General features: G+C 33.2%; 48 protein-coding genes, 1 other RNA gene and 4 pseudogenes. 2 read left to right on the top strand and 51 right to left on the bottom strand.

Annotated elements, in window-relative coordinates:
• The 7 genes and pseudogenes from TA89_RS04985 to TA89_RS04960 all read right to left on the bottom strand — a co-directional run.
• A partial coding sequence (locus TA89_RS04985; protein WP_040211407.1) for a glycerophosphodiester phosphodiesterase family protein occupies positions 1-581 on the bottom strand: 581 nt, incomplete at its 3' end.
• Between the two features lie 420 nt (positions 582-1,001).
• An RNA gene (gene rnpB, locus TA89_RS17635) (RNase P RNA component class A) lies at positions 1,002-1,375 on the bottom strand.
• A 112-nt stretch (positions 1,376-1,487) separates the two neighbouring features.
• Positions 1,488-2,294, bottom strand: a complete 807-nt coding sequence (locus TA89_RS04980; RefSeq protein ID WP_040211399.1) for a Nif3-like dinuclear metal center hexameric protein — start codon at positions 2,292-2,294, stop codon at positions 1,488-1,490.
• Positions 2,276-2,980 (bottom strand): tRNA (adenine(22)-N(1))-methyltransferase, encoded by a 705-nt coding sequence (locus TA89_RS04975; RefSeq protein ID WP_040211397.1) that lies wholly within the window; start codon positions 2,978-2,980, stop codon positions 2,276-2,278. Before TA89_RS04975 ends, TA89_RS04980 begins: the two co-directional genes overlap by 19 nt.
• Before the next feature lie 55 nt (positions 2,981-3,035).
• The gene (gene rpoD / locus TA89_RS04970; RefSeq protein ID WP_040211395.1) at positions 3,036-4,142 is read right to left on the bottom strand and encodes an RNA polymerase sigma factor RpoD; all 1,107 of its coding nucleotides are present in this window, start codon (positions 4,140-4,142) and stop codon (positions 3,036-3,038) included.
• Between the two features lie 27 nt (positions 4,143-4,169).
• Positions 4,170-5,951 (bottom strand): annotated as a pseudogene (dnaG, locus tag TA89_RS04965) (DNA primase).
• Between the two features lie 214 nt (positions 5,952-6,165).
• Positions 6,166-7,194 (bottom strand): deoxyguanosinetriphosphate triphosphohydrolase, encoded by a 1,029-nt coding sequence (locus TA89_RS04960; protein ID WP_040211393.1) that lies wholly within the window; start codon positions 7,192-7,194, stop codon positions 6,166-6,168.
• Between the two features lie 154 nt (positions 7,195-7,348).
• Here TA89_RS04960 and TA89_RS04955 point away from each other — a divergent pair, with 154 nt between their 5' ends.
• On the top strand, positions 7,349-8,416 hold the full coding sequence (locus TA89_RS04955; RefSeq protein WP_040211391.1) for a CotS family spore coat protein: 1,068 nt from the start codon (positions 7,349-7,351) through the stop codon (positions 8,414-8,416).
• A 56-nt stretch (positions 8,417-8,472) separates the two neighbouring features.
• On the opposite strand, the gene ppdK is transcribed toward TA89_RS04955, so the two are convergent.
• The 29 genes and pseudogenes from ppdK to gpr form a co-directional block, all read right to left on the bottom strand.
• Positions 8,473-11,103, bottom strand: coding sequence for a pyruvate, phosphate dikinase (gene ppdK, locus TA89_RS04950; protein ID WP_040211389.1), 2,631 nt, complete (start codon positions 11,101-11,103; stop codon positions 8,473-8,475).
• A 71-nt stretch (positions 11,104-11,174) separates the two neighbouring features.
• The gene (ccpN, locus tag TA89_RS04945) at positions 11,175-11,807 is read right to left on the bottom strand and encodes a transcriptional regulator CcpN (RefSeq protein ID WP_040211387.1); all 633 of its coding nucleotides are present in this window, start codon (positions 11,805-11,807) and stop codon (positions 11,175-11,177) included.
• Between the two features lie 192 nt (positions 11,808-11,999).
• Positions 12,000-12,614 carry a DUF4342 domain-containing protein gene (locus TA89_RS04940; RefSeq protein WP_040211386.1) on the bottom strand — a complete coding sequence of 205 codons (615 nt, stop codon included), beginning with the start codon at positions 12,612-12,614 and terminating at the stop codon, positions 12,000-12,002.
• 5 nt (positions 12,615-12,619) lie between these two features.
• A complete protein-coding gene (recO, locus tag TA89_RS04935) occupies positions 12,620-13,360 on the bottom strand; it encodes a DNA repair protein RecO (protein WP_147590073.1) in 741 nt (246 codons plus the stop codon).
• A gap of 23 nt (positions 13,361-13,383) precedes the next feature.
• A complete protein-coding gene (era, locus tag TA89_RS04930) occupies positions 13,384-14,274 on the bottom strand; it encodes a GTPase Era (protein WP_040211382.1) in 891 nt (296 codons plus the stop codon).
• Positions 14,275-14,283: 9 nt separating this feature from the next.
• Positions 14,284-14,685: a cytidine deaminase gene (locus TA89_RS04925; RefSeq protein WP_040211380.1), complete on the bottom strand. Its 402-nt coding sequence runs from the start codon at positions 14,683-14,685 to the stop codon at positions 14,284-14,286.
• Positions 14,686-14,756: 71 nt separating this feature from the next.
• Positions 14,757-15,455, bottom strand: a complete 699-nt coding sequence (locus TA89_RS04920) for a diacylglycerol kinase (RefSeq protein ID WP_040211378.1) — start codon at positions 15,453-15,455, stop codon at positions 14,757-14,759.
• 26 nt (positions 15,456-15,481) lie between these two features.
• The gene (gene ybeY / locus TA89_RS04915; RefSeq protein ID WP_040211376.1) at positions 15,482-15,982 is read right to left on the bottom strand and encodes an rRNA maturation RNase YbeY; all 501 of its coding nucleotides are present in this window, start codon (positions 15,980-15,982) and stop codon (positions 15,482-15,484) included.
• A gap of 18 nt (positions 15,983-16,000) precedes the next feature.
• Positions 16,001-18,049, bottom strand: a complete 2,049-nt coding sequence (locus TA89_RS04910) for an HD family phosphohydrolase (protein WP_040211374.1) — start codon at positions 18,047-18,049, stop codon at positions 16,001-16,003.
• A gap of 22 nt (positions 18,050-18,071) precedes the next feature.
• Positions 18,072-19,211: a sporulation protein YqfD gene (yqfD, locus tag TA89_RS04905; protein WP_040211371.1), complete on the bottom strand. Its 1,140-nt coding sequence runs from the start codon at positions 19,209-19,211 to the stop codon at positions 18,072-18,074.
• A 2-nt stretch (positions 19,212-19,213) separates the two neighbouring features.
• Complete coding sequence (gene yqfC / locus TA89_RS04900; RefSeq protein ID WP_040211406.1) at positions 19,214-19,495, bottom strand: sporulation protein YqfC; 282 nt, start codon at positions 19,493-19,495, stop codon at positions 19,214-19,216.
• Between the two features lie 143 nt (positions 19,496-19,638).
• Positions 19,639-20,091 (bottom strand): GatB/YqeY domain-containing protein, encoded by a 453-nt coding sequence (locus TA89_RS04895; RefSeq protein ID WP_147590075.1) that lies wholly within the window; start codon positions 20,089-20,091, stop codon positions 19,639-19,641.
• A 23-nt stretch (positions 20,092-20,114) separates the two neighbouring features.
• Positions 20,115-20,291, bottom strand: coding sequence for a 30S ribosomal protein S21 (gene rpsU / locus TA89_RS04890; RefSeq protein ID WP_003441547.1), 177 nt, complete (start codon positions 20,289-20,291; stop codon positions 20,115-20,117).
• Positions 20,292-20,413: 122 nt separating this feature from the next.
• On the bottom strand, positions 20,414-20,758 hold the full coding sequence (locus TA89_RS04885; protein ID WP_040211355.1) for a histidine triad nucleotide-binding protein: 345 nt from the start codon (positions 20,756-20,758) through the stop codon (positions 20,414-20,416).
• A gap of 12 nt (positions 20,759-20,770) precedes the next feature.
• On the bottom strand, positions 20,771-22,078 hold the full coding sequence (mtaB, locus tag TA89_RS04880; protein ID WP_040211354.1) for a tRNA (N(6)-L-threonylcarbamoyladenosine(37)-C(2))-methylthiotransferase MtaB: 1,308 nt from the start codon (positions 22,076-22,078) through the stop codon (positions 20,771-20,773).
• Positions 22,078-22,827 (bottom strand): 16S rRNA (uracil(1498)-N(3))-methyltransferase, encoded by a 750-nt coding sequence (locus tag TA89_RS04875; protein WP_040211352.1) that lies wholly within the window; start codon positions 22,825-22,827, stop codon positions 22,078-22,080. The genes mtaB and TA89_RS04875 overlap by 1 nt, the downstream gene beginning before the upstream one ends.
• A gap of 16 nt (positions 22,828-22,843) precedes the next feature.
• Positions 22,844-23,785, bottom strand: a complete 942-nt coding sequence (gene prmA / locus TA89_RS04870; protein WP_040211350.1) for a 50S ribosomal protein L11 methyltransferase — start codon at positions 23,783-23,785, stop codon at positions 22,844-22,846.
• A gap of 286 nt (positions 23,786-24,071) precedes the next feature.
• Entirely contained in the window at positions 24,072-24,287 is a 216-nt protein-coding gene (locus TA89_RS04865; RefSeq protein ID WP_040211348.1) for a helix-turn-helix domain-containing protein, read from the bottom strand.
• A 13-nt stretch (positions 24,288-24,300) separates the two neighbouring features.
• Positions 24,301-24,777: a DUF2975 domain-containing protein gene (locus TA89_RS04860; protein WP_040211346.1), complete on the bottom strand. Its 477-nt coding sequence runs from the start codon at positions 24,775-24,777 to the stop codon at positions 24,301-24,303.
• A 216-nt stretch (positions 24,778-24,993) separates the two neighbouring features.
• Complete coding sequence (locus TA89_RS04855) at positions 24,994-25,176, bottom strand: hypothetical protein (protein ID WP_040211344.1); 183 nt, start codon at positions 25,174-25,176, stop codon at positions 24,994-24,996.
• A 207-nt stretch (positions 25,177-25,383) separates the two neighbouring features.
• A complete protein-coding gene (gene dnaJ, locus TA89_RS04850) occupies positions 25,384-26,526 on the bottom strand; it encodes a molecular chaperone DnaJ (RefSeq protein WP_040211342.1) in 1,143 nt (380 codons plus the stop codon).
• Between the two features lie 92 nt (positions 26,527-26,618).
• Positions 26,619-28,467 (bottom strand): annotated as a pseudogene (gene dnaK / locus TA89_RS04845) (molecular chaperone DnaK).
• A gap of 30 nt (positions 28,468-28,497) precedes the next feature.
• Complete coding sequence (gene grpE, locus TA89_RS04840; RefSeq protein ID WP_052447330.1) at positions 28,498-29,133, bottom strand: nucleotide exchange factor GrpE; 636 nt, start codon at positions 29,131-29,133, stop codon at positions 28,498-28,500.
• Positions 29,134-29,175: 42 nt separating this feature from the next.
• The gene (gene hrcA / locus TA89_RS04835) at positions 29,176-30,207 is read right to left on the bottom strand and encodes a heat-inducible transcriptional repressor HrcA (RefSeq protein ID WP_040211339.1); all 1,032 of its coding nucleotides are present in this window, start codon (positions 30,205-30,207) and stop codon (positions 29,176-29,178) included.
• Between the two features lie 187 nt (positions 30,208-30,394).
• Positions 30,395-31,528, bottom strand: coding sequence for a radical SAM family heme chaperone HemW (gene hemW / locus TA89_RS04830; protein WP_040211337.1), 1,134 nt, complete (start codon positions 31,526-31,528; stop codon positions 30,395-30,397).
• A gap of 30 nt (positions 31,529-31,558) precedes the next feature.
• Positions 31,559-33,364 (bottom strand): translation elongation factor 4, encoded by a 1,806-nt coding sequence (gene lepA, locus TA89_RS04825; RefSeq protein ID WP_040211335.1) that lies wholly within the window; start codon positions 33,362-33,364, stop codon positions 31,559-31,561.
• Positions 33,365-33,489: 125 nt separating this feature from the next.
• Positions 33,490-33,777: a hypothetical protein gene (locus tag TA89_RS04820; RefSeq protein ID WP_040211334.1), complete on the bottom strand. Its 288-nt coding sequence runs from the start codon at positions 33,775-33,777 to the stop codon at positions 33,490-33,492.
• Between the two features lie 152 nt (positions 33,778-33,929).
• Positions 33,930-35,009 (bottom strand): stage II sporulation protein P, encoded by a 1,080-nt coding sequence (locus TA89_RS04815; protein ID WP_040211331.1) that lies wholly within the window; start codon positions 35,007-35,009, stop codon positions 33,930-33,932.
• A 55-nt stretch (positions 35,010-35,064) separates the two neighbouring features.
• Complete coding sequence (gene gpr, locus TA89_RS04810) at positions 35,065-36,039, bottom strand: GPR endopeptidase (RefSeq protein ID WP_040211329.1); 975 nt, start codon at positions 36,037-36,039, stop codon at positions 35,065-35,067.
• A 279-nt stretch (positions 36,040-36,318) separates the two neighbouring features.
• Here gpr and rpsT point away from each other — a divergent pair, with 279 nt between their 5' ends.
• Positions 36,319-36,582, top strand: coding sequence for a 30S ribosomal protein S20 (gene rpsT / locus TA89_RS04805; protein WP_040211327.1), 264 nt, complete (start codon positions 36,319-36,321; stop codon positions 36,580-36,582).
• A gap of 31 nt (positions 36,583-36,613) precedes the next feature.
• On the opposite strand, the pseudogene holA reads toward rpsT, so the two are convergent.
• The 15 genes and pseudogenes from holA to TA89_RS18525 form a co-directional block, all read right to left on the bottom strand.
• Positions 36,614-37,635 (bottom strand): annotated as a pseudogene (gene holA, locus TA89_RS04800) (DNA polymerase III subunit delta).
• Positions 37,622-39,376 carry a ComEC/Rec2 family competence protein gene (locus TA89_RS04795; RefSeq protein ID WP_040211325.1) on the bottom strand — a complete coding sequence of 585 codons (1,755 nt, stop codon included), beginning with the start codon at positions 39,374-39,376 and terminating at the stop codon, positions 37,622-37,624. The pseudogene holA and the gene TA89_RS04795 overlap by 14 nt, the downstream one beginning before the upstream one ends.
• Positions 39,369-39,683: a hypothetical protein gene (locus tag TA89_RS04790; RefSeq protein WP_040211323.1), complete on the bottom strand. Its 315-nt coding sequence runs from the start codon at positions 39,681-39,683 to the stop codon at positions 39,369-39,371. Before TA89_RS04790 ends, TA89_RS04795 begins: the two co-directional genes overlap by 8 nt.
• Positions 39,684-39,819: 136 nt before the next feature.
• Positions 39,820-42,213: a P-type ATPase actuator domain-containing protein gene (locus TA89_RS04785; protein ID WP_040211322.1), complete on the bottom strand. Its 2,394-nt coding sequence runs from the start codon at positions 42,211-42,213 to the stop codon at positions 39,820-39,822.
• A 152-nt stretch (positions 42,214-42,365) separates the two neighbouring features.
• Positions 42,366-43,121, bottom strand: a complete 756-nt coding sequence (gene sigF, locus TA89_RS04780; protein WP_040211320.1) for an RNA polymerase sporulation sigma factor SigF — start codon at positions 43,119-43,121, stop codon at positions 42,366-42,368.
• A 9-nt stretch (positions 43,122-43,130) separates the two neighbouring features.
• The gene (gene spoIIAB / locus TA89_RS04775) at positions 43,131-43,562 is read right to left on the bottom strand and encodes an anti-sigma F factor (RefSeq protein ID WP_040211318.1); all 432 of its coding nucleotides are present in this window, start codon (positions 43,560-43,562) and stop codon (positions 43,131-43,133) included.
• Between the two features lie 13 nt (positions 43,563-43,575).
• The gene (gene spoIIAA / locus TA89_RS04770; protein WP_040211316.1) at positions 43,576-43,911 is read right to left on the bottom strand and encodes an anti-sigma F factor antagonist; all 336 of its coding nucleotides are present in this window, start codon (positions 43,909-43,911) and stop codon (positions 43,576-43,578) included.
• A gap of 220 nt (positions 43,912-44,131) precedes the next feature.
• The gene (locus tag TA89_RS04765) at positions 44,132-45,241 is read right to left on the bottom strand and encodes a cysteine desulfurase family protein (protein ID WP_147590072.1); all 1,110 of its coding nucleotides are present in this window, start codon (positions 45,239-45,241) and stop codon (positions 44,132-44,134) included.
• An 89-nt stretch (positions 45,242-45,330) separates the two neighbouring features.
• On the bottom strand, positions 45,331-45,966 hold the full coding sequence (locus TA89_RS18780) for a S16 family serine protease (protein WP_242850084.1): 636 nt from the start codon (positions 45,964-45,966) through the stop codon (positions 45,331-45,333).
• Positions 45,959-47,632 (bottom strand): AAA family ATPase, encoded by a 1,674-nt coding sequence (locus TA89_RS04760; protein WP_242850081.1) that lies wholly within the window; start codon positions 47,630-47,632, stop codon positions 45,959-45,961. Before TA89_RS04760 ends, TA89_RS18780 begins: the two co-directional genes overlap by 8 nt.
• Positions 47,633-47,812: 180 nt before the next feature.
• Positions 47,813-48,486: pseudogene (deoC, locus tag TA89_RS04755) on the bottom strand (deoxyribose-phosphate aldolase).
• 109 nt (positions 48,487-48,595) lie between these two features.
• Complete coding sequence (locus tag TA89_RS04750) at positions 48,596-49,018, bottom strand: 4Fe-4S binding protein (protein WP_052447329.1); 423 nt, start codon at positions 49,016-49,018, stop codon at positions 48,596-48,598.
• A complete protein-coding gene (locus tag TA89_RS04745) occupies positions 49,019-49,456 on the bottom strand; it encodes an NADH-quinone oxidoreductase subunit B family protein (protein ID WP_040211312.1) in 438 nt (145 codons plus the stop codon).
• Positions 49,457-49,472: 16 nt separating this feature from the next.
• Positions 49,473-50,459 carry a respiratory chain complex I subunit 1 family protein gene (locus TA89_RS04740; RefSeq protein ID WP_040211310.1) on the bottom strand — a complete coding sequence of 329 codons (987 nt, stop codon included), beginning with the start codon at positions 50,457-50,459 and terminating at the stop codon, positions 49,473-49,475.
• A gap of 11 nt (positions 50,460-50,470) precedes the next feature.
• A partial coding sequence (locus tag TA89_RS18525) for a hypothetical protein (protein WP_040211309.1) occupies positions 50,471-50,815 on the bottom strand: 345 nt, incomplete at its 5' end.

The following is a 50,815-nucleotide window of genomic DNA, read 5'->3' as shown; positions in this document are numbered from 1 at the left end:
GCAAATAATACAGGATGAAGTCCATCTGCTCCAACAGTTTCACAATAAGCCTCAGGGTGATATAAACCTTCAGAATATAAAATAGCAGTTTTAATCTCCGGTGCTATCCTCTTACTTTCTGCCACTGCATAGTGATTAAAACTGGAGATAATAACCTTCTTTTCCATTCCATATTTATATATCAGATTTATAAGCTTCTCCTCTATTCCTTCATAGAAGACTATACCGGTTTTGATCTCAAAATTAATAATGATATCTTTGTTCTTTGCAAACTCCAATAGTTCCATAGCAGTGGGTATCTGCTGGAAGCTATCCTTAGAAGAATGGTAATCAGCTGCATTTAGTTTTCTTATATCATCAAAGGTATAATCTTTAACTAAAGCATCAACACCTGTGGTTCTTTTTAAACTTTCATCGTGAATTAAAACAAGCACTCCGTCAGAAGTCATCTGTACATCGGTTTCAATACCCTGGCAGCCCATCTCCACTGCCTTTTCAAAGGCTAACATCGTGTTTTCCGGATAATATCCGCTAGCTCCTCTATGAGCATAATTTAAAGTCAATATAATCACCTCAAACATTATATATTTGTTAAAAGCTTTTCTTCTCTCTTCTTATTAATATACTATCATAGTTTATTAATGTAAATATATTCTATTAGTAAATGTTTTGAATCACTTCATTATTAGTTATCATTTCGTTGTAAATATTATATATAATCTTAATAATTATTTTTATATGTTTATCTTTATTACATTATTTTCTTTTGATATGTAAGAAGTTATGTTACACTATATATGTAACATTTGGATAATTAGGTAATATTTCAATGTTGATTCATTTTTATTAGGAGCTAAATTTTATTGCGATATATACTTAAAAATATCCTATGTAATAAACTGAGCAGTACTAAATGTATAAAAAGCATAAATAAATTATAAAGGAAATATCTATATTAATGAAGAAAACTCAATGCCGCTAAGCATTGAGTTTTCATGATTTATGCGAGATAAGTCTATAAGCCGAGTTCTGTATTTGACAATCATCTATCTAGGCCTGTTGTTACCAATCAGGCTCCAGCGACACACCCGAAGACGGGACGGGCAGCCCCATATGTCTTCCTATTCGGTCTTGCTCCAGGTGGGGTTTACAGAGCCATCAGGTCACCCTGACGCTGGTGAGCCCTTACCTCACCTTTCCACCCTTACCAGGCAGCATAAGCTGCTCTCATTAAGAATAAACTTAATTCTGGCGGTATATTTCTGTTGCACTATCCTTAGAGTCGCCTCCACTGGGAGTTACCCAGCACCCTGCCCTACGGAGCTCGGACTTTCCTCTCCTGACTTAAGTCAGCAGCGATTGTCTGGCTTACTCGCAAAACTCATATTAACATAAAATCGATAAAAAAGCAAATTATATATTGCTTGAAGCCTTACCTTTCCCTGGAAACCTAATTCACATACTTTTGTAAAACTTTTAAAAACTATCTATATGTATTTATAAGGGTCTTCGGAAACTTTTGATTGAATAAACTCTACGTTATTTAATTCTGTGGAATTTTCTTTAATTATCCTTTTCATTACCCTTAAAAAAGTTATCCATTCCGAAGGAAAATGTCCAACGTCTATTATAGAGCATCCTAACTCTGCAAAATCACTGGCAAAATGATAGGTGGTATCCCCAGTTATAATGCATTGAGCACCATTTTTAAATGCAAGAGGAAAATAATTCTCACCGCTTCCATTTATTACTGCAATCCTGCTTATTTTAGTCTCAAGCTTTCCTGTATATCGTAAATTATTAATTTTCAACTTGCTTTTTATTTCATTGATAAGATCTTCCAAAGTACATCCATCTATTCTTCCTATTCTTCCTATTCCGCTTTCTTTAACAGGAGAATCTTCCGCAGGTTCAAGAATTGAATTTTCTTTAATGTTCAGTATTTCCATTAAGGTGTCATTCATTCCTTTTTGTACAGAATCTAAATTAGTATGGCTGGAATATAAGCTGATATTATTAGTTATAAGGTTTATGATTTTTCTTCCCTGAAGAGTATCTGTAGTAATAGATGAAGGTTTTTTAAATAACAGAGGATGATGAGTTAAAATTAAATCTGCTTCTATGCTTACCGCTTCCTCAATTACTGCCTCGGTGCAATCTAGTGCCATAAGGACCCTTTTAAGCTCTTTACCGCTATCCCCTACCATTAGGCCCACATTGTCATAGCTTTCTTTCAAGGAAACCGGTGCAGCTTTTTCCATTATCTTTATGAAATCTATGATTTTAACAGACATTTTCTTAACTCCTCCAATCTATTTAATATGCATTGAACTGAATTTTTTCTTTCCCTTGCTGCCTCTGTATCTTCAAGTATGTAATTCTTTATCTTTTCATAGTAAAGTATTTTGTATTCTATATAATCCAATATAAGAGGGTGCTTCTTTTTAATCAGATAAGGGCTAATTTCATAATCTGTATCTTCCTTAGATTCATCTTTTACATCTTCAATATATTTAACTTTAAATAATTCATAAAATTTACCTTCATCTATACATATATCTTCATCAATAACTTCAAAACTGTTTTTATAAAGAAACTCCCTTAAAACCTCAGGATTCTGAGCAGGCTGAAGTATAATATATTCATACCTTTTTACTTTTTCTATATCCTCTAATAAAATGTCTCTTATAAGATTACCACCCATACCTGCTATAATCAAAGCTTCCACTTCATCTACAGAGACAGTGGATAATCCTCCGCCTTTACGGCAGTAGATTTTATCCTTAAGCTCTTCATTAACAATATTTTTTTCCGCCTTTTTTAATGGTCCTGAATTAATGTCAGAAGCAATTGCAGTTTTGCATATTCCATTTTTTACTGCATAAATTGGTATATATCCATGATCCGTCCCTACATCAACTATGCTGCTGCAGCTATCCATAAGATTGATTATTGATTTTAAACGTATGCTTAATTCCATTTTAAATTTCCTCTTTATATATGTTTAAATAGATTAGCACCTTTAAGTAAAGGTGCTAATCTAAGTAATCTTTCAGTTTTTTACTTCTGCTTGGGTGTCTTAATTTTCTAAGAGCTTTTGCTTCAATCTGTCTTATTCTCTCTCTGGTAACATTAAACTCTTTTCCAACCTCTTCAAGGGTTCTTGCTCTCCCATCATCAAGTCCGAATCGAAGTCTTAAGACCTTTTCTTCTCTTGGAGTCAAAGTATCAAGAACGTTAATAAGCTGCTCTTTAAGCATAGTAAAGGCTGCTGCCTCAGCTGGAGCAGGTGCCTCATCATCAGGAATAAAATCTCCAAGATGGCTGTCTTCTTCTTCTCCTATTGGAGTTTCCAAGGAAACAGGCTCTTGAGCAATTTTCATTATTTCTCTAACCTTATCTACAGGCATTTCCATATGTGATGCAATTTCTTCTGCCAAAGGTTCCCTTCCAAGTTCCTGAAGCAGCTGTCTGGATACCCTTATTAATTTATTAATGGTTTCCACCATGTGAACGGGAATTCTTATAGTTCTAGCCTGATCCGCTATAGCTCTTGTAATTGCCTGTCTTATCCACCAAGTAGCATAGGTACTAAATTTAAAGCCTTTTCTGTAATCAAATTTTTCTACTGCTTTAATTAGTCCAAGGTTTCCTTCTTGAATAAGATCTAAGAAGAGCATTCCTCTTCCTACATATCTTTTTGCTATACTTACTACCAATCTTAAATTTGCTTCTGCGAGTTTTTTCTTAGCTACCTGATCCCCTTGTTCAATCTTTAAAGCTAAGTCAATTTCTTCTTCAGAAGATAGAAGTGGTACTTTACCAATCTCTTTAAGATACATTCTAACCGGGTCATCTATGGCTATTCCTTCAGGAATTGAAAGATCTAAATCCTCTTCTGCATCTTCACTATCACTCATATCTCCAATGACATCAATTCCCATGGATTCGAGGACTTCATATATTTTTTCTATTTGTTCCGGATTTAAATCTATTTCTTCTAACTCATCCATTATTTCTTTATATGTTAAAGTGCCGCTTTTTTTGCCCTTTTCAATGAGCTTTTTAACTAATCCCATTTTAGCACTTCTGTCTTTATTATTCTTATCCTTAGAAACTTTGTCTTCATTCTTTGCTGTCATATTCATACCTCCTTCCGCCATTAGCCACTAACCCCTTTCTAATCCCTTAAGATTATCTTCTATAGTCTTTAACTCTTTTACATACTTTAAAGACTCTTCAAACAATCCTTTAGTTTCACATTCTTTAAGTCTATGCATAATCAGCTTCTTCTTCTCCTCTAACGTGTGTTTTTTTATTTGAAATATATAATCTGTTAAAAGCTTGCTATAATCAACATTGGTTTCATCAAAGCTAATTTCCTGTATTAAAACAAATTCCTTAGATGTTTCTATATCTTTACAATTTGTTTCGATATACTTGCCAAGATCCGTTATGTTATTATTTTTAGCCTCTATAATCAACTCATATATTCTTCTGTGAGCTTCTCAAATAAAACCTGAACTTTCAATGTTATTAACTATACTTTCATAATACTCATCTATAGTGGACATTATTTTAAGCAGAGCTCTTTCAGCTTTCATATATGCTGGCTCTATATATAATTTATGTCCAATAACTTCCACATTATTCATATCTCTGTTTTCACTGAAGTTTTTAGTTAGTTCTCTTCCCAATAAGTCGTAAACTGCCTGTTCTCTAATTCCTGTATCTTCAGAAATCTTTTTTACATAAACATCCTTCTCTATGGGATTAAGTTCTGCTAATATTTCAGTTACCCGCTTAGCATATTTAATAAGCATAGAGCTTTGATTAAAATCAATCCCCTCTTTTGCTTTTCTTAAGCGGTAGTCAATGAGCGGCAGAGCTTCATCAATGAGTTTATTAAAAGCATCTACCCCATTACTCCTTATAAATTCATCAGGATCTTTACCTTTTGGAACTGTAAGAACCCTAACTTCCAATCCTGTCTTTCTTAAAATATCCAGCCCCCTTAAAGTAGCCATCTGCCCTGCTAAATCTGCATCATAAGAGATTATTACCCTATCTGCATATCTTTTTAAAAGTTTAGCCTGAGAAGCTGTAAGAGCAGTACCCAAAGAAGCAACTGCATTTGTTATTCCGTATTGATGCAAGGCGATGCAGTCCATGTAGCCTTCCACAATGATAAATGTCCTGTTAAAACTATTGTTCTTAATTACAAAGTTCAATCCATAAAGGTGTGTACCTTTTATAAACAGCGGTCCGTCTGGAGAGTTAAGATACTTTGGCTTACTGTCGTCAAGTACTCTTCCTCCAAACCCTATTACCTTACCCTTATAATCAAACACAGGAAACATTACCCTATTTCTAAATCTATCATAGTAGTTTCCTTTTTCGCTTTTTATTATCAGTCCATTTTCTAATATCTGCTCTTCCTTATAGCCTTTTCTTTTTAAATAAGTCAAAAGTCCCCGCCAGTTATCTAAGGAATAACCTAAGCCAAATTTTTTTATAGTACCTTGAGTGATACCTCTCCCTGAAAAATATTCATTAGCCTTTTTATTATTAAGCAAGTTATTAAAAAAAAATTTAGCCACATCTACATTTAGCTTATATAGAAGATCTTTTTTATTTTTGTTTTGTTTATCTTCATATGTTTGAGCAAATTCAATGTTAACCCTATTTGCCAGATATTCTAATGCTTCAACAAAATTGAGGTTTTTATTTTTCATAACAAAAGTAATTACGTTACCTGCTTCCCCGCATCCAAAGCATTTATATATCTGCTTATCACTAGAAACACTAAAGGACGGAGTCTTTTCATTATGAAAAGGACATAATCCAGTATAGTTTCTTCCAGCTTTTTTAAGCCTCACACTTTCGGAGATAACATCTACAATATCATTTTCTTCCTTAATCTGCTGGATTAATTCTTCTGATATAGCCAAGAAGTTTCCCCACCTATCTTATTTTTTTCAACAAGGATTAATATATTCGACATAAAAATTTATAATCCTTCTTTTTTAAATATTTTTAAACAAGTTTTAAACTTATTTTCCCCTATTATATATTCTTTACGAAATATAAATATCCTTCTTATTTTATGTGGTTATTAACATAAATAGTTTAAACCTATAACCTTGAAATTTATTCCTGTGTTTGTCAATAAATAACAGACTTAGGCACGAAGAGTTTGTTAAAAACCATCAGGCAGTAATCATCGCTCATTCCTGCTATATAATCCGCAACTCCTCTTTCAATTCCCTGATGTTCTACAACACTTCTATAAACTTCCGGCATTTCTTCCGGATGCTTTATAAAATGTTCAAAAACCTGATACAAAACAAATTTAGCTTTGTCTCTTTCCTCTTTTAGTACAGGTCCATTATATACATTTACAAACATAAATTTTCTTAAATCGGTAAGTGCCTTATCTACATCCTCACTTAAACTTACTTCAATTCTATTATTTTCTATATTTTCTAAAGTATTTATAATGATATCTTTTACTAATGTTCCAATTCTATCCCCATGTGTCTGTCCTAATTTGTTCATTATATCTGCGGGAAGCTCTTTATGTTTAAGCAATCCAGCTCGAATGGAATCATCTATATCATGATTAACATAAGCTATTTTATCGCTATACTTTACTATTTGCCCTTCCAGGGTAAAGGCTTTCTCTGAAAGCTTAGAAAAGCCTGTATGATGCAATATTCCATCAATAACTTCCTTGGTTAAGTTTAACCCTTTTCCGTCCTTTTCCAGATATTTCACCACTCTTACACTCTGCTCATTATGTTTAAATCCTCCGGGGAGAAGTTTTGCAAGCACTTCTTCACCGTTGTGAGCAAAGGGCACATGGCCTAAGTCGTGTCCTAATGTAATCGCCTCAACCAAAGACTCATTAAGTCCAATTCCTCTGGCTATGGTTCTTGCTATTTGCGAAACCTCTAGAGTGTGAGTTAATCTTGTTCTGTAATGATCACCAGAGGTTTTGATATAAACCTGTGTTTTATGTTTTAATCTTCTAAATGACTTTGAATGAATTATTCTATCTCTGTCCACCATATACACTGTTCTTACGTCATCTTCAGCTTCATACTCTTCTCTTCCTAAAGAGTTTTCTGATAAAGCAGCTTCTTTTATAAGTGTCAATCTTTCAATTTCTTCAATTTTTTCTCTAATCCTCATAATTAACACCTCTATTTATTATTTCTACAAATAGCACTTAAATCCTTCAATTTAATATATAATTAATAATTACCATATTTTATTAATTATATGTATAATATCTAAATTTAATTAATATATTCTTATTGTAGATTATTTTGGAAGGGGTTTTATCATGTCAGAAACCGTTAAAGCAAATGTATACAGCTATCTATCGGAGCAAAATGTAAAAGCTCAAGTACTTCCTTATTACGGCTTGGAAAAGGGCTGTATAACTCAAATTAAATTTAAAGATACTGATAAACAGAGAGCTGTTTATAGAATAGATTTCAAAGACAAAAGCTACTGCTTAAAGAAGGTATATTATGAAATACCTGACTTACTATTCGTTTACTCTGCTTTAGAGTGGTTTTATAGATATAATATAAATGTTCCCAGACTGCTTCCAACAGTTGATAAAGGAAGATTCGTAAAATACAAAGATATGCTTTTTATACTTACTCCATGGATTGAAGGAGTCAAATGCTCCTATGATAATATCGACCATATAATTGATTCTGCTTCTAATTTAGCCCGTATGCATAGTGCAGCAAAAAAATTCACTCCCATGGACGGGAGCTCAAATAAGAAACAATTAGAGGATATATTTTTATCCACTCAAAAGCATTATGATAATATATTATACTGCTCAAGTCAAGCTTTTCAGCTTAGAGATAAATTTTCAAAGCTTTTCCTTAATCATTTTGAAACAAATATAAAATTAGCAAAAACAGCCCTAGAGGCAGCTTCGACTATAAATATAAGCAACCTTACTACATCCCTCTGTCATCTGGACTACGTGAATAAAAACATTTTATTTGACAGTAAAAATGAAGTCTGGGTTATAGATTTTGATAAATGTAGCATTGATTACCGCTCTCATGACATCAGTTATTTTCTAAGAAGATTATTAAAACGAGATAATACAAAGTGGGATTTAGAAATTGCCGTAAATGCTATTACCGCTTATGAAAAAATATCCCCTCTTTCCTTTGATGATATGAAGTATATATTCGTATACCTATCCTTCCCTCAAAAATATTGGAAAATATCAAAGGATTATTATAATAATCTAAAAAAATGCAACAAAAACTCCTTTTACATACTGCTTACAAAAGCAGTGGAAAAGGATGACTTTCAGCTAAGTTTTGTAAAGGAATTTAAAAAATATATTGAAAATAGGTATGATACAAGTATATTTTAATAATTAATGCAATTTGTAAAACCCACTGATAAATCAGTGGGTTTATATATTATGTCTTATCTCTTATTTTTAACCTGTGCTTGTGCTGCTGCAAGTCTTGCAACTGGAACTCTGAAAGGTGAGCAGGAAACATAGTTTAATCCTACATTATGGCAGAATTCTACAGATGCAGGATCTCCGCCATGCTCTCCACATATACCAAGCTTAATGTTTGGTCTTGTTTGCTTACCTTTTTCAGCAGCCATTTGTACTAATTGACCAACACCGGATTGATCAAGCTTAGCAAATGGATCTTGCTCGTATATCTTCTTCTCATAGTAATCAGCTAAGAATTTACCAGCGTCATCTCTTGAGAATCCGAAGGTCATTTGAGTTAAGTCATTTGTACCAAAGGAGAAGAATTCAGCTTCTTTAGCTATTTCGTCAGCCAATAATGCAGCTCTTGGTATTTCAATCATTGTACCAACGCTGTACTCTAACTGAACTCCCTTTTCTTCCATTACCTTTTTAGCTGTTTCAACAACTACATCTTTAACATACTTAAGCTCTTTTATTTCTCCAACAAGAGGAATCATTATCTCAGGAACTATATTGAAGCCTTTATTCTGCTTAACTTCTATAGCAGCTTCTATTACAGCTCTTGTCTGCATTTCAGCTATTTCTGGATATGAAACCGCAAGACGGCATCCTCTGTGTCCCATCATTGGGTTGAACTCATGAAGAGACTCTACAGTAGCTTTTAGCTCCTGGAAAGTTAATCCCATTTCTTTTGCTAATTCTTCTACTTCATCATCTTCGTGAGGAAGGAACTCATGTAGTGGTGGATCTAAGAATCTGATTGTAACCGGTCTTTCTTCCATAGTCTCATAAAGTCCTGCAAAGTCTTCTCTTTGCATTGGAAGAAGTTTTTCAAGAGCTTTTCTTCTCTGCCCTTCATTTTTAGCAACAATCATTTCTCTAACTGCAGCAATTCTGTCCTCTGCAAAGAACATATGCTCAGTTCTGCATAAGCCGATACCTTCAGCACCAAACTCAACAGCCTGCTTAGCATCTCTTGGTGTGTCAGCATTTGTTCTAACTTTTAATACTCTTATTTCGTCAGCCCATTTCATGAATGTTTCAAAATGGCCTGAAATTTCAGGAGCAACTGTTTTAATAGCTTCTCCGTAAACATTACCTGTAGAACCATCTATAGAAATAAAATCTTCTGAAGTTAAGACTTTACCATCAACAGTTAAAGTTTTTGCGCTTTCATTAACTTTTAAATCACCACAGCCAGCTACACAGCAAGTTCCCATACCTCTAGCAACAACCGCAGCGTGAGAAGTCATTCCTCCTCTTACTGTTAATATACCTTCAGCAGCTACCATACCTTCTATATCTTCTGGAGAAGTTTCAAGTCTAACAAGAACTACTTTTTCTCCTGCTTCTGCTCTTTCTTTAGCTTCTTCTGCAGTAAAGGCAATCTTTCCGCAGGCAGCTCCTGGTGAAGCTGGTAATCCTTTAGCTATTGGAGTAGCTTTCTTAATCTCTGCCTGATCAAAGTTAGGATGCAATAATGTATCCAATTGCTTTGGATCAACCTTTAATATTGCTTCTTCCTTAGTATTCATTTTTTCTTCTACTAGTTCAACAGCAATTCTTAAAGCAGCCTGAGCTGTTCTCTTACCATTTCTTGTCTGAAGGAAGTATAACTTACCGTCTTCGATAGTAAACTCCATGTCCTGCATGTCTTTGTAATGATCTTCAAGAGTGTTAACTATGTCAACAAATTCTTGATATATGTGAGGCATTTGATCATTTAAATGATCTATTGGCTGAGGTGTTCTTATACCAGCAACAACGTCCTCACCCTGAGCATTCATTAAATACTCACCATAAATTTTTCTTTCTCCTGTTGCAGGGTTTCTTGAGAAAGCAACTCCTGTTCCTGAAGTTTCACCTTTATTACCGAATACCATTTCCTGTACGTTAACAGCAGTACCCCAGCTTGAAGGGATATCATTTAATCTTCTGTATACGTTAGCTCTTGGGTTATCCCAGGATCTAAATACAGCAGTTACTGATTCTATTAATTGAGTTTTAGGATCGCTTGGGAAGTCTTCACCCTTCTCTTTTTTGTAAAGCTCTTTAAACTTAGCAACTAAGTTCTTAAGGTCTTCAGCATTTAAGTCTGTATCAAGTTGAACACCTTTAGCTTCTTTCATTTCATCCATTAGATTTTCAAATAATCTCTTTTCAACACCCATAACAACGTCAGCAAACATTTGTATGAATCTTCTATAAGAGTCATATGCAAATCTTGGATTATTTGTAAGCTTAGCCATTGCTTCAACGGTTTCATCATTTAAGCCAAGGTTAAGTATTGTATCCATCATACCAGGCATGGATGCTCTCGCACCGGATCTTACAGAAACAAGTAAAGGTTTCTCTAAATTACCGAATTCCTTGCCAGTTATTTTTTCAAGCTCACTCATTTTTTGATGTATTTGATCTATAACATCTTGAGCAATAACTTTTCCATCCTCATAGTACTTATTACAAGCTTCTGTTGTAACAGTAAATCCTTGAGGAACAGGAATACCAAGTGATGTCATCTCTGCAAGGTTTGCACCTTTTCCACCAAGCAGGTTTCTCATGGACGCGTTACCTTCACTGAAGAGGTAAACGTATTTTTTGTTATCCATCAACAACTCCTCCATTCGTAGTATGTTTATTATGTATATACTAAAGGGACCAAAAAGCCCCTGTTAGCTTGCTATTTTAATTCACTAAGCTTTAAAAAGAGCCTAGTGATGTTGGTCTTTGAAACCTTACCTACTACCTTCAACTGTTCTTTTCCTTTAATTAATTGCTTTTCAACAACAGGTATGCTGTCAATTTCGTGATGTATTATCTTTTTTGCTACTTCATAAGCATTATCTTCAGGACTAACAGTGATGATATTTGGCATTCTGGTCATGATTACTCCTATTGGAACCTTATGTATATCAGTGCCTCCCATGGAAATCTTAAGAAAATCTTTTCTGGAAACTGTGCCTATTAAAAAGCCTTGATTTTCTACTGTAAGACCTCCCACATCGTGAAGAAACAAATATACTATAGCATCATAAACCATAGTATCTTCAGTAACGGATACCGGCTTAGACATGATACTTTTCACCTTCGTGTTGGTTATATAATCGTAAACAAGACCTCCATATGGCTTATCAGCATAAATGTAACCAACTTTTGGTTTAGCTTCAAGTATGCCTGTCATTGTTAATATTGCCAAGTCTGGTCTTAATGCAGCTCTAGTTACACCTAGTTTGGCAGCTAAAGCTTCACTGGTTATGGGTTGAGATTCTTTAACTAAGTGGATTATTTTTTCCTGCCTGGGACTTAACTTCAATGACTTCACACCTTTCACCATATACTATCAGACCTATGCAAAGTTACATTTCAATACTGACATATCTATTATATCATTTTATTCTATAATTAAAAGAGTTAAATTACGAAATTTTCTACAGCCTTAGTAAAATGTTCCTTGCTATCCTCATTGGTGCAATACAGCTTAAAATTTCTCCACTAGCAATTGGTTTTAGTCTTTATTTTCGTCATCTTCCTGGTCAAATTTAACAGTATAAGTATACATTGGTTCGTCCTTTATATCACTTCCGGTTTTACCAGAAAAAGGATTTTTAAAATCTCCTTTTGCCTCATTATATTTACCCTTAATATCTTCTGCAAAATCAGACATTTTACCCTTTACATCCTTCATGGTATTTTTAACTACAGTATTTATAACCTCTACACTGCCATCATCTTTAGTTACTTCGATAGTAAGTTTCACAGCTACAGTGGTTATTAATGCAATGGCCAATATAGGAGGCCATAATACAGCGATGACACCGGCAGCTATACCAGCGTTTACAGGAACATCTACTAATATCCTACCCTCTTTCTTTACAACTATTCTGCTTACATTGCCTTTTTCCACAAGTTTCTTTATAAATAGCTTTAGCTCCTCTAAGGTTGTATATGCTTCATCTTTAAAGCTGCTTTCCATGTCCTGTTTTTCATAGTTATTTTCTAAATAGATTATTGCTTCTAAAACATCTCCATTGCACTTTATAAGTGCTTCTTTTGCCTGAGCATAGGTTACTCCAGTCCTCTCTCTTACAGCATCCACCTTTTCAAGTGTTATTTCTTCCATAAATATCACTCCTTTATTAGATTTAGCATATCCAGGCTTTTAGGCCTTTTAGCATAGTTTATAGATATAATATAGGAAAGCAGTTTAAAAACTTCCTTTTTAATATCTTCATTTACATTCAACTTATATATCTTATCTAATGGAGTCTGCATTAAAAATCTCAAGGTATTATAAGCAGGCTTTGATATAAACATAGCATGTTCCTTAGAACAGTCTTGGCATATACCTCCGTAATAATTCAGATCAATATAGCTGGAGATATTAATCTTTTTTCTGCATACCGCACAGTTTTCGAGATTTAATCCGTAGCCGGTATTTTTTAGCAATTTAATTTCAAATGCTCTTAAAAGAAGCTCATCATCCAAAGCATTTGTATTTAATAAATACATAGCTGTGGTAAAATCTTTAAATAATATAGGATTTATTTCTCCTTCAGGAAGAGCTATATCAATAAGCTCACATAAATATGATGCATAGGTCAGTTTTTCAAATTCTTTTAAAAGCCCCTGAAACGAATTTATTATCCTTCCTTCTGTTATATTATATAGATTTCTTCCTTTAAATAGCATATACTGAGCAAAGCAGAAAGGCATAGTTACTGACATTAAAGAACTCCTGCTTTTTTTCGAACCTTTTGCGATAGCTGTTATTTTACCCATCTTTTCAGTAAATAACCATACAAGCTTATCATTTTCCTTATAATCCTGCGTTTTAATTACTACCCCATGGCTTTCTATAGCGGGCAGAATATCATCTCCTCGTTAACTATCTATTTATTTTTTTTGTATCCCAGCTCTTTTAAAAACAGTGGATTATCTCTCCACTCTTTTCTCACTTTAACCCAAATCTTTAAATTAACCCTGCTGTCTAAAAATCTTTCTATGTCCATCCTTGCATATTGACCAATCTTCTTAAGAGTTTGACCATTTTTTCCTATTATAATAGCCTTATGGGAATCTTTTTCACATATAAGATCCACTTCTATATTATACAGCCCTTTATCATTTTGCTTCATAATTATAACATCCACAGCTATACCGTGGGGAACTTCCTCATTCAAAAGTCTAAGTGCTTTTTCTCTTATTATTTCTGATACTATAAATCTTTCTTGTACATCGGCAATCATATCTTCAGGATAGTATTTAGGTCCTTCCGGAATGATATCTATCATAGGCTTCAGCAGTGTATCTGTATTTTTCCCTTTTAAGGCTGATATCGGTATAATTTCCTTAAAATCAAAGGCCGTTGAATAGGTATCTAAAGTTTTAGCAACCAATTCATGTGGGTTTTCATCCACCTTATTAACCACCAAAAACACAGGTACATCCATATCCTTTAATTGCTCTAAAATAAAGGAATCTCCTTTACCCATTACTTCTCCTGGTGTGGTAAGGAATAAAACCAGATCAACATCCCTAGCTGCATCCTGAGCAGAATTAACCATATACTCTCCCAGCTTATGCCTTGGTTTATGAATTCCAGGGGTATCTACAAAAACTATCTGATAATCTTCTCCATTTAATATTGTATTAATGTTATTTCTTGTAGTTTGGGGCTTGCTTGATACAATTGAGAGCTTTTCTCCCATTAATAGATTTAATAATGTTGATTTACCTACATTAGGTCTTCCCATTATAGTCACAAATCCTGATTTAAACATAATTCCTCCTTAGTTGTTTAGGTCTTTTTTTGTAAATGACCCAGGCAATATCTCATCAAGTGTCATTATCATATATTCATTTTTATTTTTTACTACTATAATTTCAATATCTCCGTTCTCAGCAAACTCAGCTATTACCTGTCTGCATATACCGCATGGAAAGGTATAGCTATTGGGATCTCCTGTTACAGCTACAGCTTTAATGGTTTTATAACCTTCTGCTACTCCTTTAAAAATGGCGGTTCTTTCTGCACAGTTGGTAGCACCGAAGGAAGCATTTTCAATATTACATCCTGTAAATATTTTGTCTTCCTCCATAAGCACCGCAGCTCCTACCTTAAAATTTGAATAGGGAGCATAAGCATATTCCCTTGCTTCTATAGCACCATTTATTAATTTTTCATATTCCATAAGAAATCCTCCATTAACAATTATTCATCTTCATTAAATTATAGCATTATTACCATTTTATGCAACTTTAATCAATTGAATAGCAGAAAAATCAAAAGAGTAAGAGCTGCACCGAAAAGCGCTCCTAAAACTACCTCTAAAATGGAATGTACTTCAGAATCAACTCTACTTTGTGCCACTATGAAGGCTAAAAGATATGCCAGGAGTATAGACGTAGACTCTTCAGTAATTAAAGCTATAGTGGTTGCAATAGAGAAAGCTATGGCACTGTGACCGCTGGGCATTCCGCCTTTAAGTGGAGTTCCTTCTCCGTAAATGGCTTTTACCACTATGGTAGCTATAGATACAAATACCAGTACCAGAAAAATCATATAGGGCTCAGACTGCTTTATTTTCACCATAACAGTAAAGGTAAGGGAACTTAATTTATCCCAGAACAATATGTACCCTACTAGCACTGCATTTATAGCAGTTACTAAAACAGCTCCTGCAGCTGTATTTTTTGCTACCTTTGCCAAGGGATGATAGTAATTCGTAGTGACGTCTATGGCACTTTCTATAGCTGTATTTATAAGTTCAGCAGCAATAACCATAGTTATTGTTATGGTAACTATTAAAAGTTCAATTTTGCTTAAATCATATACAAAACACGCTGTGAGAACCATAAGGGTCGCAATCATGTGTATTCTCATATTTCTTTGAGTTCTAACAGAGTAAATTATTCCTTCTATGGCAAAGTTAAAACTATCAACTAACTTTCTTACATTCACCTGTATCCCACCTTGTTATGACTTTACTATCTTTTGATATTTAATTTCTCCAAAATAACTTCTTCCTGTGTCCTCATTTTAATTTTATCTGATTCTTCCATGTGATCATATCCCAAAAGGTGCAGAATGGAATGAACAATTAAATAACAAACCTCTCTTTGAAAAGAATGCCCAAAATCTTCACTCTGCTCTTTTGCTTTTTCTAAAGATAAAACCACATCTCCTAAAACCAAATCATTTCCATCCATATAGGTAAGATTAAAATCGTAATTTAAATACACATCTTTAAAAACTTTTCCATTGGGATAATCCAACATAGGAAAGGATAATACGTCTGTTTCTTTATTGATGTTTCTGGTTTCATTATTAATCTCTGCTATTTCATTATTGTCTACAAATAAAACACTTATTTCATATGGGATTTTAACTCCTTCTTCTCTAAGGGCAAAATCCGCCACCTCTTCAATGGTTCTGTAAAATTCCTCTCCTACTGAAATTTTATTTTGTCTATCGTCTATATAAATCATACAATTTCTCCTTAAGAATCATTGTTTTAATGCCGGGTACTCAATTCGTGAATGATAAATTCCGTTTAGTGTTTTTAAAAAGGATTTTCTGATTTTTTCTAGGTCCTTTAATGTTAAATCACAATTATCCAATTGTCCACAGGATAACTTATCTTTTATAATATTGTTTACCATTTCCTCAATTTTCCCTTTAGTCATATCATTTATGGATCTTACCGCTGCCTCCACACTATCCGCCAGCATGATAATTGCACTTTCCTTGCTGGAGGGAATGGGTCCCGGATATCTGAAGTCCTCTTCCTTTATCTCTTCAGGCTTTTCAGAAGAATTTTTCATGGTAATATAAAAATATTTCACTAAAGTAGTTCCATGGTGCTGTTCTATTACATCCTGAATCACTTTAGGAAGATTATATTCCCTCGCCAGTTCTAAACCATCCTTAACGTGAGATATTATTATAAGAGTGCTCAAATTAGGAGATATTTTATCATGAGGGTTTTCTCTTCCCATTTGATTTTCTTTAAAAAAGAAAGGTCTCTTAGTCTTACCCACATCGTGATAGTAAGCTGCAATTCTGGCAAGCACAGGATTTCCTCCAACTTCTTCCGCTGCCATCTCCGCCAGGTTAGCTACCATAACAGAGTGATGATAGGTTCCCGGTGCTTCCATTAATATCTTTTTAAGCAGAGGATGATTCGGATTTGAAAGCTCTAAAAGCTTAACTACAGTAACAATATCAAAGGTAGTTTCAAAGAAAGGCAGAAATCCGATGGTTAATACTCCTGATAATATGCTCCCTAAGAATGTTAATCCTGTATTTTTCATAATTTCTATAATATTATTGGAGGTCAGCATATTTATACTGAAAACCAAAACGCAGCTTAATATTCCCATATACAAGGTAGAAATCATAATATCGTTTCTCTGCTGCATTTTCCTTAAAAATGTTGCTCCCAATATTGTGCTTAATAGTGCAAGTAAAGTAATTTCTAAATTAAAGGAAACAACACCGCTGATCAGTATACAGTTTAATATACTGGTGATTGTTGACACCTTGTAATTTAGCAGCAGCGTGAAGAGCATTGGCGCACAAGCTAAAGGAATGAGGAAAGGCGATATTATCGAAAAAGCTCTAGCTAAAACTAATGAAGTTATGTTTACTATACATATTAAAATAAGCTTGCTGTTATCATTAAATATATCCTTATAATATAGGTATAAATAATAAAATTGAAGAAACAGCACTAATCCAACCAGTATTCCTAAAGTAAGGTAAACATACCAATCAAGCCCTGAGCTTTTCAAAAGTCCAAGATCATTTAAAAGCATTATCTGCCTTGCATTAATAGGTTCTCCTTCTTTAATGATAATTTGATTTTTCTTTACCATAACCGGAGTAATATCATTTGCTGCCTGTTTTCTCATTTCTTCTGTCTTTTCTTTGTCAAGAAACAAGTTTGGCTTTAAATGAGAATAAGCAATTGTCTTTCCTATCTCTCTTAAAGATTTATTAAAATTAGAAGTGTTAAATCTTGCATCTACAAGAACCTGTGCATCTTTAATATCCTCTGGTTTTCCTTCTTCAATCTTACCTTTATAAACATCGTTTAAAACATTTATAATTTCATCTTGAAACTTTTTCAAATTCTCCCTGCTTAAGCTTAGAAGCACCTGTATTTCTTCATCTGTAAGATTAATTTCCCTACCATCCCTGACAGCGGAGATCTTTTGAATATCATCTCCTGGAGAATCTTTCACCACTTCGATTTTTTTAAATAAGGCAGTTACATTTTCTACGGAATCTTTTCCAACTTCAGTTCTTTCACTATACTGATTGGGAACTTCCGAAACTTTCTTTTTCGTAGCTGCTTCAGTTAAGTACTTATCTACCACGTCTCTGGTGGCCTTTATATCACTTTTTGCTATGTCTCCTTCATTATAACTGTATTTTTTAGTTATTAATGAAGTCATAAGAATAGCATAAGTAACAAAAAAGGCAGTTAAAACTATAAAAATTCTTTGGGGTTTTTTATATTTAGTTATTTTAAACATATTAAAGATTTTCATCTTATGCCACCTTCTTAATCTTTTATTCCTTTAATATAGGAACCTCTGCAATATTTTCCTCTACAACAAATAGCATTCTAACTCGTATCCCATCTTGAATATTATCTACAAAAACCTTCTTTTCTATGACTTTTGAACTTTTATCCATCTGCTGTATTCTTTCATTTTCAAGGTCTTTAGACGCCTCGTTTACCGCTTCTTTTATATCAATATTTATTTCCTTTTCTTCCTTCTCATAAAAATCTATTATATTATAAAACATTTTACTACTTTCCATTTTATCATAGCTTTCAAAGCTTTTAGTAGCTTTTTTTAGATAAATTTTAATTCCTGCTATATTAATAAATATACTGCTATCCTTATCTCCGGTATATATATTTTCTACCCCTGTAGTTTTAATTTCCCTGAAACTCTCATAAAATGTCTTTGCTATTACATCACCCTTGGCAGCAACATCATATTCCTGGCCTTCCTTACCTTCAGTTCCTTTAATCAATACTTGTCCTTTTTTAACTAAATCTCCTGCTTTAACTGCAGGAGTGCCCTTTATGCTATATATTCTTATAATTTCAGCATCCGCTTTAGAAACTATATCATTTACACCTTCCTTTATAAAAATCTGAGGTGGTGGTGTTTTTTCAGCAATCCTTATCCTTAATCTCGATCCCTCTATCCGTGCCCTTACCCACATTATATTATCATTAACTGATTGAATTTTATCTTCCACTGCAAAAGTATCTATTTTGGATTTCTTAATTCCAGGCTTAATTCCAAACTCCTGCAAATCTCGTCTTATTTCATATGGTGATATATATTTCTCTGTATTTATTTCTACGGCCCACAAATAGTGAGAAAGGTAGTATAAAATACGAAAAAATATCAGAACCCCCCCAATTAACATACCCTTTCTTTTTAATCGCATTAAGAAAAAAGCCAGGCCTTTTCTGCTCATCACTCTAGTCCTTGCACCAAGTCTCTTAGCAAGTTCTTCTAAAGCTGCGTAATCTTCTAAATTAATTTCCATAATGAAGGTAGTTAAATCACTTCTAATTATATTTTTTATAGGAATATTCTTGTTCCACAGCAAATTTATAAATTTCTCAGGAACCAAAGTCTGTACTTCTATAATAAGAGTGCCTTTATTTAGTTTATTTTTACCCATGTTTATTTCCCCTCATAATATATATTAGAAAATTTACCGTTTAAAACCAGGGTGTTCCCCCCTATAAAAACAATTTCAAAACTTGTCCCCTGAATGCATATTATTCCTGCTTTGGAATTTACTTTAATAAGAGAATCATCGAAAGCTACAATACCTTTGTGGTTTTCTATATTTATTTCTCTATCACCTAAAATAGTTATCTTTGGAACATCTAACATAATGTCTCTAGGGAGATCAAGCTTATCAGATAATAATTCTTTAGCTTTATCTAATATATCTTCCATCATTTTTTCCTCATATAATTTCTCTTATATAAAATTATGAGAGTGATTATGAATTAATTCCTACATAGGTCTCTTTAAATTGATAGATATATTATTTATTTTACAATATAAAAAGAACTCACATAAAATGTGAGTTCCGTTAATTATTTATTACTTAAATGTTCTTTTACTAATGTACTTACCAGTTTGCCATCTGCTCTACCTAAGGTTTTAGGACGAACAACAGACATAACTTTTCCCATGTCTTTAATGCTATTTGCACCCACTTCAACAACTGACTGTTGAATTATATCAATGATTTCTTGTTCACTTAACTGCTGAGGAAGGTAACTTAACAAAATCTCAATTTCTTCATTGTATTTATCTACAAGATCTTGCCTGTTTCCTTTTTCGAATTCCAGTATTCCTTCTCTGCGTTGCTTGACTTCTCTTGCTAATATTTCTATAACCTGTTCATCATCAAGTTTAACTCCATCTGTTTTTTCAACAAACAATATGGCAGACCTGGCAGTACTAAGTGTCTCAGCCTTAAACTTATCTCTGGCCTTCATAGCCTGTTTCCAGTCTTCTTGAAGTCTTTCTTTAATGGACATTATAGTACCTTCTTTCAAAAAAAGTTCTATTTAAACTTTCTCTTTCTAGCAGCTTCTGATTTCTTCTTTCTCTTCACGCTTGGCTTTTCATAATGTTCTCTCTTCCTTACTTCGGAAAGAACACCAGCTCTAGCGCATTTTCTTTTAAATCTTCTTAACGCACTTTCAAGTGTTTCGTTTTCTCCAACTTTTATTTCTGACATCTATTATCCCTCCCTCCGCTAGCTCATATTATATAACAATATAACAGCCTTCGGGTTAAATAGCACACGCTTTATTATACAATAGACCTTAAAATTCTGTCAAGAATTTCATTGTTTAAATTTTATAGAGGAGGCCAATTAAAGCTTTTCCCTCCAAATAAATGAAAATGAAGATGTGGAACGGTTTGACCACCGTTAACTCCGCAGTTATTTACAACTCTGTATCCATCTTTTTCAATTTCAAGCGTCTTTGCAAGCTTATTTATAACTAAAAAGATATGCCCTATTATCTCTGAATTTTCTTCATTAATATTATTTACACTCTCAATATGAGCTTTAGGTATTATGAGCACATGGACCGGAGCCTCAGGCTTGATATCCTGAAAAGCTAAGACTTTGTCATCTTCATAAATTTTTTTACTGGGGATATCTCCCTCTACTATTTTACAAAAGATACAGTCATTCATATTATCACCTCCTTAATGGAGTATATGTCCAGCAGCATATTCTCCGCAGCATTTATCCATAATTACCGGCACTATTTTGCCGATTATTTCCTCATTATTATATTCTACCACCATTTTAATATAATTTGCAGTATAACCTTCATATAAATTACTACTGTCTTTTACCTTCTGCTCTATAAGCACCTGCATTTCTCTTCCTATAAAGTTCTCTATAAACTCCTTTTCATTCTTTTTATTAAGTTCTATAAGGAGATCACTTCTTATATCCTTAATGTTCCCATCCACCTGATCATCCATATTAGAAGCTTTTGTGCCTTTTCTTGGACTATATTTAAAAATGTGAGTTTTGCTTAATCTGATTTCTTTTAAGAAATTATAGGTAGTTTGGAATTCTTCTTCAGTTTCTCCAGGAAAACCAACTATTACATCAGTAGTTATACTTACGTCCTCTATGTTATTTCTTAATATTTCAACTATAGCTTTATATTCCTCTGCAGTATACTTTCTGTTCATCCTTTTAAGAGTTTCTGTGCAACCGCTCTGAAGGGAAAGATGGAAATGAGGGCATAATTTTTTAAGCTTAACTATCCTTTCCACTACGCTTTCTGTAAAAAATGTAGGATCTATAGAACCTATTCTGACTCTCTTAACACCCGGAACAGCCTCTATCTCCTCCAATATATCTACTAAAGTTACCTGCTCCTCTAAATCTACTCCATAGGATGCTGTATGTATTCCTGAAAGAATAATTTCTTCAAAACCATGCTCTGAGAGTTTTTTTATTTCTTTCAGAACCTTTTCTTTAGGCTTAGAACATACTCCCCCTCTCGCATAAGGTATGAGACAGTAGGAACAGAACCTATTGCAGCCATCCTGAATCTTTAAAAAAGCTCTTGTTTTATCTTGATATTCTTCAATGTTAAGATCTTCGAAGACTTTATTCTTAAGCACTTCTCCTACCTTTATTATCTGACTTGATTCTTCTCTGGCTCTGTTAACCCAGTAAACTATTTCTCCTTTATTCCTTGTTCCTAAAACCACATCTACTCCTTCTATAGCTCCTACTTCCTTTGGAGCTATCTGTGAGTAGCATCCTACTACCGCTATAACAGCGTCCTCATTTAGCCTTCTTGCTCTTCCTATTATCTGCCTTGATTTTTTATCTCCCATATTAGTAACAGTACAAGTATTTATAACATAAACATCAGCTACATTAGAAAAATCCACCACTTCATAGCCTTCTCTGATAAATTTCTCCGCCATAGCTTCTGATTCATATACATTGACTCTACAGCCCAATGTAGCAAAAGCAACCTTCATTAGATATTTCCTCCTAAATCACCAAGTTCATATTGAATTAATGCAGCAGCAGTAAATCCCGCTGTTTCGGTTCTGAGGATACGAGGTCCAAGAGTCACTACTTCCCCGCCAATTTCCTTTAAAGCACTTATCTCCTCCTCCTCAAATCCTCCTTCAGGGCCAATTACTATTGCAACTTTAATTACTTCTTTATCCTTAATTTTTTTAACCATTGTTTTTATACCGTAATTTTCAGCATTTTCATAAGGAACCACAATCAAATCCTTTTCCTTTAACTCTTCTATGGCGCTGTGAAAATTTAACGGTTCTTTAATTTCAGGAATAATGCTCCTTTTACACTGCTTGCACGCCTCTAAGGCTATCCTTTGAAGTCTTTCCAGCTTCTTAAATTCTCCCTTTAGAACTATATCTACTCTAGAAGTAATTATTGGTACTATTTCATTAACTCCCAATTCTGAAGCCTTCTGCACGATGAGATCCATTTTACTGGCTTTAGGGAGTCCCTGATATAAAGCGATATCCACATTACTTTCATTATTCACTTCTAATTTCTTAATAATATGAACACTGACTGCTTTTTTGCTTATATTATGAAGCTTTCCTAAAAACTCTTCTCCCGACTGATTATTAACAATTATTTCTTGACCCTCTTCCAGCCGAAGAACCTTATAGATGTGCTTAACATCCTCTCCTTCTATATAAGCATAATCTCCCTGAAATAAACTTTGAGGTGTAAAAAATTTATGCATAGGTATCTCCTTACAGTTATTTTAGTATGGCGGTTATGCAGTTCCACTCTCCGTCCTTGTCTGTTTTAACCACTTCAAAACCGCTATTTATCAGTTTATTGGTAACCATTTCTCTTCTTTCATGAATTATACCGGAAGATATAAAGGTTCCTCCGGGCTTTAATACCTTCTTTACATCATCTACTAATACGCAGATTATTTCTGCTATTATATTTGCAACTACAATATCAGCCTGGCCTTCTACCACATCCACCAGATTTCCCTGAATTATTCTAATATTATCCAAATTATTATATTTGACATTTTCTATGGCTGAATCTACCGCTACAGGATCCAAATCTACCCCTAAAACCTCCTTCGCCCCCAGCTCTGCAGCTACAATGGCAAGAATTCCTGAGCCGGTTCCTATATCGTAGATTACTGAATTTTCTTTCACGGTATTTTCTAAAGCTTCTATACACATCTTAGTAGTTTCATGGGTACCTGTACCGAAGGCCATACCAGGATCCAGCTCTACCACCTTTTCTGACTCAGAAGCACTATACTCTTCCCATATTGGCTTAATAACAATGCTTTTTCCGATATTTGTGGGCTTATAATACTTTTTCCAGTTATTTGCCCAATCTTCTTCCTTTACCAAAGCATAAAGCACTCTGCCTTCACCGATATCTATTCCTTCAGTTTTTATATCCTCTAATTTACTTTTAATATTGCTTACTATATCCTCTATTTTTTCATCTTCACTGAAATAAGCTTTAATAACTGCTGCCTCTGCTCCATATTCTAATATATTTATATCTGCAAAATCCCAGGTTAAAGGTCCCTGCTCTCTATCTAATATATCCTGAGGGTCTTCAATAGCAACTCCCTTACAATCCATACCGTAAAAAATACCTGCTACAGGCTCTAAAGCTTCACTGCTTGTAATAACTTTAATTTCAATCCACTTACCCTGCATTGAATTCATTCCTCTCTTATTGTTTTAACTAACAGTATATTTTACACTTTTACCTAAGTTTTTTCCAATAATTTTTGTTTTATATACTGCATCGCTTATTATATTATCACTTTTCCTCGTAAATTTCAGCAGTTTTTTATGATACTATTCTCCATCTAATATTTGATATTTAACTTTTAATTATATGTAAAAAGGAGGGAGCTCCCCTCCTTTTTACAGCATTCTATATTTACTTAATACAATGAAACCATTTGATTTTACTAAGTAATGATTTTATAAAAAAATACTAATCTACATCTTCTTCGATATATTCAAGTATATCACCGGGCTGACAGTTTAAGGCTTTGCATATTTCATTTAAAGTAGAAAATCTAATAGCCTTAGCTTTATTATTTTTCAATATAGATAAATTGGCATTTGTAATATCTATTTGATTTGCTAAATCTTTTAGCGCTACTTTTCTTTTTGCCATCATTACATCTAAATTAATTATAATAGTCATATGTTTACTTCCTCTATATAGTTAAGTCATTATCTTCTTTTATTTTTATAGCTTTATCAAATACCTCAGCGATGACAAAACACATTAATGCTGAAATAAGACATACAATCATAGTGGGTGTTATCGCTCCAGCCTCAGTTTGAAAAATGTGTATAATTCCAGTATTTTTACTACCTTTATATCCAGTAATAAATTCAAAAATGCTATTGATGCCTAAACAACATCCTATAATTTTAAAACTCTTTACGTTGTCAAGTACAAATGGAGTTATATACGTAGTTTTAATTATTGCTATTAATTTTCTAATTATTATAAAATAATTAAAAATATACCCTGTACCTAATGATGAATATAACATCATAGAAAAATTAAAATCTGATATTAGTAATGATATAGACATTATAAAGACACCTATAGTTACTATAGCGGATACTGCTAAGGATAAATATAAAAAGGATAATAAAGAAACCTTTAAAAAGTTAGTACTCATAAATATTTTCTCCTTAAAAATATGTTATATAATTAATTATACCTATAATATTATCGAGTATCAATAATATTATATCATTTTTCAACATATTTTTATTGCTTAGGAATATGATACTCATGAATATATGGCCTGCTTGAGAACAAGCTCTTTATAAACAACAAATTAAGTGTTACTTATAAGAATTATATTAGTAATACTTCTATATTAATAGACTTTTTATAAGTTAACTATCATTTTATATTTATTCGTGTCTACGCTATCATAGATAGTCATTCCCATAACGTTTAAATCCTTATCCAGGAATAAGAGCTTTTCATCATTATTTGCATCTTCTATAGAAAGACCTTTCTCCCATCTTGAATTTTCATCTCTTTTGAACATAATACTTTTAATTATCATAATTAACTCCTCCCTTTTATAATAATATTTATCTCTTAAATTAACAGCATATAAGCTGTGTAGTTATCCTTTCTATATTTTCTATAAAATTGCATCTAAATATATACTATTATCTAAAGGGTGAAAAGATTCCTAAATATTTAAAAAAATTTTATTTAGCCAGAGAACAATTTTCCTTCACACAAAAAAGAGGCAGTAACCTGCCTCTTACTTGTTGCCAAATATCTTATCTATAAATCCCTTTTTGTCTTTTCCTTCTTTATGGTCTTCGTGGCTTTCTCCTGAAGCCTCCATAAACAGCTTCAAAGCTTCTTTTTGCTTTTCATTTAAGGATTTAGGTATATCTACTACTATATTGACGTATTGATCTCCTCTGCCGCTGGAATTTACCTTAGGGACTCCCTTCCCTCTTAATCGGAATAAAGTGCCGGATTGAGTTCCCGCTGGTACAGTGTATTTTACATCCCCATCTACGGTAGGAACGGTAATTTCTGTACCTAAAGCAGCTTTAGCCATGCTGATATTACTATCTATATAAATGTCAAAACCCTTTCTTTTAAAAACCTTAGAAGGAGATACGCTGATTCTTATATATAAATCTCCAGGAGGACCTCCATTATTTCCATGCTCTCCCTGACCTCTTAAAGGAATTATATTTCCGCTGTCTACACCTGCAGGAATTTTCACATTGATCTTCCTATGCTTTCTTTCCTTACCCTTTCCATGGCAGGTGTGGCACGGTGAATCAATAACCTTACCCTTTCCGCCGCACTTATCACAAGTGGTAGTTGAAACAAAGCTTCCTAAAGGAGTGTTTCGTTGAACCCTTATCTGCCCTGAGCCGCTGCATTTATCACAGGTTCTAGCATTAGTTCCTGGTTTAGCACCGCTTCCTCTACAGGTTTCACAGGTTTCATTTCTAGTAATGCTTATATCTTTCTCCACTCCAAAAACCGCTTCTTCAAAGGAAAGGTTTAAATTATATTCAAGATCGCTTCCTCTTTCAGGACCGTTTCTCTTTCTTCCTCCTCCGAAACCTCCTCCGAAAAAGGAATCAAATATATCTCCAAATCCACCCATATCGGAAAAGTCAAATCCTCCGTTAAATCCGCCAAAGCCACTTGAATCAAAATCTGCAGTTCCAAATTGATCATATTGAGCCTTTTTCTGAGGATCACTTAATACCTGGTAGGCTTCATTAATTTCTTTAAATCTTTCTTCAGCCTCTTTATCACCAGAATTCTTATCCGGATGGTATTTAATCGCTAGCTTTCTAAAGGCTTTCTTTATCTCATCATCACTAGCACCTTTTTCTAGTCCAAGAATTTCATAATAATCCTTTTTTGCCATCCATTTCACCACCTACATTTTTACTGTAAAAAGGGGAAGACGAGTTTTGCCTTCCCCTGCAATATTATATCAGAAGTAACTTACTGCGACAATTATTTATTTTCATCATCCACTTTAAAATCTGCATCCACTACATTATCGTCCTGAGGTGCCTGCTCTCCGCCCATGTTTCCGTTATTAGGATCAAAGCCCTGACCTCCCTGTGGGTTTGCTTCTGCATATATCTTTGATGATACAGCATAGAATTCCTGTGTTAATTCTTCAGTTGCTTTTTTAATAGCTTCTAAATCATCACTGTCTTTTATCTTCTTAACTTCTTCCATTTTTGCTTCTATCTTAGCTTTATCTTCAGCAGATACTTTGTCTCCTAAATCTTTCAATGTTTTTTCTGTTTGGTATACTACCTGCTCAGCATTATTTTTAATTTCAATAGAGTCTTTTCTCTTCTTATCTTCTTCAGCAAATCTTTCAGCTTCTTTAACAGCTTTATCTATTTCATCATCAGTTAAGTTTGTTGAAGCAGTTATGGTTATATTTGCTTCCTTACCTGTGCCTTTATCCTTAGCTGAAACATTTACTATACCATTAGCGTCTATATCAAAAGTAACTTCTATTTGAGGAATTCCTCTTGGTGCTGGAGCTATACCTGAAAGAGTGAATCTTCCAAGAGTTTTGTTATCTGCTGCCATCTGTCTTTCTCCCTGAACAACATGAATTTCAACAGAAGTCTGACCATCTGCTGCAGTGGAGAAAACCTGACTCTCTTGTAGGAATAGTTGTGTTTCTCTCTATTAATGGAGTTGCAATACCTCCTAAAGTTTCTATTCCTAATGTTAAAGGTGTAACATCAAGAAGAAGAATGTCTTTAACTTCACCAGTTAATACACCCGCCTGAATAGCAGCACCAATAGCTACACATTCGTCAGGATTTACACCTTTAGAAGGCTCTTTTCCTGTAAAGTTTTTAACAGCCTCAACAACTGCTGGAATTCTGGTGGATCCTCCTACAAGCACTATTTTATCTATTTCATTCATTGAAAGACCTGCATCTTGTAAAGCCTTTCTCATAGGTTCAATAGTTCTTTGTACTAAATCATGAGTAAGCTCGTTAAATTTAGCTCTTGTAAGAGTCATGTCAACGTGTTTTGGACCTGTAGCATCTGCAGTTATAAATGGCAGATTTATAGAAGTCTGAGTAGAGGATGAAAGTTCTATCTTAGCTTTTTCTGCAGCTTCTTTCAATCTTTGAAGAGCCATTTTATCATTTCTTAAATCAATTCCATATTGAGCTTTAAAGTCATCTGCTATATAATTCATTATTTTTTCATCGAAATCATCTCCGCCTAGCTTTGTATCTCCGTTTGTCGATTTAACTTCGAAGACTCCATCACCAAGCTCCAGGATGGATACGTCAAAAGTACCGCCTCCAAGGTCGTAAACTAATATTTTTTGATTTGTTTCAGTTTTATCTATACCATACGCAAGAGAAGCTGCTGTTGGTTCATTTATAATTCTAAGTACTTCAAGCCCTGCGATTTTACCAGCATCTTTTGTTGCCTGTCTCTGGCTGTCATTAAAATATGCAGGTACAGTGATAACTGCTTGAGTTATTGTTTCTCCTAAATATGCTTCAGCATCAGCTTTTATTTTTTGAAGTATCATTGCTGATATTTCTTGTGGTGTATATTCTTTTCCATCAATTACTTCTTTATGATTTGTTCCCATGTGTCTCTTAGTTGAAAGAATTGTTTTATCAGGATTTGTTATTGCCTGTCTTTTTGCAACCTGACCTACTAATCTCTCACCATTTGCCTGAAAGGAAACAACTGAAGGAGTTGTTCTTGATCCTTCTGAGTTAGCTATAACTACAGGGTCTCCACCTTCCATCACCGCTACACATGAATTTGTTGTTCCTAAGTCAATTCCTATTACTTTTGCCATTTAAGTTTCCTCCTCAAATAAAAAAATTAATTAATTTGCAACTTTAACAATGCTGTATCTTATAACTTTTGAACCCTTTTTGTATCCCTTTTGGAATACTTCAGCTACAACATTTTCTCCATAAGTGTCATCTTCTATATGCATTACTGCTTCATGGAAATTGGGGTCAAATCCATTATCTGTATCAACTTCTTCTACCCCCAGCTTTTCTAAAGAATCCTGAAATTGTTTAATAGTAAGCTCTACTCCCTTTTTCAGATCCTCTACATCTCCATCTACAGAAACAGCTCTTTCTAAATTATCCAGTACAGGCAGCAGGGTTTTTAAAACATCTTCAACTGCATCAGTATATATTCCTTCTTTTTCCTTTACTGTCCTTTTTCTGTAGTTATCATATTCTGCATTCAATCTTAAGAGTCTATCTTTTAAAGCATTAATTTCACTTTTCAATTTATTATTTTCATCCTTGAGATTCTTATTAATAGATATTAAATTATCATCTTCATTTACTTCCTCAAATTCAGAATCTTCAAGTACTTCCTCCTGCTGCCATGATTCTCCGTTATTAGCTTCCTTTTTCTCATCCTCATTGATGTTTATCTCTTCCTTTTCTGAAGGAATTTCTTCATCATTATTAATGTTTTTGTTCTTATTAATTTCCTCCATTGCTATTACAACACCTCATCTCTCTTATTATGTGATCAGCCTCTAGTCTTCAAGGCCGTTTTTTAACAGCATATTTAATTCAGTTATTACCTCAAGCATTATACTGGTTACCCTAGAATAGTCTATTCTAGTTGGACCTATGAGACCAATAGTACCTAAAGGTCTGTCACCAAGTCTATATACTGCAGAAATAAAGCTGCAGTCTTTAGCTTCCTTAATGAAGTTTTCCTCTCCAATCTTTATGGAAATGTCATCTCTTACATTAAGAAGAGAGGTCATTGTGTCCTTATTATATATAAGGGAAAGAAACTCTCTAGCTTTTGATATATCATTGTATTCAGGATAATTAAATATATTAGTAGTTCCTTCCATGTGGATATCGGCTATATCTGAATGAATCAATGTTTCGTACAAGGCTGAAAGTATAGAGTTAAATAATTCATCATAACCTTGGGCATATTTTTTCAGATTACTTATTACCGCTAGATTTATTTCTTCCACTGATAAGTCCTTAAGTTTGTCATTAAGCACATTGCTTAAAACTAAAAGCTGGGAAGCAGAAGGAACTTTTTCTACTTTAATAATATTATTTTTAATAAGTCCTGAGTCTGTAACCAAGACCATAAGCACTGAATTTTTATCAATACCTAGAAGCTGCAATGCTTTCACACAGCTCTTTTTCACTGAAGGAGATTTTACAATGCAGGTAAGCTTTGTAAGTTCTGATAATAAAGCACTTGCCTGCTTAACGATTTTATCCACTTCAAATAAAGCCGCATTAATTAAGTATTCCTTAATCATTATTTCCTCTTCTTTAGGCAGCTGCTTAATCTTCATAAGTTTATCAACATATAATCTATAGCCCTTATCTGATGGCTTTCTTCCTGAAGAGGTGTGAAGCTGTTCTATATATCCCATATCTTCTAAATCTGCCATCTCATTTCTGATAGTGGCAGAGCTGACTCCTAAATCATACTTTTTTGCAATGGTTCTTGAGCCTACCGGTTCACCGGTAAAGATATAGTCATTAATAATGGCATGAAGAATTTTAATTTTTCTATCATCAATTTCCATATCATCACCTCATTTATTAGCACTCACTCTTAATGAGTGCTAACGACTACGATTTAAATATAACTTGAATAAAAATCTTTGTCAATTCAAACATATAAACATTATTAGCCAAATAATACTAAGGAATAGTTATAATTGAATTTGTCTTTAAAATACTTGGATAATCTCTTTAAAACTTTTATTTTCTCTATTCCTTATCTAAAATAAAATCTGTAAGTACTGTATTAGACAATTCTATTCCTCTTTCTGTAAAATACACCCTCTCTTTAGTGTTCTTTATTAGTTTTTCTTTTTCATACTTTAATAATACACTTACATATAAATCTTCTATTTTTATTCCAAATCTATTTTTAAATTCTAATTTGCTTATACCCTGAGTTTTTCTCATGCCCATGAAAATAAACTCCTCAATATCTTCTTCTTTGGAGTTTTTATGCTCTTCAACGAAGGCATTACCTTTTGCTTTTATCAGTCTTATATACTCTTCTATGGTCCCGGCATTCTTATATCTTACACCATTAACATAGGAATGAGCTCCTGTACCGCAAGCAATATAATCCTTTAAATCCCAGTAAACTAAATTATGTCTGCATTCTTTCTGATCTTTTGAAAAATTAGATATTTCATATTGATGGTATCCTGCTTTTGTAAGTATTTTCTTAGTACTCCTGTACATTTCTCTTTCCGTATCTTCATCAGGAAGAGTCAGTTTCCCGTCATGATAAAGTGTGTAAAAGGGAGTTCCTTCTTCTATAATCAGACTATAGCAGGAAACATGATCCGGATTAATATCCACCACTTCTTTAAGATCATTTTCCCATTCTTCTAAAGTTTCATTTGGAAGGGCAAAAATCAAATCTACATTAATATTATCAAACCCCATTTCTCTTGCTAAATAATAGTTGTCCTTAAATTCCTCATAGTTATGTATCCTTCCTATGGATTTAAGGTGATAATCATGGGTAGACTGGAGTCCTATACTTAATCTGTTAACCCCTATATCCTTTAAAGCCTGAAGCTTTTCTCTATTGAGAGTTCCCGGATTGCATTCTACGGTAAATTCATAATCCTTTATTATATTTAACTTATTTATTATTTTTCCAAGAGATGCTATTTCCTCACAACTTAAAAAGGTGGGAGTTCCCCCACCTATAAATATTGTTGCTATTTTAAAATCCGAGGCTTTAGTAATTATCTCCTGATTTAAAGCATCTATATAATTTTTAGTGAGATGACCTTTACCGCAGAAGGATGGGAAGTCGCAATAATAGCACTTTTTGCTGCAAAAAGGTATATGGATATAAAGCGCTTTAGTTTCCATAACAAATCCTCCTGAAATTAAATTAATTTATTAATCTACTTTAAGAACAGACATAAATGCCTCTTGAGGAATTTCCACCGAGCCTATCTGTCTCATTCTCTTCTTACCTTCCTTCTGTTTTTCTAAAAGCTTTCTCTTACGAGATATATCACCGCCGTAGCATTTAGCAAGAACATCTTTTCTAAGAGCTTTTACAGTTTCCCTTGCAATAACTTTTGAACCTACAGCTGCCTGTATCGGTATTTCAAAAAGCTGTCTGGGAATTATTTCTTTTAATTTTTCCGCTATTCCTCTTCCTCGGCTATAGGCTCTTTCTTCAGGTACTATCATGGAAAGAGCATCCACAACCTCTCCGTTTAATAATATATCAAGCTTCACAAGCTTGCTGGTTACATAGCCCTTAAGCTCGTAATCCAGAGAAGCGTAGCCTCTTGTTCTGGATTTTAAGGCATCGAAAAAGTCATAAATTATTTCATTGAGAGGAATATCATAATTTAATACAGCTCTGGTCTGCTCAATATACTGCATATCCTTGAAAGTTCCTCTTCTTCCCTGGCACAAATCCATTACCGCTCCTACATATTCAGTAGGAGTAATAATTGATGCTTTAACCACCGGTTCCTCCATGTAATCAACTTCTGTCATAGGAGGCATATTAGTAGGATTGGTTAATTCTATTACTTCTCCACTGGTTTTAATTATCTTATAAATAACCGAAGGTGCTGTAGTAATAATATCCAGGTTAAATTCTCTTTCAATACGCTCCTGTATAATCTCCATATGTAATAACCCTAAAAATCCGCATCTAAAGCCAAAACCTAGTGCAATGGAGGTTTCAGGTTCAAAGGAAAGAGCAGCATCATTTATCTGGAGCTTTTCTATAGCTTCTTTTAATTCTTCATATTTTGCTCCATCTACTGGATATATCCCTGAAAACACCATTGGGATTGCAGGTTTATATCCAGGAAGCGCTTCAGAGGCAGGATTCTTTGCATCTGTAATAGTATCTCCTACCCTTGCATCGCTGACATTTTTAATAGATGCTGTAACATAGCCTACATCACCTGCTCTAAGCTCCTGGATAGGCATCATACTTGGTGTAAAAACACCGCATTCGGTAACTTCATATACCTTGCCTGTGGCCATCAGCTTAATTTCTGTACCTACCTTAAGCTTTCCTTCTTTAATCCTTAAGTGGCTTACTACTCCTTTATAGCTATCGTAATAAGAATCGAATATCAGCGCTCTTAAAGGAGCTTCCTCGTCACCGGTAGGAGCAGGAATTTTCTCTATAACAGCCTCTAATACATCCACTATATTTAATCCAGCCTTAGCGGATATTAGAGGAGCATCAGACGCCTCTATTCCTATAACATCTTCAATTTCCTGCTTAATTTCTTCAGGTCTGGCACTGGGAAGATCTATTTTATTTATAACCGGCACTATTTCCAAGTCATTATCTAAAGCAAGATAACAGTTTGCCAGGGTTTGTGCCTGTATTCCCTGTGTAGCATCCACTACTAATATAGCTCCTTCACAAGCAGCTAAACTTCTTGAAACTTCATAGTTAAAATCTACATGTCCAGGAGTATCTATAAGATTCAACATATATTCTTCGCCATTTTTTCTTCTATAAACAAGCCTTGCCGCTTGAGACTTTATGGTAATTCCTCTTTCTCTCTCCAAGTCCATGTTATCAAGCACTTGTGCTTCCATTTCTCTTTGGGTGAGAGTTCCTGTGGTCTCAAGGAGTCTATCTGCAAGTGTAGACTTACCATGATCTATATGTGCTACTATGGAAAAGTTTCTTATGTGTTTTTGTCTATCGCTTTGCATATTATTTTCCCATTCTTCAGAAATAGATTCCTAGAATAGAATTCACCCCCATTTTAAATAAATCATGATAAATTATAACATATAAGAGCGAGGAATTGTCAATAAAAATGAAAATTTGACAATTATTAAGGGAGGATACCTTTCAGCCTATTCATAGAACTTTTTATAAGAAGTCCTGCATTATCATTAGCTTCTTTATATCCATTTTTTATATTATTTTTCAAATCTTCAATGGCTTCCTCGCTCCATAAAAATACATAGTCCCAAAAATCAATCCGTATGTTATTGCCTGAATACTTGGAATAATAGATCTTTAAAGCAGTCCTGTCAATAGCGTATTTATTTGCATTTATATTATCTTTTTTAAGCACTTCTATAGCCTCTGACTTATATGGAGTTTCGCTGTTTATCATATCCGCAGTCCACTGAATATTTATTTTAACTATCCCGTAAAATACAATAAAAAAAATAATATCAGTGAAGTAAAAAGCTTGTATGGTTTCAAAAAAAGCACCCCCTAAAAATACTATCTATAAGGATGCTCTTTATTGGAGGCTTTTATACATCATTTTTTACCATTAATATGCTCTGCAATAGCCCTTGCAATAATTTTTCCCGAAAATAAAGCTTCTTCTATTTTATTTACGTCTGCTCCCACTTCTATGAGCACTACATTTGGATTTTTGCTTTGATTAAAATTTCCTTTTCCTCTGTTATATTCTTTCGTAGGCTTACTTATCCCAGGGAAATTTTTATCTAGGAACCCTTTTAAGCTGTTGGCAAGTGACTCATTATTTTTAATGTATCCACTGCTTCTAGATAAAACAAACATAAGCTTTGCAGCATCCTGTCCATTTATTTTGCAGGTAATATCCTTTTTAGAAGGTCCAGAATCCCTATGAAGGTCTATAATTATTTTAAAGTCATTATATTTTTTCAGATACTTGTCCAACGTTTCTCCGGATCTGGTATAAGAGTTTTGATATAGAGTGTTATGAATAGTTCTGTCATGAATAACAGAAATCCCATAATTCTGCTGAAGCTCCTTTGCTATTTCTCTTCCTACAGCTACCACGCTTAAGTTTTCATCAAAGGGGCTTCCTAAAGTGGCTGGAGAGTAATATTCCGTAGTATGAGTATGATAAATCAGCACCTCCGGTTTTGATTCATTAAGATTTTTCTTTATGGCAGGATTATATATATCCGCTTTAGTTTCCTGTGAAGCACTGTCAGATTCTTCTTTTTTTTCCTCTCTAAAAATTGATATATCATCCAACTTGAAGGAATCCAATGCAAAATGACTTTTCATATCAGGCTTAAGGTATTTTCTCCCCAAGGAAAAATAAGAGTTTTCTTTAGATAAAATATTAAGCGGATTAAAAGCATCAATTCCTATATATTCCAAAAGCGCTGTTCTTAAATTCATCTGACTTTCTGCCATATCCGATTCATCATAGGCAACATCCTTAACTATGGGTAATGAATAATTTAAAACCTGTATATAAAACATGTTATTCTTTACCTGGCTTTTCATTACGCTGTTTAAAAGTCCCATTACCATTAATACTACAATAAGAGCAGAAACAGCTATATAAACTATTGGTTTTAGGTGAAGCTCATTATTAACTTTAGTTGAATAAGGCATAAATAAATCCCCCCTCATATTAAAAAATTATATGACAGAGGGAGGAAAATTATTATTAATTCAAAAATTTATTAATATCTTCAATTCCGAAGCCAGGCTGAAGAGCTAAATTTATTCCTGTAGATATCACCTTTGATACCGCATCTATAATAGCATCTACATCTTTAGGCGTTACCATTAAATCTCCCACATAAGGTGTTAAAATTTCTCTTATCATATACTGTTTTTCTTTTCTGTCCATGGATTTCAGCATATTAAAAAACTCTCCGTCCGGTGTAGATTGTTTTATCATCTCATCAATAACCAGATCAATGGTGTCGTTTGCTATGGTTGCAGCATCTACCACCGTTGGAACTCCTATAGCTATTACAGGAACTCCTAAACTGCCCTCATTTATTTCCATTCGTTTATTTCCAACTCCTGCCCCTGGAGAAATGCCTGTGTTTCCCAACTGTATGGTTCTATTTACCCTTTCAAGCCTTCTGGAGGCTAAAGCATCAATGCAGATTACCGCATCAGGTTTAATCTTACTCACCAAAGCCCTTACAATTTCTCCTGTTTCTATTCCAGTGGTTCCTAAAACCCCCGGAGCTATGGCACACACAGGTTTTACATCCTCATCTATGGAATCGGGCATCATTGCTTTTAAATGTCTTGTTATCATTAGCTTTGAAACCACCTTTGGACCTAAAGCATCCGGAGTTACCTCTGAATTTCCAAGTCCCACTACAAGTACAGTGCCGTCTTTTTCTACTTTCATAACCTCACTGATACTTTCTGACAGTATGTGAGCCACTTTATCCATAAGTTCCCCATCATAATGAGTATATTCAGGCATATCTATGGTTATATAAGTGCCCACAGGTTTTCCCATTGCTTCAGCTCCATTTTCATTAAGCACTGTTACTTTGGTAATTTTCACATCCTCCTGAGTGGTTTCTTCAGCAACCACTCCATCTATCTCCTTTTTATAACGCTGGCTATATAACTCTCTAGCTTCCACCGCTAAGTCCGTTCGCACATCAAACATTACAATCAATCCTTTCTTTAGTAAGAAGTAGATAATAATTAAAGTTTGATAAATTAATTCATAAAGCATACAATATATATTGTGTATTGAATTATTAAATATTATTTATTTTTTAATAATCATCTTAATTTCTCTATCTTCTATGTTGAGGAACTGTTAAAATATACTTGAAGAATCCATGTATTAATGCTATAATATCACTTGTTGAAATTTGACTCGTACGCAGATTTTCCCCAAAAGCTGCTGAGACCCTATTAAATTGAAGGGGGTGAAATAAAAATGGCAAATATTAAATCCGCACAAAAAAGAATAAAAGTAACTGAAGCTAAAACTCTTAAAAATAGAATGGTTAAATCCGCTCTTAAAACTGCTATAAAGAAATTCGAAGCTGCCGTTAGCGCTAACAGTGCAGAAGATGCAAAAGTTACATTTAATGGTGCAGTTAAAGCTTTAGATATGGCTGTTTCTAAAGGAGTAATTCATAAGAATATGGCTGCTAGAAAAAAATCAAGATTATCTGCAAAATTAAATGCTATGGCATAATAAATAAACCGGTCTTTCACCGGTTTTTTTATTATTTTCTCATAGCATTAATTATCATTAACTCCATTTCAGTCTTCTTGTCCACTGCTGAGCTTTTCAGAACTCCTTCAGTTTCCAAACACAATTCAATGCAGTGCTTGATTTGTTTCAAATCAAATCTTCTGCTTTGCTGCATGAGCCTTTCACATATAAAGGGAGGCAGGTGAAGTTCTTTGGATAATATATCTTTGCTTTTGTTTTGAGAAATTCCAAGTTTTGCTCTGAATAAAAGCTTAAACTGCCTTTCTATCATTGACAAAAGAAGAATTATATTTTCTCCCTTAAAAAGCAATTCATTCATAAGCTCAATAGCTTTCTCAGGTTTTTTTGAGATATAAAATCTACTAGGTCAAAGACATCATTTTCACTTTTATATGGAAGCATTTTATCTATATCATTTCTCGTTATATTCCTTCCCTCTGTAAAATTAATTAGCTTGTCAGCTTCGTTTGCGATTATATCCATGTTATTTTCCACATTATCACAAAAATATTTTAATTCTACCTTGCCAATTTCTTTACCTTTATGCTGAAAAAGGGTCCCCACTTTTTTATAAAGCTTTTCACCCTTTAGCTTATCAGCCTTAACCACAGTACAATACTTTTCAAGCCTTTTAACCTTGTCACTGACCTTTTCCCGCTTATCCTCGAAAATATAATAAAAAATCAGTACACAGTGGCTGGGGGATTCTTTAATGTATTCCTGACAAACTTGAAATCTTTTTTTATTTTCAGAATCCTGAGATTCTTTTAAAAATGCAGCCCTATAAACTACAACCACCTTTTTTTCACTCATAAATGGCAGTGTTTCACAGGCATCTATGAAGCTGTCCTCATTTAACTTCATTCCATCCATTTTTATGACATTAAGCTCCCTGAAATCTTCATGTATACAAGCACTGATAATATTATCTACCTGTTCTTTGATAATATGTTCATCTATTCCTGTGAGGATGTAACAATTTCTTATATCTTTTTTATTAATTTTATTTTCAAGTTGGTCAATGTCTATCACTATATTTCCGCCTTTCCATACCTGATATAAAAATATGACCTGCTAAAGGTCTGTAAATTTCAATGTTTTTGATACTATAATCTAAATCAATATACTCTTTATGCATATTGATTATATCATAAACCTGTGTTTCTCTGCCAAAGGAACTTGATTTTATAATTAAAGAAACACCCCTTTCCCTTGCATTTATTTCTCTTTCCAATGTAACAGTTTCACTATTTGACAGCTTTATTATATATCTTTGATTTTTAATATTTATTACTGCAGGATCCTCTATGTGCTTAGATAGTTTAACTCTTAATTTATCTGTATTTGATGTTGTAAAAATATAATTTTGGTTTTTATAACTTAACCGTATGAATCTGCTGCTTCCTATTTCTGATATGGATATATAAGGAATAAAGTAATAATCCCATAGTAGTGCAGGGAAAAATAAAAATACCGGTAAAAGTCTGATACTTTTAATATGTCTTTTAGTAATTATTATACTTATAAAAATTGCAGTATACAAAATTATTATTGCTGAATTAACGTGATATTTATCTGGTGAAAAGTAAATAAGCATATATATCCATATATCTACTGCTTTAAACAAAATGAAAATAAGCTTATTCACTAAATGGAACAGTTCAGGAAAAGGCATTAGTATAATTGATAAAAAAGAAATATAAATTATTAGAGAATAAATGGGAATTATAAATAGATTTCCAAATAAAAAACCTGGACTAAAAGTCTTTAAGGTAACAGAAGCATAGGGAAAGGATAGGGTTTGAGCACTTAAAGTTATGCTTATAGACTTATTTATGTAAGAAGGAAGCTTATACAAGTATCTGCTAAATTTTTTGTTGAAAAGTATTATCCCCAATGTAGAAAGCCATGATAAATTAAAGCCTATATCAGTTATATAATAAGGCTTTATAAACAACAAAAGCATAACGGTAAAACTTAACGAAGAAAGTACATCATAAGATTTATAGAACTTTTTGGAAAGGCTCATAAGTATAATCATTATATAAGCTCTGAGGGTCGGGGCTTTTCCTCCTGTAAAACATACGAAGAATAGTGTTATTATCAGCGAAATATTTCCTGTTAATAAAACCTCAAATAATTTATATATAAGAATAATGTGAAAACCAGAAACAGATATAACGTGGATTATGCCTAAGGTGTTAAAATCCTCTAAATCCTCTTCATAGATGTGTTTGTCATATCCAAAACATATTCCTGAGAGCACTGCACTGTATCTTTTTCCCAAAGATTTTTCAAACCTTTTAAAAATATATTCTCTATATTCATGAATCTTTGTAATTAAATCTTCCTTTCTATTTATAACCTTCACATTTTTCATTTCACCTAATACAGCTTTTGAAAACATCAGCCTTTTATTCAGCGTAAAGCTGCAGTATATAACTTCTCCTTCTTTTATATCCTTTATGTCTTCATCTATAATAAACTTTTTATTTTTATATTCACCCAATGAATAATAATTTTTCTTTTCTATAATCCTGACATTTCCTATATTACCTTCAGGAAGCTTATAATACAAAAAGCTGTTTATTAATCCTAAAATATATATTGTAAGAATAACTATAAAGTATTTTCTGCTTACAGTAAAAAAGAAAATACTTAAAAAAGATGCAGTAAATACTGCACCTAATAAAAAGTAATCAGTTAAAAATAATACGGAGGATATTAAGCCAATTATCAGTGATATTGCATAATAGACTAATGGCCTACTCAAAGTTTTCTGCCTGACAGGATATATTGTTATTGGGTATGGTGTCAGGAACCGTATAGTTATTTCTGTATAATTGGACGTTATAATCTACTTGAACAGCTATAACAACCATGTGAGTAGATTCATTTAAATATGCATTTTTTACATGAGGTATTCCATCTTTAGACTTAACCGCAAAATAATTATCAGCAAAATCTTGAGAATTTCTAATACTGATATGATCATAATTAAAATTAAAGTCTGCTTCCGGGACCTGTAAAAAAATAGTATCACTGCCTTTTAATATAGCTTCATATACATTATTGAACATAATAACACCTCCATGTGTTATTCTGTCCGTTTTAAATTAAATAATTCAAAAAATACCATAAATATCACAATTAATATAATTAAGAATATGGTGCTTATACCTGTTAATCCATAATAATAACATACAAATATTAATGTCATAGTACCGCAGCAGAAATATACAGTATTCTTTTAACCCATAGTTTATTATACAGAATACTAAAATCAAAGGATTTTAATAACACCGAAGTTGAAAATAGAAACGCAGTGGTCTCCAGATATAAGAACCCTAATACTTCTTTTGTATAATAATAGCTCAAAGTGTAAAATAAAAAATAAGATACTGTATTTATAATAAACCCTCTGCTTAAAAAATCTGAAATACCCATTTTTTCATATTTACTATGGATTCTTTTATTGTTTATAACACAGTTTACCGCAGCTAAGGGAATAATTATTATATTCATAATATAAATATCATATAAACTATATAAATACATCAAAAGAACTTCCATTATAAATGCAAAGAAAGAAAGTTCAACCATTCTTCTTAAGGCTGTATAATCCTGTCTGCCTTTATGTACAAAATAAATAAAACTCTCCAGATAATTTTTCTTTATATATACATCGCTTTGTTTTCTTAAATTTATCGAACAGCTATCTCCAATTGAAATACCTATATGTGAACTTCCTAATGCAGGCAGATCGCTGACTTTTTCTCCAGTAACCGCTATATTTATTCCATTATCCTTCAAGGCTTTAACCACTTTTACTCTATGCTCAGAATTAATGCGAGCATAAACTTTAGCTTCTTCTACCAGTTTTTTAAATTCATCTTTGCTTAAATGGTTCATCTCCACTCCTGATATTACTTGGGAAGGCTTATTGATGATGCCAAGTTTTAAACCAACGGCACCAGCTGTAATCTTATTATCTTCCGTTATAAATTCAGTTTCAATATTATACCCCTTTAAAACACTTATGTTTTTTAAAGCTTCAGACTTTATTGGATTTTCCATCCCTATAATTCCTACAAAAACCAGATTGCTTTCCAGATTTTCAGTAATTCTCGGTTCATAATTAAAATTTCTATATGCAAAAGCTATAGTAAACAGACCTCTAGAGGACATACTATAATCTGCAGCCTTTATTTCCTCAATTTCCTTTGATGTCAGCTCCTTCTCTATTCCATCTTTCATAAAATAATTACAGTTTTCAATTATATAATCTACAGCCCCTTTTATATTGATTCTATAATTCTCCTCTACTTTATTCACAGTGGTTTTGATTCTTTTGTCCGGATCATAAGGAAGTTCTACTATTCTCTTGTATTTCCCCTGCATTGCTCCTTTATATATAAATTTCCCTGCAGCCAGCCTTAATAAAGCCCTTTCCTGTATACTGCCCTTTCCTGAATTATTGTGTACATCATAAAAAGCATCGTTGCATAAAACAGCAATTTCCATCAATCTCATAAAAGTATAATTATCTGAATTAAAGTCATAAACCCCTGACAAATTTTCATCTATGAATATTTCTTTAGCAAACATTTCATCACGTGATAAAGATCCTACTTTATCTATTAAAAGTGCATCTATATCCTTTATTTTATTTATTACGGAAAAGTCTTTAATTTCAATCTCTCTTTCTTTATATGACTTTTTCATAAAAAATGCGAAGAAAAATATACTTATGGCAGTAGGTATAGATGCTATACATATTAATGGTATTGCTGCTATTTGTATATTCTCATAAAGTATGCCTTTTCTAAAAAGCCACAAAAACACCGATATAGAGACTAATATTATAAAAGTTTCTATGTAATTAAATATTGATTCTATTGAACTTTCTAGAGAACGGGATTTATAAGTGGATTTATTAAATGCTTCTATTATTTTCCCCAGTTCAGTATCAGAACCTTTTTCTACTACTATACCTAAACCTTCCCCTTCTAATACCATGGTACCTTTAAAAGCAATGTTGATTATTTCTTTTAAGCTACTAACTTCTTCCATAATTTTAGTTTCGTACTTTTCTGCAGAAGCTTCCTGACCTGTTATCTGCTTTTCGTTTAATTTTAAACCATTTGCTTCACAAATTCTTAAATCTGCAGGTATAACACAATTCTTTTTTATGGGAACTATATCTCCCACTACTAATTCTTTTATTTTTATATTTTTATTAACGCCTTGCCGAATAACTGTAGTTATAGAGTTATCAAGCTTGTAAATGCTTATAAAGTCCCTTTGAGACAGGTATATGCGATGCAGCTTAATAATTAAAGATATAAAAGCCGAAATACATATGTATATTGCCGGCAAAATAAGATCAAAATAGAAAAGCAGTGAAATTATAATAATATTATTTAGAATCCAAAGAATACTTATTTCCTTCAAAAATGTATTTTTAAAATTGGAAATCTTGAGTCTATAACTATTTTCTCCCATGGTTAATCTCAATCTTGAATGTGCCTCTTCATGGGATAAGCCTGAATATATATCAGTATTTAAATACCTCTCAACCTGAGTCCATGATTCTTTATACCACTGCAATATTTTCACTCACCTTTTAAATATCTTTTAATTATTTATCGTAAATTTTTAGTATTACTTAAAAATCCATTATATGTATCTATATATTCATTATAATTCTTTACTCTCCTTCTGTATATCGAACAAAATAAAAACACTTCCAAAAGAAGTGTTTATTCTCCTAATCTATCTCTCATCTGCTTTAAAACCTTTTTTTCTATCCTTGAAACCTGTACCTGACTGATTCCCAAAAGATTAGCAACCTGGGTTTGAGTCTTATCTTTAAAGTATCTGAGCATTATGATTTGTCTGGCTTTTCCGTCTAAATTACTTAAAGCTTCTTTAAGGGCTAACTTATCTATCATATTCTTATCATCTTCTGCACTTTCGCTGAGCTTATCGATTAAAAGCACTGGAGAACCGTCATCCTGATGTATGGTATCATAGAGATACTGCATACTGTTTGAAGATTCAATGGCAAAGATAATTTCTTCCTTTTCTATCCCTGTAAAATTAGCCAGTTCCTCTACTGTAGGTTCTCTATCTAATTTTTTTGTTAATTCTTCTTTATCATAATGAAGCTTTCTTGCAAGATTTTTTGTATTTCTGCTCACCTTAATTATTCCGTCATCTCTTAAAAATCTCTTTATTTCTCCAATTATCATAGGTACAGCATAGGTGGAAAATTTTACATTATATTGAGTATCAAAGTTGTTTATAGCTTTTACAAGTCCCATAGATCCTATCTGAAAAATGTCTTCGTAGTCATAGCCTCTGTTAAGAAACTTCTTACTTATAGAAGCAACCAGAGGAAAATTTATTTCTATAAGCTTTTCCATAGCTTGTTTACTGCCATTTTTAGCTAAGATAATAAGCTTTGTATTATCATCATAATTCAAATCATCTTTTTTTAAGATTCCTTCATCCATATGAGCCACCTAATTCAAAGAAAGGAATTTTTTCTTCATTATAACTTTTGTCCCTTTATTTTTTTCACTAAAAACCTCAAGGCTATCCATAAAGGTTTCCATCACAGTAAATCCCATGCCTGACCTCTCCAAATCAGGTCGTGACGTATAAAGAGGCTGTCTTGCAAGGTTTATATCCTCTATACCCGTTCCATTGTCCTGTATCATTATTGTAACTACGGTTTCTTTGATAGAAGCTTCTATATAAACCATTTCATCATCCCTACTGTTATATCCGTGTATGATAGCATTTGTTACCGCTTCGGATACAGCCGTTTTTACATCAGTTAACTCTTCAATGGTAGGATCAAGCTGGGAAACAAAAGCAGCCACAGCAACTCTGGCAAAACTTTCATTTTGCGATTTACTCAAAAATTCTATTTTCATAATATTATCATTCATTTCTATTCCCCCACTAAATGTTATTAAATGCTTCTTCCACAGTATCAAATGCTGTAATTATTTTAAATAAACCAGACAATTCAAAGACCTTCTTTACATTATTGTTTATTGAAGCAATAAGCAATGAGCCGTCCCTCATGCTCATCTTCTTATATCTGCCTATAACAACCCCTATACCTGAAGAGTCCATAAAGGTTACACCTGAAAAATCGAGAATTAAAGTTTTAATTTTATCCCTATCTAATCTATCATCGATTTTATTTCTTACCTCTTCAGCACTATGGTGATCTAACTCGCCATTTAACCCTACAATTAAAATGTTTTGCTCTTTATTTATTTTTAAATACATAATCAAACTCTAATTAAAGAGCCTTCACCTCCCTCGCTGTTCTTTTTACTTCCAAGTTATATATTTTTTTACTTCTTTTACCATATATACTATTTTATTTTTCATCCGTTGTCAATGGTTATTCCTTAATATTCTTCAATAGCGCCTGCCATTCCATTATTATCTTCATTATTTATAAAAAAACAGCAGGAACTTATGTCCCTGCTAAAAAATTAATTCTTTAATCAATAAGCCTTAATTTATCTAAAACCATCTGTATTTCTGTCTTTGTAGTAAATCTTCCCAAGCTGAACCTTACTGCTCCTCTAGCTATGTCCTGCGGTATATTCATTGCTTTTAGTACCGGTGATATCTCTGTCATCCCTGAATGACAGGCAGATCCTGTTGAAGCAGCAACATCTTCCAATTGATTTAAAACTTCATTTCCATCTCTTCCTATAAAACTTATATTCAAAGTATTGGGAAGCTTATAAATGCTGTGACCATTGAGCTTTATTTTATCCTTAAAAATATCCCTTATCCCATCATAAAAATAGTCTGTAAGTTCTTTAATATGTGGACATTTCAGGCTTTCTTCAGCTAGGGAACAGGCTTCTCCTAACGCCACATCAAAAATTACATTTTCCGTTCCGGCACGTCTTCCGCTTTCATGGGAAGCTCCATGAATTAAAGGCTCTATTTCCAATCCTTTTCTTATAAAAAGTGCACCTATGCCTTTTGGAGCATACATTTTATGCCCTGCAATGGTTAGGAAATCAACCTGCAATTCCTTAACATCCACAGGAACTTTTCCTAAGGACTGAGAGGCATCCGAATGAAAAAGCACATTATTTTTTTTAGCTATTTCGCCAATTTCCTTTATGGGTTGAAGTGTTCCTGTTTCATTATTTGAATGCATGATACTTATTAATATGGTATCTTTTCTTATTGCTTTTTCAACACTATGAGGAGTAATTCGTCCCTCAGAATCTGCAGGCAGATAAGTTACTTCATAACCAAGCTTTTCTAAATATCTGCAAGGGCTTATAATTGCAGGATGTTCAATAGCAGAGGTTATAATATGCCTTCCTTTATTTCCGTAAGTAAATGCTACCCCTTTTAAAACCATATTATCAGCTTCGCTTCCTCCGCTTGTAAAAATTATTTCTTCAGACTCTGAATTTATAAGGCTTGCCACTTGATTTCTTGCTTTTTTTACTGCAAGCATACTTTTAAATCCATAGTAATGATTGCTGGATGGATTTCCGAAAATTTCATTTATATATGGCTCCATTGCAGCTTTTACTTTGGGATCTATAGGGGTGGTTGCGTTATAATCTAGATAAATCATATTAATAAACCTCCTGTGGTTAATACAAATACATTATTAGTTATTATATGATAATTATATAGAATCCCGAAAATCTATTCAAATTAATATTATAACTTATCCTTATACTTAGTATATTTTTTCAATTCCTCACTTGCTGTATTATAAATATTTTCAACAGAATAGCTTTCGAAGCTCATTAACACTTCCACTGCATCTTCAATGTTTTCCATAGTAAATATTTTAAAGTACCCTAATCTAACAGCCTCTTCCACCTCAGGATTTAGGACTATATCATCTATGTTTGCTTTAGGAATCAAAACAGCTTTATCTTTAACGCTGTCCACTGCCTTACAAACATTAAAAAAGCCTTCTATTTTTTCATTTATTCCTCCAACTGCCTGAACCTCTCCGAACTGATCCATAGATCCGGTAACTGCTATATTCTGTCTTATTGGTATTTTGCATAGAGAAGAAAGCATACATACAGCTTCAGCAACAGAAGCAGAATCTCCATCTATCTTTCCATAAATCTGTTCAAAGCTCATATGAAAATCTACAGGAATTTTTTCATAGGAAAAAATGAATTTATTTATATATCCCTTTAAAATGCTTATAGATTTTTCGTGGATGCTTCCGCTTAAATTGCTTTCTTTTTGTGAGTCTAATATAGCCCCTTCACCTTTGCAGCATATGCAGGTGATTTTAACAGGTTTGCCAAAACTAAAATATCCACTGTCAACCACCGACAACCCATTTATATTTCCAATCTTTTTTCCCCTTGCAGTAAATAATATTTTTTATTTTATATAAATCTAAAGTTTCTTCTTCATATATATCTTTCTCATAAGCTAAATTTATTATATCTTCTGCCTCTATATGATTTTTCCCCTTTGCTTCTGCCATATTATTTGAAAGTATAAGCAGCCTTTCAACTTCATTTATATCAAAAGAAATCTTTTTTCTGCTTCCTGCTTTTCTGGATAATCTCTTCACAATTTCTTTAATTCCATCCTGCTTAATGGGTAAAAGCTTATTTCCCTCAATTATCTTTTTTATACTTTTATTTACAGCTTCTAATAATTCTGAACTTAATCCTTTTTCTTCCATATATTGAACTCTTATTTTAAATATATTTTTAAAGTCTTCATCATGATGATATAGTATATCATAGCTTTCATAATCCCCAAGGAGGAGAACCTTCACCTTAACCTCTATTTCCATTGGCTTTAAACCGGAAAGAGAAATAAACTCAAGATACCCTTTATTATAGTCAAGGTTTATCTTACCGGTTAAAAGAACTTTTTTTAAATAATAATATCCTCCTGGATTTGTGAGCAGATCATTCAATCTCAGTATTATACATCCTTCATTGGCTTTTAATATGCTTCCTGCTTTTATCAGTGAAATGTCTGTGGAGTAAACTCCATTTCGATTTTCATATTCAATATTACCGATTAAATTGTTTATATTAGGATCCTGTTCAAATATTACCGGCGGGCAGCGGTTCATAGAATTATCAACTAATACATTAACCATAAATCGATAAATGATTTCAGTTATGCTTTCTTCATCATCTTCATAACTGAAAGAATATTTTTCAACAACCTTTTCTTCAATATAACTGCATACATAACTCAAATAATCCAATGCCTGCAGGTCATTTTCAAATTCCTTTTCTATATCCTTTTTTAATTCCTGCATTTCTTTTTCCAGATAATCACTGAAAATATTTTTTACTCTTTGTATAGATTCATTTTCTACATCCTTCAGCTTGTTAATTACATCCTCTGCATCCTCTTTTAACTTTAAAGCCCTATTAATTATTTCATCCTTACTTAGAAGCTCTAAATCATCATATTCCCTTTCCGTCATGGTCATACCTTCTTTTAGAGGTATAAAAACAAAGCCTATCTTGGTCTGTTTTACATCAAAGCCCTCAGTTTTAGCCATATCCATAAGACTGCCAATATATATATTTCTCTGCTTCTGAACATATTCCATCACTGATTCTTTTTCTTTATTGATGGAGCTATTGTAAAAAGAAAAAATCTTTTCAGAATATATTTCCTGAATTATTTCAAGTTTTTCCTTTAGTTTAATTCCTCCACAGTTATTGAGATATAGCACTTGGGGGGCTTTCACATCTTCTAAAGTCACATAGCAGATATCTTTTGGTCTTTCATACTTTTCATATATAAACTTTACATAGTTTATTATCTTTTCCATTTTATCTTTAGAATAGTTATCAATTATATATAAATTAAATCCGTCATTTTTAATGCTTAATGACATTTCAATCTTTTTTAGTATTTCGAAATATTCTATATCCTGAGAATATTCTTCTCCCTCCCATTTTCTCTCTGAGTTTAAATTATAAATAATCTCCTTAGGAGTTAATTCCCTTTTCATCGCATTCCTGTTTTATAAATAATAGAAACCATTCCTATTATTTATAATCAGTTCCCCCTTTTATAATAGTTGTCTATTATATTAATATTCGAGAAACCAAAAAATAGGAATGGTTTTTATACATTTAATTATTTAGTTCTTAAACCATGCAAAACTACATGTTACACTTTTACTGTTTGTTTAGTAATCAGAATCGCTCTTTAATCCTTGGCAGATAGCAACTGAAGCTGAAGCACCTATTCTTGAAGCACCTGCTTCGATTAATTTTACTGTATCCTCATAGGTTCTAACCCCTCCTGAAGCTTTAACCCCCATATCAGGTCCAACAGTTTCTCTCATGAGCTTTATATCCTCATAAGTGGCTCCTCCTGTTGAGAAGCCTGTAGAGGTCTTCACGTAATCAGCTCCTGCTTCTTTTGAAAGTTTGCAGGCAATCACCTTTTCTTCATCGGTTAAAAGGCAGGTTTCAAGTATAACCTTTGTAAGAGCCTTTCCTTTAGCCGCATTAACCACAGCTTCTATATCCTTCTTCACATATTCGAAGTTTTGTCCTTAAGCTTCCCTACATTTATAACCATATCTACTTCTTCAGCACCATTTTCAATGGCATTTTTTGTTTCAAAGGCTTTTACTTCTGAAGTAGTAGCTCCTAAAGGAAATCCTATTACAGTACAAACCTTTACTTCACTTTCTTTAAGTTCATCTGAACATAATTTAACATAACAGGGATTAATGCAAACTGAAGCAAAGTTATATTCTAAGGCTTCTTTACATAGTTTTCTAATACCCGACTCATTAGCCTCAGGCTTAAGCAGAGTATGGTCTATCATTTTAGCTAATTGATTTTTTTCCATTTTCATCCTCCTGATTATATATACCTTATTCTTATATTAACTCAATCCTATATATAAGTCTATTATATTTTGTTTTTATCAAGGAGATTATATACACTTAAAGCGGCTTTCAGTTCTGCTTTTTCTCTTCATTCTTTTTTTGAGGAGCTGGCGGCTTTGGAGGAAGCTTTTTAATAAATGTACCGCTTATCATCAACTCATTTTTATCCTCAACCACCAAATTATATTCCCTTGTAAATTCTATGGCTTTTTTAGGGCAAAAATCTCTGCACATTGAACAAAAGGTACAGGAGGCCATATTAAAGGACATGGTAATTTCCTGTCCGCCTTCCACATTTACCATACTTTTTGTAATCGAAGCAGGAGAGCAGATTCTCATACATAAACCACAGCCAATGCAGAGCTCAGGATGAAATACTATTTTACCTCTGTATCCTTCCGGAGCTTCTACCGGTTCTTCCGGATAAGCTTTAGTAACAGGCTTCTTAAATAAATTTAAAAGTCCATCCTTTAAATAAGGTATTCCACCCATTTATTCCACCCCTCTCTTTCTTTTAAGTATTTCCACGGCTTTTAAAATACCTGAAATGATTGCCTCAGGCTTTGGTGCACATCCTCCTACTGATACATCTACCGGAACCCACCTATCTAAAGGTCCTACTATAGAATAGCTTCCTTTAAACACATTACAGGATAGCGGACAAGATCCTAATGATACTATTACCTTAGGATCAGGTACCTGAGAAATTACTCTTAGCATTCTATCTTTTGACTGTGCTGTAACAGGCCCTGTTACTATAATTATATCTGCATGTCTGGGTGTGCCGGTAAGCTTTATTCCAAATCTTTCTACATCGTATTTTGGCCCCAGCAGTGCTATAAGCTCTATATCGCAGCCATTGCATGAACCGGTGTTTAAATGGTATATCCATGGAGATTTTGCCCTGCTTTTTTTAATCACATCTAACATACAATCCCTTCTTTCTTTAAAGCTTGAAGTAAACCATTATTAAGCTGAGTAATGCAAGACCAGTAGGCACTGTCCAGTAAAACTTTAATGCCTGTTCAACCTTTACTCTGGCTATTACTCCTTTTATCAAGGATATAGATAAAAATACTATTATAATGCTTAAAAACATTAAAAGCAGAGCATTAAGCAACAAATTCAAAGCAGGAACAGAGGTCATGTGAGTAAAACCTTTACCTCCAAGGAATAAAGCTATAAACAAGCTCGTCATTATAAACATCTTAATATTTTGGGTGAGCTTAAAAATTCCAAGATAAAAACCGCTGTACTCAACTAAAGGGCCTTCACAAATTTCAGTCTCTGCTTCAGCTACATCAAAGGGAACGCTGCCTACTTCAGCAGGAATAATAAGGAGGAAGGCTAGTGCTGCAGGAATTAGGGAAAACTTTGAAATCATTAATCCACTGGTTGCCTGGTATTGCTGTATAGTGGTTAATGAAAAAGTCACCTTTCCTTCTAAGGCTAATCCAGCCTTAGCTCCTATAGCTAGAAGTATTATCACCAAAGGAAGCTCATAAGCCAGCATTGTTACCATTTCTCTTGATATCCCAACTCCAGCAAAGGGAGATCCTGAAGAAGAACCCCCTATAATCAGTGCTACTGCAGGAATAGTTAATAAATATATAATAACTATCATATCAGCAATTTCTGGCATAAAGCTAAAACCAAATTGAGGGATGAACAGTGAGATAGTGATTACGCTTATTAAACCTATAATTGGGGCTATAATAAATACCCTCTTTGCAGCACTTCTTGGGATTATACTGTCCTTTCCTGCAAGCTTGAAAAAGTCATATAAGGGTTGAAGCAAAGGAGGCCCTATTCTCCGCTGCATTCTAGCAACGATTTTTCTATCTATACCCGCTAATATAATCCCTGCAAAAAATGTGAATAAAAAGCCAGGATATATAAGCACATAAAATAAATTCAATAAAATATCTTTCAATTAAATCCCTCCTATAGAAACACGAAGCAGTACACTATCACCGCAGTTAAGCATGCAATAACCCATAGTACATAGTCGTTGACAACCCCGCTGTGAGCTCTCTGAAAAACATCAAAATAAACTCTAAACTGATATTTCATTCCCCAAAACAAATCGTGGCCGCCAATTTGAGAATACTCTTCTTCTTCTCCTCCGGTAAAGCTGTCATACTTTGTATTTAATAAATTTCCCTTTACATCTTTTCCAATATTGGATAGATTTAATGAAACTATAAATAGAAAAGAAACTAGTAAGATAACAAAAAGCACCAGCCAGGATTCCGGCTTCCAGTATCCTGCATAAGAATAGTTTATTTC

This window comes from Clostridium polynesiense (genome assembly GCF_000820705.1).
Classification (GTDB): Bacteria; Bacillota; Clostridia; order Clostridiales; family Clostridiaceae; genus Clostridium_AA; species Clostridium_AA polynesiense.
The sequence above is the reverse complement of the archived record's forward strand: the minus strand, read 5'-3'. Positions and strand labels throughout refer to the sequence as shown.

Bases quoted from the DNA above. Each gene is read 5' to 3' on its own strand.
- TA89_RS04980 (WP_040211399.1), bottom strand. From the start codon at position 2,294: ATGTCTGTTAAAATCATAGATTTCATAAAGATAATGGAAAAAGCTGCA.
- TA89_RS04975 (WP_040211397.1), bottom strand. From the start codon at position 2,980: ATGGAATTAAGCATACGTTTAAAATCAATAATCAATCTTATGGATAGC.
- rpoD (WP_040211395.1), bottom strand. From the start codon at position 4,142: ATGACAGCAAAGAATGAAGACAAAGTTTCTAAGGATAAGAATAATAAA.
- TA89_RS04960 (WP_040211393.1), bottom strand. From the start codon at position 7,194: ATGAGGATTAGAGAAAAAATTGAAGAAATTGAAAGATTGACACTTATA.
- TA89_RS04955 (WP_040211391.1), top strand. From the start codon at position 7,349: ATGTCAGAAACCGTTAAAGCAAATGTATACAGCTATCTATCGGAGCAA.
- ppdK (WP_040211389.1), bottom strand. From the start codon at position 11,103: ATGGATAACAAAAAATACGTTTACCTCTTCAGTGAAGGTAACGCGTCC.
- TA89_RS04940 (WP_040211386.1), bottom strand. From the start codon at position 12,614: ATGGAAGAAATAACACTTGAAAAGGTGGATGCTGTAAGAGAGAGGACT.
- era (WP_040211382.1), bottom strand. From the start codon at position 14,274: ATGTTTAAATCAGGATTTGTGACTATAATGGGAAGACCTAATGTAGGT.
- TA89_RS04925 (WP_040211380.1), bottom strand. From the start codon at position 14,685: ATGGAATATGAAAAATTAATAAATGGTGCTATAGAAGCAAGGGAATAT.
- ybeY (WP_040211376.1), bottom strand. From the start codon at position 15,982: ATGATTTATATAGACGATAGACAAAATAAAATTTCAGTAGGAGAGGAA.
- TA89_RS04910 (WP_040211374.1), bottom strand. From the start codon at position 18,049: ATGAAAATCTTTAATATGTTTAAAATAACTAAATATAAAAAACCCCAA.
- yqfD (WP_040211371.1), bottom strand. From the start codon at position 19,211: ATGGGTAAAAATAAACTAAATAAAGGCACTCTTATTATAGAAGTACAG.
- yqfC (WP_040211406.1), bottom strand. From the start codon at position 19,495: ATGGAAGATATATTAGATAAAGCTAAAGAATTATTATCTGATAAGCTT.
- rpsU (WP_003441547.1), bottom strand. From the start codon at position 20,291: ATGTCAGAAATAAAAGTTGGAGAAAACGAAACACTTGAAAGTGCGTTA.
- TA89_RS04885 (WP_040211355.1), bottom strand. From the start codon at position 20,758: ATGAATGACTGTATCTTTTGTAAAATAGTAGAGGGAGATATCCCCAGT.
- mtaB (WP_040211354.1), bottom strand. From the start codon at position 22,078: ATGAAGGTTGCTTTTGCTACATTGGGCTGTAGAGTCAATGTATATGAA.
- TA89_RS04875 (WP_040211352.1), bottom strand. From the start codon at position 22,827: ATGCATAAATTTTTTACACCTCAAAGTTTATTTCAGGGAGATTATGCT.
- prmA (WP_040211350.1), bottom strand. From the start codon at position 23,785: ATGCAGGGTAAGTGGATTGAAATTAAAGTTATTACAAGCAGTGAAGCT.
- TA89_RS04865 (WP_040211348.1), bottom strand. From the start codon at position 24,287: ATGACTATTATAATTAATTTAGATGTAATGATGGCAAAAAGAAAAGTA.
- TA89_RS04860 (WP_040211346.1), bottom strand. From the start codon at position 24,777: ATGAGTACTAACTTTTTAAAGGTTTCTTTATTATCCTTTTTATATTTA.
- TA89_RS04855 (WP_040211344.1), bottom strand. From the start codon at position 25,176: ATGATAATTAAAAGTATTATGTTCAAAAGAGATGAAAATTCAAGATGG.
- dnaJ (WP_040211342.1), bottom strand. From the start codon at position 26,526: ATGGCAAAAAAGGATTATTATGAAATTCTTGGACTAGAAAAAGGTGCT.
- grpE (WP_052447330.1), bottom strand. From the start codon at position 29,133: ATGGAGGAAATTAATAAGAACAAAAACATTAATAATGATGAAGAAATT.
- hrcA (WP_040211339.1), bottom strand. From the start codon at position 30,207: ATGGAAATTGATGATAGAAAAATTAAAATTCTTCATGCCATTATTAAT.
- hemW (WP_040211337.1), bottom strand. From the start codon at position 31,528: ATGGAAACTAAAGCGCTTTATATCCATATACCTTTTTGCAGCAAAAAG.
- lepA (WP_040211335.1), bottom strand. From the start codon at position 33,364: ATGCAAAGCGATAGACAAAAACACATAAGAAACTTTTCCATAGTAGCA.
- TA89_RS04820 (WP_040211334.1), bottom strand. From the start codon at position 33,777: ATGATAAACAGCGAAACTCCATATAAGTCAGAGGCTATAGAAGTGCTT.
- TA89_RS04815 (WP_040211331.1), bottom strand. From the start codon at position 35,009: ATGCCTTATTCAACTAAAGTTAATAATGAGCTTCACCTAAAACCAATA.
- gpr (WP_040211329.1), bottom strand. From the start codon at position 36,039: ATGTTTGATGTGCGAACGGACTTAGCGGTGGAAGCTAGAGAGTTATAT.
- rpsT (WP_040211327.1), top strand. From the start codon at position 36,319: ATGGCAAATATTAAATCCGCACAAAAAAGAATAAAAGTAACTGAAGCT.
- TA89_RS04790 (WP_040211323.1), bottom strand. From the start codon at position 39,683: ATGTTCAATAATGTATATGAAGCTATATTAAAAGGCAGTGATACTATT.
- sigF (WP_040211320.1), bottom strand. From the start codon at position 43,121: ATGGATGAAGGAATCTTAAAAAAAGATGATTTGAATTATGATGATAAT.
- spoIIAB (WP_040211318.1), bottom strand. From the start codon at position 43,562: ATGAATGATAATATTATGAAAATAGAATTTTTGAGTAAATCGCAAAAT.
- spoIIAA (WP_040211316.1), bottom strand. From the start codon at position 43,911: ATGTATTTAAAAATAAATAAAGAGCAAAACATTTTAATTGTAGGGTTA.
- TA89_RS04765 (WP_147590072.1), bottom strand. From the start codon at position 45,241: ATGATTTATCTAGATTATAACGCAACCACCCCTATAGATCCCAAAGTA.
- TA89_RS04760 (WP_242850081.1), bottom strand. From the start codon at position 47,632: ATGAAAAGGGAATTAACTCCTAAGGAGATTATTTATAATTTAAACTCA.
- TA89_RS04750 (WP_052447329.1), bottom strand. From the start codon at position 49,018: ATGGGTGGAATACCTTATTTAAAGGATGGACTTTTAAATTTATTTAAG.
- TA89_RS04745 (WP_040211312.1), bottom strand. From the start codon at position 49,456: ATGTTAGATGTGATTAAAAAAAGCAGGGCAAAATCTCCATGGATATAC.